Origin of the sequence: Psychrobacter sp. JCM 18900, from assembly GCF_904846625.1 — a bacterium.
Classification (GTDB): domain Bacteria; phylum Pseudomonadota; class Gammaproteobacteria; order Pseudomonadales; family Moraxellaceae; genus Psychrobacter.
On the sequence record NZ_CAJHBL010000001.1, the window covers coordinates 692,058 to 740,805 of the forward strand.

A 48,748-nucleotide genomic window follows, 5' to 3' on the forward strand; every position below is an offset into this window, starting at 1 on the left:
CCAACGTCCAACGATAAATATAAGTATTGCTAAAGCGACTTTGATGACCAGCTCTAGGGCGTTGCTCGTTAAGGTAGCAACATCGATGGTAAAACCTAAAAATTCCATACTGACTCTTTATTCTATAGCTGTGTGTTATGAACTTGGATATCTGTGATTATAAAAAATAGTGCGTTAAACTTTATTCTTAGCAGTTGTGTTTTCAGTGACATTTTTTTCAGTAGCTTTTTTCTTAGTGCTTGTCTTCTTAGCACCTATCTTCTTAGTGCTTGAATACGTTAACCCTAGTACGTTACTTCGACTGTATCACTATAGCGGTAAGTACGTATCAAGCGCAGCTCGACGATATCGCTCATGTCTTCGGTGAACTTACCAAAGGGTGCTGCTTGTCGTACCGACTGTTTGGCTGCTTCATCCAATATCGTAGAGTTCGAGCTTTCAAGCAAACGAATGGCTTTGATATTGCCGTCGTTACTGATGATAACCATTAGCCGTACTTCGCCCGTAATGCCTTGGGCACGCGCTTGCACAGGATAATGCAAGTTGCCCACTCGCTCGACATGCTCGCGGAATGTATTGATATAATCTGCTGCCGCACCCCGTGTGGTCGAATTACTATCCATGGTCACGACTTTGGATTTGGTCGCATAGACCTGCTGACGCTGAGATAGCTGAGCTTCTAAGGTTGCAATCTGCTTACGTAGCCGCTCTTCTTGCGCCATCGCATCATCTTGCGCTTGCTCGCTGTCATTATCCGACTCTACAGTGGCCTGACGCCAACTCAACGTCGTACGCAGATAACTCTCTTGATAGCGCTGCTGACGCACTTTACGCTGTAAGTTAACGATGTCTTGAGTCTCACTCATTTGCTCAGCAGACATTGCACTTAGCTGATTGTTCTCTTGTCTTAGCTGCTCTTCTATTGTACCGCCGCCCTCTTGTGAAGCATTGGCAATAAAGTGCGCATCTTCATTGGGCTGCATGTTATCGGTCAGCGCCTTTGCTACATCTTGCATCATAGCAGCTGGGTCTTTTCCCATAGAGAAGCTAATCCCGAAAATAATCAGCACGTGAACAGCCACCGCAATAACAATAGCGACAGGCAAACTTATATCGCGCTTGGGCGCTTGCGCGGAAAAATGATAGCTCTGTGAGTCTTTTATATAGGCCACAATGAATCTCAGCTTGTGAGCAAATCAGTACAAAGCACTATTTAATAAGTGTTGTAACGATCGGCATGATTTATACTGGCGCTATCATAACATGACATAGAATTATGTCGCCAGTATAAGCACTGAGACGGCATTTTGACATCTGCCATACAGTATTGGTAACCTTATCCGCTGATTGAAAAACGCGCGCTTGAGAATATATAAGGCAGACGAAACACTGTCTATACCAAATGAATTGCTATAAAACGCATGTGTTCATTTTGAAGCCACTATATTTGTTATATACTGCTTTAGCACAATAGAATTAGTAGCACGATACTTTGCAACAACCAGAACTGTGCATCGTCTTGATTAGGCACGGCAGATGATCAAGCAGCACAATAAGTGCAGATTTACTGTGCACTAGTATCAGAGGTCAGTTTTTCGCTTTTGCTACCTATCAGTATAAAAATTACTAATAGTCGTAGATATTCAGAAATTATAGATAATTAGCATTCGTTTAAATTAACGATAGCCTGCAAAGTTTGTTTAGCCATTTTTACGTCACCGATTGAATGACGCGCCCTATAAGGATAATAAGTTTGAGTGACTTTGATAACGTGAATAATTCAGACAATTTTGATGAGTTCTTCGAGAGTATTGGCTATCGTTTTGACGAGTCATTCGGCAGTGGTTGGGAGCGTATCGCCCAATCGGTTAAAGATATCTATAATAAGACGACGGACAAGTTCGAAGATGAGTTGTCATTGCCCGTGGCACAGACTTACGTCAATGATGCACTACAAACATTCGTCACCGACAATGTAAAAGCTATCTTAGAGCTACGCGTCGAGATGCATGATGATTGGTTTCGTTTGTACTGCACTGTCAATGCAGGCGGCATCTATGCCGAGGTAGCAAGTAACTTTAGCTTAGTTCACGTTCAGCTCGATCGCAATGTGCAGCGCTTTGTATTTGGTCAGCAAACTTATACCGATATATTAAATCTGCGCTGCGAATCTTTCGTGAAACGCCAAGGCGTCAAACTTGCGATTTGGTTTTATCATAGCGTCCTCAAAAAAGACCCTTTAGGCTTTATTCTGTCATACGTCAATATTGCTCGCGCAAAAGACGAAGTGATTTATCTCGATATCCATCGTTGGTTAAAAAACAACAAAAAAATCATGAGTACTTTGCATAAGGTACAGATAAATTATGGCGAGCTAGAAGAAGAGCAAATGATTTTGAAGGCTCAAATCAACTATCGTGATTTACTGGCGGCTAGCAGTAACGAAGATATCATCGGTGATGATGATGATCCTGAATTGATGCAAGGCCCTATTAACCCTGTAGATGATGCGACTGAGCCAAGTCAAGAGTAAGTCGCTAATGTCTCATCCCATAAGACAATGTTTTATCCCATAAAAAAACGCTGCATCTTAAAGGTTCTTGGCCTTATAGATACAGCGTTTTTTTATTAAAGTCGATAACTACCAGTAGTTCTCTACGGCAATATTACCCTCACCGCGGCGATTCATCACCAGTCCCAATGTCTTCAATGCCTCTTTAGTATCTTCTACCATATCTGGGTTGCCGCATAGCATGACATGCGTAGTATCAATATCTAATGCGATACCCGCACGCGCTTGCAACGTGCCCTCTAGCAACAGCTTCGGCAGACGCTCTGACAATGCACCTTCAACAGGCTCACGAGTGACGATTGGGATAAAGATGAGCTTTGCTGGATTATCAACCAGCGCGCCAAAATCTTCTTGTAGGTTCTCGATTTTCTCAACGTAAGCAAGTTCATCGAGCGAACGGGCGCTATAAGCCAATACAATGTGCTCGTAATCTTCCCATGTCTTTAAATCTTGTAGCATTGACAAAAATGGTGCTAAGCCAGTCCCTGTTGCTAGCAGCCATAAGTCTTTTGGCAATGGCTTTTGGTAACGTGCTAAAGTCAGAAACCCAAATGGCATAGTATTAAGCAGTAGCTCATCACCCACTTGTAAGTGCTGCAATTGCGAGGTAAATGCACCGTCAGGAATTACGATAGAGAAAAACTCTATCACCTCATCAAATGGCGAAGAGACAATCGAATACGCACGAAAGACATCTTCATTCAATGCGGTATCAGCAACTTTATCACTTGCATCAGTCTGTTGGTAATATTTTAATTGACTAGGATTGACACCCAAGCGTACAAACTGCCCCGCTGTAAACTTAAAACTATCGGGACGGCTGACGGTAAAGCTAAATAAATTTGGCGTCCATGTGGTTTTGCTGAGCACCGTTACGGTTTGAATATCATCACTCATAATTATTCGTCACTTATACTTTATTAAACTGTATTTTTATAAGATACCTTTGATAGGCAAAAGAAGATAAATACCAAAAAGGTAAGCATAAAAAAAGATGCGCCAAGCTTATCATAAAGCTGGCGCATCTTGGTTTTTTAACCGTAACAACAAATAGATCGCAGCGACTTATCTGCCGTATTGACTCAGCGGCATTACCAAATGCGAGCCAAACTTGCCCACTCAATCATACTATTTGGCAAAATACCAAAGAATAGAATAATCGCCGTCACAGCGATGACCATAATACCACCAGTACGAATACCCCACTGCCCAGACACGTCAAACTCGATGAACTGCTTAGGACGTTTGAACAGCGTGAGTAACACGCGTAAGTAGTAGAATAGCCCAATCGCACTACCCAAGATAATCATTGCGGCCAAGAACCAGTTGGTTCCCTGTACCGCAGCTAAGATAGCAAATAGCTTGGTAATAAAGCCTGCCGTCAACGGAATACCAGCCAATGACAACATCATGATTGTCATGACAGCAGTCAACACTGGACGACGCCAGAATAGTCCTTGATAATGCGTCAACTCATCGGCTTCACCAGATAAGCGATATGGACTCGACATGAGAGTCACTACGCCAAAGGCACCGATAGAGGTAAAGGCATAGACTGCCATATACATACTAGAGATACTATCAGCGGCAGAGCCAATGCTGACAATCACGATCATCACATAACCCATATGGGCAATAGATGAGTAACCGAGTAGACGTTTCAGGCTAGTTTGACGTACTGCCAACAAGTTACCTACCAAGATAGATAATGTTGCCATGACCATCAATAGCATTTGCACTGATGGTAGTGCTAGCAAAGCGGTATCGATTAAGAAACGCACGGCCAGTGCCATCATCGCCACTTTTGATACGGATGCTAAAAAGGTAGCGATAGGCGCTGGAGCACCTTCATAAACATCTGGCGTCCACATATGGAAAGGAGCAGCCGAGAGTTTAAAGGCGATACCAAACATCATCATTGCCGCGCCTAATATCAGTAGTGGCGACTCAAAGATATTGCCTAGCACCATGCTGATTGGCTTAAATGCTAGTGAGCCTACTTCTGCATAGATAAAAGCCATACCCATCAGCAACGTCGCTGATGCAGTCGCTGATAGCACCAGATACTTCAATCCCGACTCAAGCGACTGGTTGCGCATATAAGTATAAGCAAGCAAACCATATAGTGGTACTGACAGCATCTCTAAGCTCATAAAGAATGACGCCATATGCTGCGCGCTTACCATAAGCAGTGCACCAATGGTCGATAGCAGCATGAGCAAGTACAGCTCTTCTTTGTTATCTTTGAGGTTGGCCAGATACGCATAAGACAGCGTACAACAAGCCAAGGCACAGATAAAAATCACCACCATATTAAACTGAGCAAAGTTATCAATAACAAATAACTGCTCAGCGTTTGGTGCGATAGATCCGCTGTCAATCACACCGATCATCTGACCGATAAGGGTAAATAGACCAATGTTTAAGCCTGCCACCGTAATCGTACCAGTGACCATGTGCGAGCGTTTAAAGGTAATCGCGATCATAACCGTCAGTACCGTAATCACTACGGCGATAATCGGCGCGTAAGGCAACAATCCTATCAAATCATTCATCATAATATCATTCATGACTTAACGTGCCTCCATTACATCAAGCAGCTGCGACGCATCTACCTGTGTCACTTGACTGTATATATATGCGTTATTGATCCACTGCATTGCGTGACTTGAGGTATCAAGGAACGGCTGTGGGTACAGTCCAAGCCATACCAAACCTGCAGCTAGCATCAGTAGTAATGACAGCTCGCGCTTGCCCAAATCTTTTAGTTTACGTGCAGGTAAGCCATGTGACTTAGTCTCTCGCTCTGCCAATGCGGCGATGTTGTTTTCACCAAATAGTGCGCGATGAATCAAAATAAGCGAATAAAGACCTGCTAATACCAAACTGAATGTTGCAAAAACAACGAATACTGGATACTGAGCAAATGAGCCAAATAAAATCATGAACTCGCCAATGAAGTTACCCGTACCAGGAATACCTAGCAGCGCGGCACAGAAGAACATCAATATCGGTGCGTAGTAACGGAACTGCCCCCACATACCACCCATCAAGGTCAAATCGCGTGTATGCAGACGCTCATATAGCTGTCCTGCCATGATGAATAGTGCGGCTGAACTCAAACCATGAGCAAGCATCTGAATCATCAGACCTTGTAAGCTGAGCAATGTTCCCGCATAGATTGCCAATACCACAAAACCCATGTGCGAGATACTGGTATACGCCAGCAAACGCTTCATGTCAGTCTGCATAAATGCAAGCCATGCACCGTAGAAGATACCAATCGTACCTAGGGTAATTGCTATCGGCGCAAACTCTTGTGACGCTGCTGGAAATAGCGGCAACACAAAACGAATCAAACCATATGCAGCAGTCTTAATGAGCACCCCTGCCAAATCTACCGAACCTGCTGTTGGTGCCTGCGCATGCGCATCTGGCAACCAGCCGTGGAAAGGGATGATTGGCAACTTCACCGCAAAGCCAATGAAGAAGCACAGCATGATTGGATATTCCCAGCCGCCAAGTGACGTACCGAGCAAGTCATTATAGTTAAAGCTCACTACCCCTTTTTGGGCGTAGCTGATAATGACCAATACCAAAATACCGATGAGCATGATAAGCCCAGACGCTTGGGTATAGATAAAGAACTTGGTGGCCGCGTATTCTTTGGTTTTGCCAACCACATCATGACCCCAAATCGCGATCAAGAAGTAGATAGGAACCAGCATCATCTCCCAAAAGAAGAAGAATAAGAATAGGTCAATCGCTAAGAAAACACCGATGACGCCGCCCAAACTCCATAGCAAGTTCAGGTGGAAAAAGCCAACGCGGCGCTGAATCTCATTCCACGAACAAGCAACGGCTGCCACACCAAGTAAGCCTGTTAGGGCCACCATCATCAGTGACAAACCATCTAGCGCTAAGTGAAAGCTAATACCAAAACTCGGTATCCACGGCACACTGAACTCCGCGACCCAAGGCACGGTAGCATCTGGCGCAATGACCTGCTGACTCATACCGCTAAAATTACCTTGCTGCCAAAGCACCAACGACAAAGCAAAGGTCAACATCATACCGATCAAGGCAATCCAGCGCGGCAGACGTTTATTAAATCGCTCTACCACCCAGCATAGCAATCCTGCAATAAAAGGAATTGCGATTAATGCTGGTAGCATCCACGTTTGTTGTAACTCAATCATCTTTTACACCACCGTCATCATTACCAGCACCAGCAATACAGCCATACCCAAGCCAAAGCTTGTGGCATAACCTCGAAGAGACCCTGTTTGCGTCGCAGACAATACTTTATTACCAGCTGAGGCCAGCTTAGGTAACAGCAACCACGTTTTATCGATAGGGTCGGCTTTAAGTAAGCGGCCGATGAATAAAAAGGGTTTCACAAAAATTACATCATATAGCGCGTCGAAACCTAGGCCATGGTAGCACCAGTGATATAGTGCCCCACCAATACGTGAGCGCTTAAAGCTAGTGAGCAAGCGACCTTTGTTGACGACATACAACAGTGCTGCCAATATCAAACCTGCTGCCATGGCACCCATCGCGATATACTCTGCGGTGTGCTTAGCATGCGCTTGACCAGCAACTTCTAATAGATGACCAACGCTCTCTGGCAATACACCATTTAATGGTGGCGTAATCCATGCACCAACGGCGGTAGATAACACTAGCAATACGGTTAAAGGTAACCAATACGACACACCTGATAGCTTATGGGCATGGGTTTTTTCTTCGCCAAAAAATATGATCCAAATCATACGGAACGTATAAATCGCGGTTAAGAATGCACCGAATACACCCATATAGAATAGTACTAAGTGACCTGTGGCATAAGTTTCCCAAAGAATCGCTTCTTTAGAGTAAAAACCAACGGTAACCCAAGGTATGGCAGCAAGTGCACCGCCACCGATGATATAACACCAAAATACCAATGGTATCTTTTTGCGCAGACCGCCCATCTTAAAGATGTCTTGCTCATGATGTACCGCAAGGATGACCGCACCTGATGATAAGAACAGCAATGCTTTAAAGAAAGCATGGGTCATTAGATGGAAGATTGCGCCTTGCCATGCGCCCACGCCAAGTGCTAGGAACATATAGCCAATTTGACTCATGGTCGAATAAGCAAGAATACGTTTGATGTCTGTTTGCGCGAGTGCACAGAATCCAGCAACAACCAACGTCAATGCCCCTACGCCGCCAACCCAATACAATAAGATACCTGGGGTCAGCTCAAACAAAGGATGTAGACGGGCGATTAAATAAACACCTGCTGTGACCATCGTTGCTGCGTGAATCAATGCCGATACTGGTGTTGGACCAGCCATCGCATCAGCAAGCCATGTGTGTAGTGGCAACTGCGCTGATTTACCCATCGCGCCGCCGACCAACATCATCGTGGTAAGCATCATCGTTGGGTTATTCACATCGAATACTTCTGGCGCGCGCGTAATAATCTCTTGAATATTAAGCGTGCCAAATTCGCGGAATAATAAAAATAAACCGAAGGCTAAGAACACATCACCGACACGCGTGACGGTAAAGGCTTTCATCGCGGCACGGCCGTTGGCTCTGTCGTGGTAATAATAACCAATCAATAGGTAAGAACAGATACCCACGCCTTCCCAACCAAGATAAAGCAAGAACAAATCGTCTGCGAGTACCAGTAACAACATACTGGCCACAAACAAGTTCATATAGCTAAAGAAACGAGCAAAGCCAGTGTCGCCTTTCATATACCAAGAGGCAAACAGATGAATCAAAAAGCCAATACCCGTAATGACACCTGTCATGGTCAATGCAAGACCATCAAAGCTCAAACCGAAATGTGGCGCAAAATCGCCAACTTGGAACCACGTCCATAGCGGAACTTCAATTACCGTTCCAGCTGGATTGGTGGTCAAAAAGGTATAGCTAACCACTAGCGTGCATAGTGCTGATAACAGCATGCTACCCACGCCAACAATCGCTGCGACCGTTTCTGATAATTTGTCGCGCATAAAGGCTAAAATCAAAAAGCCAATGAGCGGGAATATAAAGGTTAATGGTAACAAACTCATGACATCATCCTTTCATCTCATTGGCGCTATCGACATCGAGATGCCCACGCTGATGATAAAAACGCAATAATATTGCCAGACCAATTGACGCTTCAGCCGCAGCCAAGGTCAAAATAAAGATAAACATAATCTGTCCGTCTGGATCGACCCAGCGACTACCCGCCACTACAAATGCCAATGCTGCCGCATTCATCATAATTTCAAGACTCATTAGCATAAATAGGAAGTTACGTCGTACCATGACGCCGCACAGACCGATGGCAAATAAAATACCTGCCAAAATCAGTCCATGGCTCATGGGTATCATACCCAGTACATTTTGCGCCTCAGCAACTGGCTGTACTAAGCCTGCCACCTCGTGGGCAAACGGCACGTTTGATACATCTTGTGCCACGCTTGCTGCTAGTACCATTAGTCTGACTCCTTGCGCGTAACTGTGTTCGCACCTACTTGACTACCTGCTTTCATGCCTACCTTCATACCTACATAGTCATGCGGATCAACATCTTTATATTCGTAAGGCTTAGCCATTTCTACGCCGTCATGCTGTGTAAGCGTACTATCATTGTCGTATTGTTTGATACTGCCTACGCTTGGCTTAAAACTTTGGCTATCATTACCGATGACCTCATCGTCGACTGTCTCTTTACCTAAATGATAAGCGGCGACCAAGGCTGCCAATAATAGCAATGCTGCTACTTCAACCAGCATAATGTATTTGGTAAATAACACCGTACCGACTGCTTTGGCAGAGATAGTCGTGCCACCCATCATGACAGCTTCATCATGATTGAGACCAATCATCGCATAGAGCACAACGGCAATGATTATCGTCAACCCTGTTGGAATCGCCCAAGTGCCGGCATCAAGCCAACGCTCTTCGCGCTCGTCATTGCTCATGCCCAAATTAAGCATCATAATGACAAAGACAAATAGCACCATAATGGCACCTGCATAAACAACAATCTCTAGCGCACCCGCAAACGGCGCTCCTAATACAAAAAATATCCCAGCAATTGCCAGCAACGATACAATCATCGATAAGATAGCGTGCACTGGATTGGCCTGAGTCACTACGCGCAGACTGGCAAATATTGCCACTGCCGCAAGTGAATAAAACCCAGCCAATTCAGGATGGTTTAAAATATTCATCATGGTAGCAAGCTCCTTAGATCAATCGGTGCAGACTCATTTTGTGCTGCGCCTTTTGGTTTATCTGCTACCGCCATACCTGTCACACGATAATAGTTATAATCAGGGTATTTACCTGGTCCTGAAATTAGCAAATGCTCTTTTTCGTAGACCAAATCTTGGCGCTTATATTCACCCAGTTCAAAATCTGGGGTCATTTGAATCGCTGTCGTTGGACAGGCTTCTTCACACAATCCACAAAAAATACAGCGTGAGAAATTGATACGGAAAAACTCTGGATACCAACGTCCATCTTCACGCTCGGCTTTTTGTAATGAGATACACCCTACCGGACATGCCACCGCACACAAGTTACAAGCGACACAGCGCTCGTCTCCATCAGGATCACGTGTTAGGACAATACGTCCACGAAAACGCGGCGGCACAGGTACCGGCTCTTCAGGATAAAGGATGGTGTCACGCGGTCTGAGCGCATGACTATTGACCATCCACATGCTGCGGACAATGGTAAATATACCAATGACGGTCTTTTTTATGGTAGTAAACATGGGATTATTATCCTTATCAGCTTTACCCTAGTTCATCAGTGATGGCTAGTGATGACTATAACGTTGGGGAAAAGATCAAAATGACCGCAGCAGTAATCAACAGATTGATCAAGGTTACGGGCAGACATACTTTCCAGCCAAAGTTCATCACCTGATCATAACGCGGACGCATGAGTGAGCCTCGAGCCAAAACAAACATGGTCATAAAGAACAGCGTTTTAATCATGAACCAAAAAGCTGGTGGAATAAATGGAATATCTAAATTGAACGGCGCAAGCCAACCGCCAAAGAACAAGCAAGTCATCAAAGCAGAAATCAAGACAACGTTGACATACTCACCAATGAAGAACATACCGAACTTCATGCCAGAATATTCGACATGATACCCTTCGGCTAGCTCTTGCTCTGCTTCTGGTTGGTCAAATGGATGTCTATGCGTAACGGCAACACCAGCCACCACAAAGGTTAAGAATCCGAAAAACTGCGGAATGATATACCAGCCGTCTGCTTGCGCTTCGACAATGGCACGTAGGTTAAATGAACCTGTTAGCGCAACAACGCCCATCAACGACAAACCCAAAAACACTTCGTAACTGATTGTCTGTGCAGCTGAGCGCAAACCACCCAATAACGAGAACTTGTTGGCCGAAGCCCAACCACCGAACATCACTGCATAGACAGCAATACCTGCCATAGCAAAGAAGAACAGAATACCGATATCCCAATCAACCACGCCAAGCGTTGGCGAGATAGGAATGATGGCAAATGAAGCCAAGGCAGTAAACATCGCTACCGCAGGTGCCAAGGTGAACATAAACTTATCGGTAAAGTTTGGTGTCCAATCTTCTTTAAAGAAGATTTTGAGCATATCGGCGACTAACTGCAACGAACCAAAAGGCCCAACACGGTTTGGACCATAACGATCCTGCCACAAGGCCAACATACGGCGCTCATAGATAATCATCATCGCGGCAACCAATACCACGACCAAAAAGATGACTAGCGATTGACCCACCAAAAACAGAATAGACCAAGTATCAAAACTCATGCTATTGGCCAAAAAGCTTGGCACATCAGGGATAATACGGGTAACTTGCATATTACACCTCCTGTGTGGTGGTCGGCGCTGCGTTTATTTGCGCAGTATCGTTATTATTCATCATATCGTTAGCCATGCTACCCATCATCGTCACTGGTGCATCCACTTTACGTACCGACGCTGGCATTGATGGGTGAATGATGCTCACCTGCCCAACTGGGTAACCGATACAGCCTTCTGCTAAATAACCGACCAGCTGTACTGGTAAGGTGATTTGTTGCTTATCAATCTCAATCGCTAAGTAATCACCAGCAGCAATATTCCAGTCCTTAGCATCATCCATACCGATACGCCATGCAGCAACAGGCAGTTGCTCAGCGACGATTGGGCTACGTGATGCCATCATTGAGCTGGCATAGATATTATGAATCGGTACCAGTTTGGCTTGGCCTTGTTGTAAGTCAGTTGTATTCGAAGACATCGCTTCTGGCGCCACATATTGACGAGTGGCTAGGCGCTCTAGCTGATCGAACAAACGCACACCTGGATCACCATTTTTCAGATGACCGCCGACTTTGTCTTGATATTTGTTCCATGCTTGAGGTGAGTTCCAACCTGCCGCATTGGCAAAAGGAATCATCGAGCTTGGCGTTTCTTTACCGCTATAACCTTCCATTGAGAAAGTTAGACCAGTGTCCAAATCTTTCGGCTGCATTGGCTCGTGCACTGAGATTGGCGCACGCATAGCAGTACGACCTGAATAACGACGCGGTTGACGCGCGATTTTCAGACCCGTTATACGGTAATCAGCATCAGGCGCAGCGCCTTTGATACCCGCAAGTTTAGGATGGGTGGCAATCAATGCATTGATCACATCATCTAGCTGCGTCCAGTCGACATCACGACCTTCGATGCTGCTATGCACAGCATGTATCCAGCGCCAGCCTTCTTTAATACTGCTCATCGGATGGTAGTATTCGTTATCGTAAACTTGGAAGAAACGCTGCGCACGACCTTCAGCTGATATCAATGTACCATCCGCTTCTGCAAAGCTAGCCGCTGGCAATACAATATCGACGTCTTTGTGCCAATCAAGGAGCTGATGATCTAACGCAATGACCGTTTTATCAGTCAATAGCTGCGTCAATTTATTGGCATCAATCGCATCTGTTAGCTGGTTTTCTGCAACCACAACCACATCGTAATCAGTCGCTAGCAGTTCTTCAACTGACTGACCGCCAAGCATACAAACGCCCATGCTATTGGCATCAGGAACCGTTAGATAAATACCTGCTTGTGCCTGATATTTATCATTAATTTCTTTTAACTCAAGGTTTTCAGCAGGCTCACGTTCGACATCATCTTGAGCTTCTGTATTTACACCCGTTTCAGGTTTGTTCGGCTTAGCAGATAAATCTTGGTCTTCTTCAGGTTGGTCATTAGCCGCTTTCGCTTGGGCTGCCTGTACTTTGGCATTATGTGCCTCGACCTGCTGTTGCTCGGTCGCTTTAATTGCCGCGCGTTTTTGGGTCAACGCTTGGGTAATCTGTGCCGCTGCTTCTATCAATGCGGTAGAAGACAAGCTGCTACCCGAGACAACTAACGGCTTATCAGCTTGAATCAAGTCATAAGCGATTTGCTGCGCCAATGCTTGCATACCGTCGGTTTCAGCACTTTCATCAGCTGCTTGTGGATCTGCTATGTCTGCTAAATCATCAGCAAAATTAGCAATTTCATCAGCAACCTTGAAGCCAAGTTTAGTGATGTCTTCAGGGGTCGCCACTACGCTCACTTTACTGATATCTTCTAGCTTAGTTTGCGTTACATCAATGACATAGACTGGGCTTAGCGCATCTTGAGCGATACGCTTAACTGGTTCAGCAAGCCAAGGCTGCGTTTGCAGCGCCGCCGCCATTTTTAAGCCTTCATTTTTTGCCGCTTGACGTACTGACAGCGCAACACGTGATGAAGTTTGCGTGATGTCTTCACCTAATACGAGCACCGCATCATGCGTTTCGATATCGGTCATGCTAGGGTTATAAATACCTTCAGTGCTAAGCACTTCGATACATTTATTGACCAGTGCTTGCTGCTGATGATTCAAGCCTGTTGAGAAGTTATCAAAGCCGACCAGATTTTTTAGCGCAAAGTTAGTCTCTAGACTGGCGCGTGGTGAGCCAATCCCGATGACTTTTTTATCTTTGATACGTTTGATGGTTTCATCAAGTGCGTAGTCAATATTGATTTTGACATGCTTATCATTGATACGTTCAAGCGCTTGGGTTGGACGATCATCACGATTGACATAGCCATAACCAAAGCGGCCACGGTCACATAAGAAATAGCGGTTTACTTCGCCGTTATAGCGGTTTTCGATACGGCGCAATTCACCATAACGCTCGCCCGGTGAGATATTACAACCAGCTGAGCAACCATGACAGATGCTTGGCGCATACTGCATATCCCATTTACGGTTGTAGCGCTCAGAGTGGGTTTTATCAGTAAACACACCCGTTGGGCAAACTTCGGTTAAGTTGCCTGAAAATTCGCTTTCAAACTGACCATCTTTATCACGGCCAAAGTAAACGCGATTGTTTGAGCCATAAACGCCCAAGTCTTCGCCGCCCGCATAGTCTTTATAAAAACGTACACAACGATAGCAAGCGATACAACGGTTCATTTCATGCGCGATGAATGGACCAAGCTCTTGGTTATGATGCGTGCGTTTGGTAAAGCGATAGCGACGACGGCTGTGACCTGACATATACGTCATGTCCTGCAAATGACAATGTCCACCTTCTTCACAAGTTGGACAGTCATGTGGATGGTTGGTCATGAGTAGCTCAACCATCGACTTGCGGAATGCTTTGGCTTCATCGTCAGTGACCGAGATGTACATGTCATCGCCAGGAGCGACCATACATGACATGACTAGACGACCGCGACCTGCTTCCATATCTTCTTTATTTTGGAATTGCTTGACCGCGCACTGACGGCACGAGCCTACTGAGCCAAGCGCTGGATGATAACAAAAATACGGCACATCAATGCCGAGGGATAAGCAGGCTTGTAGCAAGTTGTCTGCGCTATCTACTTCGACAGTGGTTCCATCAATATGTATGACTGCCATGCCGCTCTCCTTATTTCACTACTGGCTGTTGGTTGGCTGCAGCATCAATAACATCGACACCAACCGCCTGCGCGATTTTTTGATCAAACTCTGGACGGAAATATTTAATCGCACTCATTAGTGGTTCCATCGCACCTGGAGCATGCGCACAGAATGTTTTACCAATCCATAAGTCACGCGTTAGGCCTTCTAGTTTTTCTACATCGCCCACTTGCCCTTCACCATCATTGATGGCGGTAAGCAGTTTCACGCCCCACGGTAGACCATCACGGCATGGTGTACACCAACCACACGACTCACGCTGAAAGAAAATCTCAAGGTTACGTAGTAATGGCACCATGTCTTGTGATTCATCGACGACCATAATCAGACCAGTACCCATACGGCTACCAGCGTTTTGAATGGTGTCAAAATCTACCACCACATCCAAATGTTCTGCGGTCAAAAAGTCAGTCGAGGCACCGCCCGGTAGCCATGCTTTGAGCGTTTTACCATCTTTCATACCACCCGCTAAATCTTCAATGATTTCGCGAGCTGTATAACCAAACGGTAATTCCCAAAGGCCTGGATCATTAACTAAACCTGAGCAGCCAAATAGTTTGGTGCCTGGCGTTTTACTTTTGCCTTTAATTTCAGATAACGACTGATACCACTCAACGCCATGATTCAAAATCGCTGGCATATTACACAAAGTCTCAACGTTGTTAACAACGGTTGGACGACCCCATGCACCAGAGATTTGCGGAAATGGCGGCTTAGTACGTGGGTTAGCACGGCGGCCTTCTAGACAATTAATTAACGCTGTTTCTTCACCGCAGATATAACGTCCAGCGCCCGTATGCACATGCAGATTAAAACTAAAATCTGAGCCTAAAATATTATCGCCCATGAGATTATTAGCCAAGCACTCTTCGATAGCAGCGACCAAACGTTCAGCGGCCAAGATATACTCACCACGGATAAAGATATAACCGTCAGTGGCGCCAATCGCATGAGCGGTAATCAGCATACCTTCGATCAGCTGAAACGGTAGACGCTCCATGAGCAAACGGTCTTTAAACGTGCCCGGCTCCATTTCATCCGCATTACAGATGAGATAACGCGGCAAACCGTCCGGCGGTGACATAAACGACCATTTAAGACCAGCGTTAAAGCCCGCACCACCGCGACCCCTGACATTGGCCGCTTTAATCATATTGCCGACGTCTTTAGGCGATTTGGATAGGGCTTCTTTTAGACCCGTAAAGCCTTTTAGAGACTCATAAGTGGCTAAATCAAGCACCGCATCATGATGCGCTAAACGCCAAGTCAAAGGCTTGGTTTCGCTAGTGGCTGTCGCTTTATCACCATAGATTGGAACACGCTGTGCATTTAGCTGGCTTGGCGCTTGGCCTTGACCGCGACGAGCAATTTGCTCTGAAATCGTTAAACTCATGCGTATAGCTCCAATAATTGCGCGACCTCAGATGGCTGGACAGGGCCGTAAGTGTCTTCATCAATCAGTACCGCTGGTCCCTTATCACAGTTGCCCAAGCAGCAAATTGGCAATAGGGTAAAACGTCCGTCAGCAGTTGTCTGACCATACTCAATACCCAGCTGTGATCTAATCTCAGCTGACAGCGCTTCATAACCTGTCAAATAACAAGCCACGGAGTCACATATGAGAATCACATGGCGACCGACAGGTTGGCGATAAATACGGTTAAAGAAAGTCGCAACCCCATCCATGTCTGACATCGGGATGTCTAGGATATTAGCAATGGCATTTGCTTGCGCATCATCGACCCAGCCGTTGCGCTTTTGCACGATTTTTAGTGCATCTAGCGAGGCAGCACGCGCCTGTGGGTAATGATGTATAAACTCATGAATGGCAGCGATTTCATCACTAGTGAGAATGCTTTCCACATCTACTTTTGGCATTTTGTCGGAAACAATTTTCATAATCTTCTGTCTTTCCTCACTCATCCTGCTCTATCACAAGCCAATATCAGTCTGATTAAAACTGTGGTTATATTGGCGAATGACAGCATTTTGGTGTGCCATCAGGCAATAATATATTGATGAACAAATACTTTTGAAGCAGCGGCTCTAACGATCACAGTCCGCCATCACAATATCAATCGATGCCAGATACATAATGGCATCAGAAACCAGCGAGCCATTGATGACCGATGGCATCTGCTGCAAATGCGCAAATGTCGGTGTGCGGATACGGGTACGATAGCTCATCGTGGCCTTGTCTGAGGTGATGTAATAACTGTTCAGACCTTTAGTCGCCTCGACGATCGTTGTACATTCGCCCGCTGGCATCACAGGACCCCAAGATACTGAGATAAAGTGGTTAATCAGCGTTTCGATATCATTTAATGTACGGTCTTTCGGTGGTGGTACGGCCAGTGGATGATCCGCTTTATAAGGGCCTTGTGGCATATTGTCCATGCACTGGCGAATGATACGTAACGACTGACGCATCTCTTCGACTTTTACCATACAGCGATCATAAGCATCACCGTTGTAACCGACTGGCACTTCAAAGTCGTAATTTTCATAGCCCATGTATGGACGTGCTTTACGTAGATCAAAGTCAACGCCTGTCGCGCGAAGACCTGCACCAGTGACGCCCCAAGCCAATGCTTGCTTGGCATTATATTGAGCAACACCTTGAGTACGGCCTTTGAGCACACTGTTTTGCAATGCCGCTTTGACATATTCGTCCAAGCGTTTTGGCATCCAATCTAGGAACTCACGCACCAGACGCTGCCAGCCACGTGGCAGGTCAGCAGCAGTACCGCCGATACGGAACCAAGCGGGATGCATACGATAGCCAGTCACGGCTTCGATGACGTCATAGGCTTTTTGGCGATCGGTAAACATATAGAATACAGGGGTCATACCACCCGCATCCTGAATGAACGTACCGACGAATAGTAAATTGTTGGTAATACGGAAGAACTCGCTCATCATCACGCGGATAGTTTCAGCGCGCGGTGGAATGGTAATTCCAGCAAGCTTTTCGACCGACATGATGTACGGTAGCTCATTCATTACACCGCCGAGATAATCGATACGGTCGGTATAAGGAATAAATGAGTGCCATGTTTGGCGCTCAGCCATCTTTTCTGCGCCGCGATGGTGATAGCCGATATCAGGGATACAATCGACGACTTCTTCGCCATCTAGCTGTAATACCAAACGGAATGCACCGTGAGCAGAGGGATGGTTAGGACCGATGTTCAAGAACATAAAGTCTTCGTCACGACCTGAACGCTTCATGCCCCATTCTTCTGGGACAAAACGCAGGTTCTCTTGCTCATACTGTTGCTTGGCCGTATTCAAGAAGTATGGGGTAAACTCAGTCGCACGCGCATGATACTCTTTACGCAGTGGATGACCTTCCCAATATTTTGGTAATAAAATACGGGTCAAATGCGGATGACCTGTAAAGACAATACCGAACATGTCCCACACTTCACGCTCATACCAGTTGGCATTTGGCCAAATATTGGTGGCGCTCGGTACATTAACATCGTCTTCGCTTAACGCGACCTTGATACGTACATCACTATTACGCTCAAGCGACATCAAGTGATAAAACACCGTGAAGTCACTGTCAGGCAACCCTGCACGATGCTGGCGTAAACGCTCATCTATCGCTGATAAGTCAAATAGCATGACATACGGTTTAGGCAGTTTGCGCAAGAATAAGAGAATATCTAATAAATCAGCACGCGCCACCCAAACCGTTGGAATTTCATCCACAGTCTGCTGCACGACAAATTTACCAGCATACTTTTGCTCCAGCTCTGTGATGACTGCTGGGACGGGCTTGATCTTAGGATCTATGTTTTCGACTACCGTGACCATGAATGATGTATTCCTTCATTAATCATAACTGAACTATGTTAATCATAACCTAACTATGATAAGCGCATAAAATATTGAAACTGTTGCTATAAGTCTGAATGCTGTTTGAAACTTAAATACTATCTGGGCTGCGCAAGTTTTTAACAGCGATACGATCTGCCTGCTTGCGGTCACGCTCAGGCGTCATTTGCGGCTGATAGATACCCTGCTCATTGACATGGATACCCAGCGGACGACGCTCTTTAGTAATAGATTCTTGTAACAACATCAAACCCTGAATAAGCGCTTCTGGACGCGGCGGACAACCTGGCACATACACATCAACAGGGATAATCTTATCGACGCCTTGTACGACAGAATAAATATCATACATGCCGCCCGAGTTGGCACAGGCACCCATAGAGATAACCCATTTTGGCTCAAGCATTTGCTCATATAGGCGCTGGATGACAGGGGCCATTTTGACAAAACAAGTACCAGCGACGATCATGACATCTGCCTGACGAGGCGAGGCACGAATAACCTCTGCCCCAAAACGTGACAAATCATGAACGGCGGTTAAGGTAGTAGCGTATTCAACATAACAGCAAGAGGTACCAAAGTTAAATGGCCACAGTGAGTTCTTACGCCCCCAGTTTGCTGTTGAATGAACGAGGTCTTCGAGACGACCCATAAAGACGTTTTTATTCACTTCATCTTCGATAGGATCATTGACCGTTTGACTGGTCTGTGCAGGATAGGTATCTGCATCGGGGTTGGCTTTTGTTAATGTGTATTTCATAACATACAACCTTCATATTAGGCTTGGCGTGGCAATCATCTTGCTCGCGCTGTCGCCATAATTTTATTATTAATAAGTGGCTAATCATCAGCGATCATTAATACAAACAGAACTGACGCCTTCATGCTTTGCTGCTCGTTTTTGCAAACGCTATAAGCTGAGCATCAACTGCTATTAACGTTCAGTTTTGTCCTGCTGAGCAGACGTCGCAAAATCCACAGAAGTAACGTTACCCGTGGTATTAATATGATCGATGTTTTGTAGATGACGACGATTGGTCTCAATATTGTTTGAGACATTGATTTGACCGGATGACTGCGCGGGCACTTTACCTGTCGGATCGACCATTAGCTCATGAGCACCATCAAACTTGGTGATGTCTGCCAAATTAAAGCCTGCAGGCGCCGCATATAAGCGTGCTTTTTTGCGTAACTTATCAGCAGGTGCCCAGTTCATCGCACCCAAGCTCAGCTCATAAATCAAACCAATAATTAGAATAGTGATAAACGTGCCAGCGGCGGCAAAGCCAAGCCAACCAGCCTCCCGTACCGACACAGCATAAGCGTAGAGATATAGCGCCTCTAAATCAAAAATCACAAAGAAAATTGCGACCAAATAAAATTTGGCAGACAAACGAATACGGGCGTTGCCAGATCCGACAACACCCGCTTCAAATACTTCTTCCTTTTGTGAGCCTTGAGAGCGACCGCCAAGTAAGCGCGGTACGACCAGCATAAAGACAACTAGCCCAATGGCGGCTAAGATAAAAGCAATGGCTGACCAATTAAAAGCAGACATGATAATACGTGCTCCTCACCCAATCGATTGTTAGACACAGCGCAAGCACTGACCCACTCAGGCCATGTTACGACAGGTATAACGCAGACGAAAACACAAAGTGACTTCATTTAAGTAATTGTCACTGCACTTCAGTAACTGTCACTGTGTTTAAGTAACTGTCATTGAGTCACATGTTAGGTATTTTGCTGGTAACAACCAATTATCAAGCTTATTGACGACGATGTCAGACGTGACCAACTGTAGAGATTCCGGTATGCGCGCGGATAAAGGCTGGTCGCCCAACGCATCTTCTAACAACGTAAGATCAACGTATTAAATCAATATCATATTCGACTGCTTACTTAATTGATTTAATAGCTCATTACACGTGGTCAACAATGACGTGACAACTGGCATAAATTATTTACGTACTATACGCATATCAGTGCCTAAAAGCTAGTTTTTAACTGTATTGAACGGTCACTTTCTGTGTAAAAAAAATGTGTTTTTTTTACTATGAATTATGATATAGACCTTACCTTATATTAACTCCAAATTCGTACTTTTGGCTATGAGCAAACACTGCCACGCTATTTGTCAAAAATCAAGTGTCTGAATACCCCACTTTCATCACCCAAGTCCTCCCCCAAAGTGAGCATTTTTGCTTTATAATGACCCACCAGATTTTTATGATATGCCATCATCAAACCTTAAATTCTATTATTCTTATAATAAAGATTATTAAAATATCGCAACGATACGAGTTTTGATGATTCGCGCTGCGTTTATCTATCTTTTTCATATCAGCGCTACCCTCTTTTTTGCTTTTGTCTTACAGGTCACGTTATGAGTCAACTCAATCCCAAACAACAAGAAGCCATGCTCTACGTATCTGGTCCATTACTTGTACTTGCAGGTGCTGGCTCCGGCAAAACCTCTGTGATTACGCGTAAGATTGCTTACCTAATCCAAGAATGTGACATGCCAGCTGAGCGCATCACCGCCGTGACCTTTACCAATAAAGCGGCACGTGAGATGAAAGCGCGGGTAAGCAAACTGCTACCAAGCGAAAAAATGCGCGGGTTAACGGTATCGACCTTTCACCAATTTGGTCTACAGTTTTTGCGCTATGAGCTGATTCATACCCCGCTAAAAGGCAATTTTTCTATCATGGACAGCGATGACAGTAAGCGTCTGCTGATGGAGCTGATGATGCGCGACAACCTAAGCGGCGCTGAAAGTCGTGAGTTGGTCGGCAAAGCGATAAAAATGATTTCGGATTGGAAAAACGATCTTATTGATCCTGACAAGGCAATGGAAACATTAGACGATCCAGAAGATATGATTTTTGCAACTTTGTATGCATTATACGAGCGTAATCTGCGTGCTTATAATGCCGTCGATTTTGATGACTTGATTGTCTTGCCAACCAAGATATTGCGTGAAAACAGAGAACTGCGAGACAAATGGCAAAACCGTATTCGTTATCTATTGGTCGATGAGTATCAAGATACCAATACCGCCCAGTATGAAATGATTAAATACTTGGTCGGTCCGCAAGGTCGCTTCACCGTGGTAGGTGATGATGACCAATCTATCTATGCATGGCGCGGGGCAAAGCCTGAAAACATGGCGCTGCTAAAAGAAGATTTTCCAAAACTAAAAATCGTTATGCTTGAGCAAAATTACCGCTCAACCACACGTATCTTGACTTCTGCCAACGCCGTCATTCTAAATAATGAGCATTTATTCGAGAAAAAACTGTGGTCAGATAAAGGCCAAGGCGAAAAAATCCGCATCATTAACTGCCGTAATGACGATGATGAATCCGAGCGCGTCGCCAAAGAAATCGTCACGCATAAGCTGCGTTTTGGTAACGAGTGGGAACAGTATGCGGTTCTGTACCGTAGTAACTTTCAAGCACGTATGCTAGAGGCACAATTGCGACAGCTGCAAGTGCCTTATAAATTATCAGGCGGTCAATCATTCTTTGCGCGTAGTGAAATCAAAGACATCATGGGCTATCTGCGCCTGATTTTGAACCCTGAAGATGACAGCGCGTTTTTACGTATTATCAATACACCTAAGCGCGGTATGGGACCAGCCACGTTAGAAAAACTTGGTTTGTTTGCGCAAGAGCACAGCATATCGTTACTGGCCTCTTGTACCCACGCTGGTCTGACTCATGTATTGCCGTCAAAGGCTTATGGTACGATAAAAGAGTTTGGTGAATTCATCGAGCACTATACGCGTGAGCTGGATCAACACCCAGACCCTGTACCTATCGTACGCCAGATGATTGATGAGACAGGTTATATTGATTTTGTTCGTAGCGATGCCAAAACGCCGCAACAAGAAAAAAACCGTATTGATAATATCGATATGCTGTACACCAGTATTCAGTCGTTGATCAATCGTGCTGAAGAAGACGAAGACCGGACGATTGATACCATCATCCGTAAGCTGGTATTGCTAGATATGCTTGAGCAACAGCAAGAAGAAGAGAATACCAACAAAGTTAACTTGATGACCTTACATGCGGCAAAGGGCTTGGAGTTTGATTTTGTGTATATCATGGGGCTTGAGGAAGAGATGCTGCCGCATCGCAACTCTATTATGAGTGAGACGGTCGAAGAAGAGCGCCGTCTGATGTACGTGGGCATTACCCGTGCGCGTCGTGAGCTGACATTGACGCTCGCGACCCAGCGCCGTGCCGGTGGTCAGATGCGCGTTACCTCAGAATCAAGATTTTTGGATGAGCTCCCTGAGGATCATATTGACTGGCCTGCTAAAGCGAAAAAGAAAAAAGCGACCAAGGACCCAGAAGCCGTCGCTGATGAATATCTGGCCAATATTCGAGCGTTACTGGGTAAGCGTTAATCTTAACCAAAACATTTAAGCACTTAAGTAATAAACACCTAAGTAAAATGCTTGCGAGAACACGCTTCAGACTGTGCAAAAAACGATTGTTATAATCGTTATTGTTATTGTTCTTTATACACTGTAAAAAATTGACTGTAAAAACTTGGAACACTTATGCCTACCCCGACGCCCAATCAGGAACGAACTGCCATGCTGTCAGGAGACTATAATTCGGCTGAATATAGTGCCGAATATAAGCTTCTGTATCTGCAGGGGTTGGTTGCTGACAAAGCATACGAGGCCATTACAGAGTTTTTGGAAAAGCAATCCGAATACGAGATTGCCAACCTATTAGAGTCCTTCCCAACTCAAAACCGTCTGTTGATTTGGGCGCAGGTGCCAGAGCATATCAAAGGTGAGGTACTTGCCGAGCTAGATGTCGATACGCGCCAGCCATTGATGGAGAACATTTCTTCTCAAGAAATATCCTTGTTCACCCAAGACCTTGATGCGCAAGATATTTCTGAGATTTTGGACACTGTCACTGAGAGCGTACGCACCTCAGTCATGGCAACGCTAGACGAAGAGACGCGAGTCCAAGTCAATAAGCTTGATACCTATGCCGACTGGGAAGTGGGCAGCTATATGGATCCCGATATTATCCAGATAAGGGATGATATCTATCTAACTGATGTGCAAGAGTGGCTGCGTGAAAACGACGACCTGCTCGATGACGAGAGCCAAGAGCTGTTAGTTGTTGATCAAAGCCAGCAATTACTAGGCCTACTCAGTCTAGTAGATTTAATTAAGCATAAACAAAACACCTTGGTCTCGGAGCTGATTGATACCGCCATTACAATTAATGATCGCTTGGATATTCAAGATGCAGCCGCGATTTTTCGTTCAGAGGATATTCGTTTTGCCCCCGTCATCAATAGCCATGGCGAGCTGGTTGGTCAACTAAACGGCGAGGATATCATGGAGATTATCCAAGATGATGTCGACAGCACCATGAAAAACCTCGCTGGTGTTAGCCAAGATGAAGAGCTGTTTGCCCCTATCCTAACCAGCGCCAAAAGCCGTAGCGTCTGGCTAGGTATCAATTTATGTACCGCCCTTTTGGCCGCAGCAGTGATTGGACAGTTTGAAGAAGTACTAGCACAAGTCGTGGCGCTAGCGATATTGATGCCAGTAGTCGCCAGTATGGGCGGTATTGCTGGCTCGCAAACCTTAACGGTCGTTATTCGCGGGATGGCGATGGGTCAAATCGGTGGTTCCAACCGTGTCTGGCTATTGAATAAAGAGCTGTGGGTGGGTGCGATAAACGGTATCATCTGGGCGATAATTATGGCGTTTATTGCTCAGTTATGGTTTCATGATATTAAGATCAGTGCCGTCATCGGTTTTGCCATTGCGATCAATATGACTGCAGCTAATGTCTCGGGCATCAGCATACCGCTGATGCTAAAACGGATGAATATCGACCCTGCTCTATCTGCTTCGGTTATCCTAACGACCGTCACGGATATCGTCGGCTTTATGTCCTTTTTAGGATTGGCTAGCGTGCTGATACTTTAGTTTTTTGCTGAATTGCTGAATTGCTGAATTGCTGAATTGCTGAACAATTAAAATATAGAATTGCTATTTGTTTAAAAATGTCGAATAAGATTTGTTTAAAACCCTAGTTCAAGGCCTTAGTTTTAAATCATAATTTAAAAACCATCAAATCGTTAAGTGAGTGTGTTATGCAAGCTGTACAAGTTAAAGTGGTAAACCCTAAAATTACTGAAGACGAAGCGTTTTCTCTACCAACTCGCGCCACCGATGGCAGTGCAGGTATTGATTTGCGTGCTTGTATTGACGAGCCGTTAACGATTAAAGCGGGTGAAACACACTTAATCGGCACAGGCCTTGCCGTTTATATTCAAGATCCTAATTATGCAGGTATGATTTTACCGCGTTCAGGTCTTGGCCATAAGCACGGTATCGTCTTGGGTAACTTGGTTGGGCTAATTGATGCCGACTATCAAGGCGAGCTGATGGTTAGTATTTGGAACCGCAGTAGCGAAGACTTTGTTCTTAACCCAGCTGAGCGTATGGCACAGTACATCGTGTTACCTGTTGCGCGTCCTGAGTTTGAAGTGGTTGCAGAATTCAGTGATGAAAGCGTACGCGGTGCAGGCGGGTTTGGACACTCAGGTCGCCAATAGTAGCTATTTTGTTGATCAATTTTTCTGACAACTTTTTAGATAGCGTTTAAGGTTTTCATTAAGCTATATCTAAAACCTTGCGCTATTCATTTTTATTTATCATTGAACATCTATCACGGTTATAAGGAGAGTAAGCAATGCCACCTTTTGCGGCGCAGCAATCCTTATTCCGTGCTTATGATATTCGCGGTGTCAACCAGTATTTTACTAGCAGTTTTATACACGCGTTAGGCGATGCTTTTGCTACTCTCTACAATGCGCAGAACGGCCAACCGACTCAAAACATCAATGCTAATGCCTCTAATGCTAGTACCTCTGTTGATACTAAGCAAAATGTTGTCGTTGTTGGTTATGACATGCGCATTGGCAGTGAAGCCATTGCACTTATGCTCTCTACTGTACTAGCTCAGCAGGGTTTACGCGTAATCCAATTAGGTCTGGTTACCACGCCGATGATGGCATTTTGGGCAGCGCAATATCAAGGCCATGGCATAGTCGTAACAGCGAGCCATTCCGCTAAAGACATACTAGGCATCAAGTGGTTAGTAAATAACAAATCTCCTAGTAGCTCAGAGATACAGACGCTTTATCATCAGCTAACCGCTCATCATAGTTGTCACGCTTATCCCGATAATCAAGCTAACAATCCTATCTTGCATTCAGAAAACATTGATAATAACTACGACTCAAAATTACCAATTGATTTGCTTGAGCAACTACCTACTCATCAAGTAGCAAACGTTTATATTGATGCTATTGAGCAGGTATTTGAACAATTATTTCAGCATAATTACTCGGCAATTGCAGCCAATCAGAAAAGCGCTTATAGACTTGATTTGGTCATAGTTATTGACTGTATGCATGGCGCAACTGGGCGTATTGCTCAACGCTTGTTCGAACGTTTTTGCCAACAGGTTATTTTTCTCAATGATACACCAGATGGCAACTTTCCCCTTGGTAATCCAGACCCCACCGAACCAAATCGCCTAAACGAATTGCAACGAGCCGTTGTTTCGCACGCAGCAGATATAGGCTTAGCGTTTGATGGCGATGGCGATCGTTTGATGATCGTTGATAATAACGGCAAAATAGTTACGCCCGATCATTTGCTCTATCTATTGGCTCGTATTGCTATTACTGAGCACCCTAACTCTCTTAGCAACTCTTTATTAGCATCTGAAGTTCTTTTCGATATTAAGTGCGCCCATCATTTGCCAAGACTGTTATCTGAGCTTGGTACTACACCTGTGATTAGCAAGACTGGCAGCAGCTTTATGCGCCAGCAGGTACAGCATCCTGACAATCAGATTGTCTTTGCTGGTGAATTATCAGGACATTTCATCTTTAATGACAGCCGCTTTATTCCTTACGATGATGCGATGTATTCTGCATTACGGTTGCTGCATTGGCTTGACCAAGCTCATGATGATGCTAATGATAAAAAACCGCTAGCAGATATCATCCAAAGCTTGCCTACTATAGTCAGTACTGCTGACCATTACTTGCCAATGCCGCAGACGACTACTACCGACTGCTCACTTGTAGAGCAATTAACGAGATTTTGTCATTACTTGCAGTATCTAGTAGATATGTCTACTCATACTGATTCTTCATCTAGTCAGCAGTTAAAAGATACTTGCCTGCCCGCCACAACATGCAAGTCATCAGCGTGTGCTTGCGCTACTGCGAAGTCGCAAGTAGCATTAAAACAGACGCATGAATTATTACCTGTAGGGACTAAGCTGAGCTGTATCGATGGTGTGCGTTTAGACTTTGCGCATGGCTTTGGCGTACTGCGTCAATCAAATACCAGTAATAGCCTGACCGCGCGCTTTGCAGGTGACAGTGTAAATGACCTAAAAGATATTCAGGCAACATTTGCCGCTTTATGCCGACCATTTAACGCAGCGTTAGCAGAACAGATTCTTGCTATTCCCGCGGAGTAGCCTCATAAAATATATAACTGTCTCATTAGACATAGTAGAAAAACAACCAATTTAAACCCGGCCCTTAGGAGTTTGTAATGACGCTTAATTTAGATGATGCCAAAAACACCGCTGAAGTATTGACCACTGCTCTGCCCTATATCCAGCGTTTTGTTGATAAACTCATCGTCGTAAAATACGGCGGCAACGCCATGACCGACCCTGAGCTTGAGAGCTCATTTGCTCGCGATATTGTTTTGCTAAAAACCGTCGGTATGCATCCAGTAGTCGTACATGGTGGTGGCCCGCAAGTTGACAATCTCCTAAAAGAGCTCGGTCGTCAATCAGACCGTATCGATGGGATGCGCGTCACTGACAAAAGTACCATGGATATCGTAGAGATGGTCTTGGGCGGTAGCGTCAACAAATCGATTGTTAGCTTGATTAATAAACATGGCGGTCGCGCGATTGGTCTTACAGGTAAAGACGCCAACTTGATTCAAGCCAAAAAACTGATGATGGAAAAAATTGGCGCAGATGGTATCGCTGTACCCGTTGATTTAGGATTTGTCGGTGATGTGGTCAGCGTCAATAAAGATGTAATTAACATGTTGATTGCCTCTGATTTTATTCCTGTAATCGCGCCACTTGGTGTTGACGCTGAAGGCAACACCTATAATATCAATGCGGATTTGGTCGCAGGTAAAGTGGCAGAGTTTTTACAAGCAGAGAAACTAATGCTATTAACCAATATCAAAGGCGTATTGGGCCGTGATGGCGAAGTAGTGACTGGACTCACGCCAAAGAAAGTCGATAGCTTAATCGAAGATGGCACTATCTCAGGCGGCATGATTCCTAAGATTCAATGTGCGCTTGATGCGGTACGTAGCGGCGTCAAAAGCGCGGTAATCGTTGATGGCCGTGTTCCTCATGCGACCTTACTTGAGATTTTCACCAACGAAGGGGTTGGTACGCTCATTAGTCGTGAGATAGACTCCTCATTGAGCTAGAAAAATATAGCAATACTAGATTAAAAAAACTAAGTGTAGAAAAGCCCGAGTTGATATAAACGCTCGGGCTTTTTTATGCATTTTTATCTTTAATAATCAGCCTAGCTTAGTTTTTATAGCTCAATTTTACGAAAAAACTTTATCAAACTCAGATTCATCGAAGCCGCATAGTAATACTGCTTGATCTCTATCTGCCACCTGACCTTCTACAATCGGACGTTTGATCATGCTGGTATTTTCCACGAGTAAATCTATCGCGGTGTCTACACTAGCATCAGCTGCTTGCTTTTGACTGTCATCTAGTTTGCGCCATGTCGTACCGCGCTTATTGAGCACTTTGTCGATACCTAGCTCATTTACCCAACGCTGTACTGTTTCTTTATCGATACCTTGTTTTTTATAATCGTGAAAATCGTAGCTGACATCTAAATCGTCTAGCTTAGTAAACGCTTTTTTCATCGTGCTACAAGATTTGATACCGTAAATGGTGATGGTCATGATAAATCCTCATAAATATGCATTAATTTGTCTATTATACCTAAGGCTGACTGGATATAGAGAATGCTTTACTTTTAATCGTCAAACCTAGTAAGCAAGTGCATCATATCGTCGCAATTTTCGCCAAATTACGCTATGCTATGGCATTGTCAAATTCCACCTATTTTGATCAGTATTAAACAAATCCGTATTAAATAAATCAGTATCAACCAATTTCGAGCCGACTATGAGCAACGCCGTGACAGCAGACCAAACAGAAAACAACTATTACAACCCGCAAGCGATAGAAGCCGCGCAGCAAACCAAATGGGCAACTGACAAGCGCTTTGAAGTAAGCAATGAGCCAAGCGACAAGCCAAGCCGTTACATGCTGTCGATGTTCCCTTATCCAAGTGGTAAGCTGCATATGGGCCACGTTCGTAACTATACGATTTCTGACGTATTGAGCCGTTATTATCGTCTCAAAGGCTATGAAGTCATGCAGCCAATGGGCTGGGATGGTTTTGGCTTGCCAGCTGAAAACGCAGCGATTGCCAACCAAACGCCACCTGCGGCATGGACATTTGCCAATATTGACAGCATGCGCGCGCAGCTTAAATTGCTAGGCCTGTCTATTGACTGGTCACGTGAATTTGCCACTTGTAGCCCTGAGTATTATCAGTGGGAGCAGTGGTTATTTTTGCAATTGTACAAAAAAGGCTTGGTCTACAAAAAGCTGTCGACGGTCAATTGGGATCCTGTTGACAACACTGTCTTAGCAAACGAACAAGTTATCGATGGCAAAGGCTGGCGTAGTGGTGCTGCGGTCGAAAAACGTGACATACCTATGTACTACTTCAACATCACTGATTATGCTGATGAGCTATTGGATGATTTGGATCAGCTAGAAGGTCACTGGCCGTCTGAAGTACTAACCATGCAGCGCAACTGGATTGGTCGTAGTGCTGGTATGGAAGTCCACTTCCCTTATGAGCTTGCTGGTGAAGAAAACACCTTAGATGTGTTCACCACTCGTCCTGACACCTTGATGGGTGTGACTTATGTCGCTGTTGCCGCAGAGCATCCACTTGCACAGTATGCCTCTGAGCAAGATGACGCAATCGCCCAATTCTGTGCCCTTTGTAAAAAAGGCTCAGTTGCTGAAGCTGATCTGGCCAAAGCTGAAAAAATCGGTATGGATACAGGTCTAACCGTCACGCATCCATTAACTGGTGAAGAGGTTCCAGTTTGGGTTGCCAACTACGTACTGATGAGCTACGGCTCAGGTGCAGTGATGGCAGTACCTGCTCACGATGAGCGCGACTATGAATTTGCGGTTAAGTACGACCTACCAATCAAACAGGTCATCAATACCCCTGATGGCTATTTTGATGAGCTAAAAGCAGATGCCAAAGCGAACGATAGTGAAGTCAATCTTGCTTATACTGAACGCAACACTTTGGTTAATTCAGGTGAGTTTGACGGTCTAGATTTTGAGCAAGCATTTGAAGCAATGCTAGCCAAACTTGAGCCAAAAGAGCTGGCTAAGAAAAAGATCCAGTATCGCCTACGTGATTGGGGTGTATCTCGCCAGCGCTATTGGGGCTGCCCGATCCCAATGATCAACTGTGAGCATTGTGGTACGGTACCTGTTGAAGAGCAAGACCTACCAGTTGTGTTGCCAACCGACGTCGTACCTGATGGTCGTGGTAATCCACTCAAGAACATCCCAGAGTTTGTCAATACCACTTGTCCTAAATGTGGCAACCCTGCTGAGCGCGAAACCGATACCTTTGACACATTCGTAGAGTCAAGCTGGTACTATGCACGTTTTGCTAGTCCAAATGATGCGCAAAACATGGTCAACAAGTCTGCGGCCAATAAATGGTTGCCTGTTGACCAATACGTCGGCGGTGTCGAGCATGCGGTGATGCATCTGTTGTATGCGCGTTTCTTCCACAAGCTGATGCGTGACGAAAACTTAGTCACCGGCGACGAGCCATTTGCCAATCTAATGACCCAAGGTATGGTGCTCGCTGGTACGTTCTACCGCGTCAATGCGGATGGCAGTACGACCTATTACTTTGCAGAAGATATCGATATTGACTTCAACGAACGTGGTCAACCAATCAAAGCTATCTTGAAGTCAGACGGCCAGCCAGTGACGATTGGCAAAATCGAAAAAATGTCTAAATCAAAGAACAATGGCGTAGATCCGCAGCTAACTATTGATAAATATGGTGCTGATACGGTTCGTCTATATACGCTATTTACTGCGCCTGCGGATCAAACGCTTGAATGGTCAGATGACGCGCTAAAAGGCCCTTATAACTTTGTGAAAAAAGTATGGCGCATTGCAACCGACCATATGCAAGCGCTAACAGCCGCTAACATCAGCATTGATACGCTTAATAGTGCTACCTTGAACACAGACGGTCTAAGCAAAGAAGCCAAAAACTTACGCCGTAAAACGCACGAAACGATTGCTAAGATTGATAGTGATTTGGGTGATCGTCTGGCATTGAACACGCCAGTATCAAGCCTAATGGAACTTGCTAATGAGCTGACTGGCTTTAACGCTAGTAATGGGCAAGAGCTACACGTCAAACACGAAGCATTGACCAATCTGCTAATTATGCTATCTGTATACGCGCCGCACGTTGGCGAGCATCTGCTTGAGCAGTTAGGTCTTGATACCTTAACGTTGGACTACCCAACCGTGGATGAAAGTGCGCTGGTACAGGACATGATCACGATGGTGGTACAGGTCAATGGTAAGATGCGTGGTAAGATGGATGTCGCACCGAACAGTGATCCTGAGCAGCTAAAAGAGCAAGCTCGTACCATGGAAAGCGTGGCAAAATTCATCACTGGCGAGATCAAAAAAGAAATCGTCGTTCCTAACAAACTGGTTAACATCGTGGTTGTAGGCTGAGGTATCTTGAGCTAAGTATTTTAGGCTTAATGCTCTAAGCCTTCTTATCATATGAGGATAGCGTTTATGTCATACAAGCATCGAGCTGAGCAGGCGCAACCAAGATTAAGCGCATACAGCCTAGCTAATAAAAAGTTCCACGGCCAAAAGTTCGGAGCAGTCTTACTTGCCACGCTGCCAATGTTTGCGGTGGTAGGTGCAGCCGCTGCTCTTAGCGGCTGCGGCTTTCAGCTGCGTGGCTACGACTCAGCGATGCTGCTTGACGTCGAAAAAACAGCAGTTATTATCGAAGACAATCGCACCTCATTCCCGCTGAAACTACCATTGACGCGCCGCCTAAAGACGTTAGGTGTCGATGTTATTAGTAATATAAGCTCGGAAGAAGTTGCCCGCAATAACCAACAAGCAGGGGCTGAGTCTATTGCCGCTATCGACATCCGTAATGTACGTTTTAAGCGTTACGAATTGGTTGGCGTATTAACAGAAATTCGCTTAGTACTATCAGCAGATGTCAGCTATCAAACGATGGAAAATGGTAAGCCTGTAACACTGAGCAACCCCATTCAGGTCGAGCGAAGCTATCAGTACAACGAAGCATCTGTTAGTACTGACGATCAGCAAGGCGATCAGACTCGCGATTGGCTCTATGATACTTTAGCTCGCCGTATCACTGACCAGTATGTTGCTATCTCACTTCCTAAAGTCGCACCTGCTGCCAAACAATCTGTGCAAATGAATAAAGGCGTAACGCCAACCGTTGTCGTCGTACCACAACCGTAATAGTTAGTCGTTCTGATTATCAAACGATACCATTTCTAGAAATATGACTAGCAAACTAAGCGAGTGTAAGTACTAGTAAGCTCGGCTAGCTTGACACTGCTGATCATATTTTAGAGCTGGTATTACCTGCTCATCAACCTGTGTAACACCACGCTATGCAAGATACTTTCATAAAAGCCTACCCAAAACTACTGCAGCCTTCCGTTGCGGTAGCTGGCTTGTGGCTGGCGCACGGTGACGAGCCATTACTCAGTCAATGGTTGATAGATGCGCTGCGTCCACACTGGCGCGCACAGAATTACGCAATCAAACGTATAGAGTTGATTTCTGTCAAAAGCTGGCAAGAAGTACTATCCGAGCTTGGCAGCCAGTCTTTATTTGATGACGCTAGTGCCTTAATCGTGACGGGCAACCATAAACCTGACAAAGCAGTTATCGCCGAGCTGGAACGTTTTGCGGTCGAGGCACAAGCTGGCACACATGGTCATAGTGTGTTGTGGCTCACACCTAAGCAAGACAAACGCAGCCAGAGCAGCAAATGGTTTGCTCCTTTTGCGCAGTATGGCAATGTCATTGATTGCAATTTATACAATGAGCAGCAGCGCCAACAGCTACTACAAATACAAGCTCAGAAGTTTGGCTTACGATTGTCTCAAGAGGCGTGGCAGCTACTCATGTCACACACTGAGCATCATTTGCTAAGTGCTTATCAAACCCTATGGCGGTTGTCTTATCTGTTTGCACCGCAGCTAGTTGCTAATAACAGTACTAGTGAAAATAGTGCTAATGACAATAGCACCGAACAATCTAATAGCTTTTCACAACCTGTGAATAATGTGGCATTGGATATTGCAGACCTACAAGCAGCGTTGGTCAGCGACGCGCAGTTTAGTGTGTTTGATTTGTCTGATGCGATGCTCGCGGGTAATAGTGCGCAGGTTGCCAAAATCATGTTTCAGCTAAAGTCGACCGATGAGCCCACTACTTTAGTACTCTGGGCTATTAGCAAAGACATGCGTCAAATCATTCAACTTATGGACGGTCAAGACCCTCAAGCATTAGGCATTTGGCGTAGTAAACAAGGGTTATACCAACAAGCCTGCCGCCGTCAGTCAAAACAACAAACGAGCGAATGGCCTGCCTTGCTTTACCGCTGTGACCAAGCTATCAAAGGTCTTATTCGCCAGCCAGCATGGGAGCTATTATTGCAAGCGGCACTAGAGCTCGCAGGTAAGCGTTTATTTGCAATGCGCTAAGACTGATCCGCTTGTCACCACCTTTTATTGTTGCGCTTAGCTACGAGTTATCCATCTCTTCTCTTACTGATTTATACGTTTTTCTTACTGGTTTATATATTTAAACGCTATAAATCCAGATTCTACTACCCTATTTTGTTCTCCTATAATCTCCGTTTTATTGATTTTTAGTAAGCGTTTCTTTTCTGTACCTGTCTCTATTCTTGGCTACCTTAACCTTTCGTAAACTAATTTCCATTCCCTTTTGTAGGTGAAGTCTCTACTATATCTACACTTGATTTAATTGTGATTGGATTGTTGTCATGCGCAAAATAAGCAAAAAGTCTGCTATCAAATGGGGTGTTATTGCCTTAATTATCGTAGCATTAGGGGCTTTGGCCTATACTTTTTTAAAACCAGAAGAAGCCACACCTAACTATTTAACCGCAACCGTTGAAGTCGGTGATATTGAAAACAATGTCATGGCGTCTGGTAAAGTAAAAGCGTTGAATACCGTCGATGTAGGGGCACAGGTATCTGGTGAAGTAAAACGCCTGTACGTTGAAGTCGGTGACGAAGTCAAACAAGGCGATTTGATTGCACAGATTGATCAAGTGACTCAGAAGAACAGCCTGAGCAATGAACAAGCCAGTCTTGAACAAAGCGAAGCCGCGCTACAAAGTGCGCAAGCAGAATCATTAAGCAAACAAGCCAGTCTAAAAAGTGCCTATGCTGATCTTGCCAGCCGTCAGTCTGAGCTCAAACAGGCACAGTCTGATTTTGCACGCTTGCAAGACTTAGTCGCTATCGACGCTATCTCGCAGCAAGAATATGACACGCAAGCGACCAGTGTCGAGACCGCAAAAGCAGCCGTTGCCAATGCACGTGCAGCTATCGATACGGCAAAGGCTGCGATTGCGACTACCGAAGCCAATATCAACAGTCAGCAAGCGGCGCTACGCAAATCACGAACCAACGTCAGTACTGCTGAAGAAGATTTAAGCTATACCACGATTCGCGCCCCGATATCAGGTACTGTCGTTTCTATTACGACTGAGCAAGGCACCACCGTCAATGCTAATCAAACAGCGCCTACATTAGTAACGCTAGCGGATTTATCGACCGTACGTATTAATGCGCAAATCTCGGAAGCTGACGTTATCAATGTCAATGCTGGTATGCCCGCTTATTTCAATATCATCGGTAATCCAGACCAGCAGTATGATGCGACGTTGACTGCTATCGAACCTGCCCCAGAGCAAATCAGTAGTACCAGCTCAACGGACGCTGCGATCTATTATGTCGGCTACGTAGAAGTACCAAACCCTGACCGCTTGTTCCGTATTGATATGACCGCGCAGATTTATATTATCGTCAATGAAGCCAAAAACGCGCTGTTAGTACCGTCAACAGTGATACAAGAAAAGCGAGCTAAAGGTAAAGAAAAAGGCAAAGCGGCCACTGGTAAGTTTGTACGTGTATTAAAAGAGGACGGAACCGTAGAAGAGCGTACTGTAGAAGTCGGTATCGATAACCGAGTAAACGCGCAAATCTTAAGTGGTTTGAAAGAAGGGGAAGAAGTAATCATCAGTGAAGAAAGCGGTAAGAAATCAGGTAGCGGCCGTATCCCTGGTGGACCTCGAATGTAACTTGTTCTTTGACTATGTTGAATAAAAAAGGGCTTGTTAAACATAGCAGCCCTTTCATAACAACACCATAACGCTTATTAGCCTTTATTAAAGACACTGCTATGACTATATCTCAATCTCCTAAACCGTCGACTGAAGATAGCTCTGAAAGTAGCACGGCTCAAAACTTAGGGTCACACACTTCTGCTAACCCTTCAAACAGCTCAGATAGCTCAAACAACTTAGATAATTCAGATAACTTGAATAATTCAGCAAAAATCAATACCGTTAATCACCCTGCACCAGGCAAGCCTATTATGGAGTTGTCTGGCATTATCAGAGAGTTCCCTGCTGGTGAGCAAACTATTCGTGTCTTACATGATATCAATCTAACTATCAATCAAGGCGAGATGGTCGCCATCATTGGACAGTCAGGCTCTGGTAAGTCCACCTTGATGAATATCTTAGGTTGTCTAGATCAAGCCACCGCTGGCGATTATAAGATTTACGGTCAATCCGCTCGTAAGCTTGATGCCGATCAGCTGGCCGAACTGCGCCGTGAGCACTTTGGGTTTATTTTTCAGCGCTATCATTTGCTTGGGGATATCAGTGCCAAAGACAACGTGGCCGTCCCTGCCGTGTATGCGGGCATGGATACCGAAGCACGCACCAATCGTGCTGAGAAGCTATTAACGGATTTGGGCCTTGGCAATAAGGTCAATAACCGTCCCAATCAGCTCTCAGGTGGACAGCAGCAGCGTGTTTCTGTTGCTCGTGCACTGATGAATGGTGGTGACGTTATTTTGGCAGATGAGCCAACGGGTGCCCTAGACAGCAAATCTGGCGAAGATGTCATGGCGATTTTGCATGACCTCAGCGCACAAGGTCATACCATTATCATGGTCACACATGATCCAAAGCTGGCAGCGCAAGCGGAGCGTGTGATTGAGTTAAAAGATGGCTATGTCATCGCTGACTATCAAACTGAGCATTACAAGCACACAGACAAAAAACCAGAGTCTATCCTTGGTGAACATCGAAAAAGTGCCTTTGGCAGTTTCATAGATCGATTGCTTGAAGCGTTTAAAATGTCTTTGCTGGCCATGCGCGCGCATAAGATGCGTACCCTACTGACTATGCTCGGCATTATCATCGGTATCGCTGCGGTTGTATCTATCGTAGGTCTTGGACAAGGCTCTCAGCAGCAAATCCTTGCCAATATCAGCTCGTTAGGTACCAATACCATTACCGTCAATGATGGCTACCCTAGAGGCGACCCTAGACGCCGCTATAATGATGACAACTTGACGCCAGAAGACGCCGAAGCGGTCGGCAATCAGCCCTATATTATCAGCGTTAGCCCTCAGGTAAATGCTAACTCTAGCGTGCGCTATCGTAGTATACAAGAGGACGCTACCGTCAACGGCGTTGGCGAAGACTATCTAACCGTCACTGGTGAGACATTGGCATTGGGTCAAGGGTTTGATGCAAAAAGCGTCACATTACGTAGTCAAGATATCATCATCGATGATAATGCCAAGCAGACCTTTTTCTCAGATATTGATAATCCTGTTGGCGAAGTGATATTGGTTGGTAGTGTGCCTGGACGCGTGATTGGCGTCCTTGAAGAGAGCGATGGTGGTTTTGGCCCCAGTGTGACAACGCCTACCATCTATATGCCTTATACAACGGTAATGTCGCGTGTCACGGGTAGTACCAATATCGATCGCTTTGTAGCGTTGTTAGATGACAGTATCTCTTCTAGTGCCGCAGAGACGGCCATCTCTGACTTGATAGAGAGTCGCCATGGCAAAGATGACTTTGAGCTGCGCAATTCAGACTCTATCCGTCAAACCATTGAATCGACGACAGGCACGATGACATTACTTATCTCATCGGTCGCGGTTATTTCATTGATCGTCGGCGGTATTGGGGTGATGAACATTATGCTGGTCTCTGTCACTGAACGCACTAACGAGATTGGCGTACGTATGGCAGTGGGTGCGCGTCAGAGCGATATCATGCAACAGTTCCTCATTGAGGCCGTTCTGGTCTGTATTTTAGGGGGGCTGATTGGTATTGGACTGGCCTTTGCCATTGGTGAGTTAATTAATAGTGTGGGCGGTGATAATTTCAAAGTTATCTATTCATCAACCTCTATTATTGCCGCTTTTGTTTGTTCGACGTTAATTGGCGTAGTATTTGGATTCTTGCCAGCGCGTAATGCTGCCAAACTAGATCCTGTTGAAGCACTTTCTCGAGACTAATAATCGATTATTGACTCGCTTTAGCCAAAAATAGAGCAGTCAATATCGATATAATGGCAAAAATTTAAAGAAACTGGAATAAATTGGCAATTTTATAAGAGAATTACACTTTTTTTATCATGTGGGGTTGTAATTGTCATAATAATATATATAATGTGCTCTCACGTTTAGGGATACAAACACTTTAAACGTTAGGGCTGTTAGCTCAGTTGGTAGAGCAGTTGACTTTTAATCAATTGGTCCCGCGTTCGAGTCGCGGACAGCCCACCATATTTAGTTTAATCTTTATTAATCGTTCTGCCCTATCCGGTAGTAGACTGATAAAGGTAAGTTTAAAAAACATCGTTCAGATGTTTAGTTTTAGAAAGTTCTTTAGTTAGAATTTTCTCTTGCAGAGTTAGAAAGCATCGCTTTTTTATATACTCTTCAGGGCTGTTAGCTCAGTTGGTAGAGCAGTTGACTTTTAATCAATTGGTCCCGCGTTCGAGTCGCGGACAGCCCACCATATTTAGAAAGCCCAGTTACTATCTTAGTAATTGGGCTTTTTTTCGTCTGAGCTTTTTAAACGTTTTTTTAGCTATTAGTTTCTTAACTTTTATATACCTCTACTTATTATGCTTACGTTTAAACAGTCGAAAGTTATCTCTCTTGCGCCATAGTAGTTTATGTCTGATCGTATCCTTGATGGTACGTGGATGCTTGGGCGCATGAGCGATAAACTCATCAAACTCTGCCTCACTCATCGCCAGCTCTCGTCCATGTGCCATCATCACCATTGACGGTTGTAATGCCCTAATTTTTTTTAGCGACTGGACATAGTCTTTAGGGTAATAGACAGGAAATGGTGCTACGAACTTATGGCGCAACTTAATGATTAAATCAGCGGTGTATACTTCACGACTAGGCAGATGAAACAATGATAAATCACGATCCGTATGACCTGGCGTCTCTAATACTTGCCACTCATCGAACTTTGGCACAAGCTCACCATCTGTGACGGTGATATCCGGTTTCAGACTTGCCGAGTAATATAGGTTTTTAAATGGTTTACCTTGACGTCTGGCCACATAATATCCTAGATGTATATCTACGAAGTGCATCGTGCGCCCACCAATACCGCTATACCACTGCTTTTTTCTATCTGTTGAGACAATCAGACAGCCCGTCTTTTCTCGAAACTTATTCGCACCACCTGCATGATCCGGATGCATATGCGTGACCACTACTACTTTTAGGTCGGTGACGGGTCGTTTTAACGTTGTCTTAATATAGTCAAGCACCATCGGTACATCAGCACGGCAGCAGCCATCTAACAGCATTATTTTATCTGGATATACTGCCAGATAGCTACTCTGGATATATCCTTCTAAACGTACAATTTCACATAGACTCATTGGTGTTCCCTACCTCATTCGTCGTTATTATTGTGAGGCTTTTGTTCAGTTTTATAGCCAATCTTTAGTATAGCGCCCGTCACTACAAATAAAATGATTTTGAGTGAACGCTTGTGACTATATATAGAAGTCATGGGGCATACAGAGACAATGCGACTAATAACGATTAATAAATAACTATTAGCACCTATATACATGACTTTTATCTGTGAAAATTCTCACCTTATTAGCAAAAAGCAAAAACCCAGCGCTTAGGCTGGGTTTAAGGAAACACTTAATATCTTATTTGTTATCTTAGATAATTCGTAAATTACCTACTTATCAACTATGCAAGATCACGAACCTTTGGCTCACGTTCCCATAGACGAGACTTAGCATTACTAATAAAGGCATCTAACTCAGCCAATGGCGTCACAAACTCATCTTTTTCAACTGGCAGTTTACTTAGGATAAATTCATCAGTCGCACCGCAATAGGCGATGGCTTTGCAATGATTGTACGCATCATTGAACCAATCTAATGCTGAGCTGTCTTTTGCGAGCTTTTTAGCTTGGTCAGGCATGATGATACTAACGACGGCATCAAACATCACTGACGGACCACCAGCGAGGCGCTCATCAGCTTGTATGCGTGTACCATCATCTAATACGACTTCTTTGTTAGGCGCTACAATCTTGACACTAGCACCCTGCGCTTTGGCAGCATCTTCAAATTTTTTGACTTCACTACTATTAGAACCTTCTGCGACTAAGATACCAATCATGCGACCTTTTAGGCTATCAGGCGTTAGGCCAATAGTTTGTACCGCTTTAGAGGTTCCCAAGTCTTGGACAGGTGCAGCCGCGTCAGCTGGCTCTGGTAGCTCCATACCCAAGGCCGTTGCTACGCGATTGGCCAAGTCTTCATCGATATGAATCAAATGGCTAAGCATACGCGTACGCACATGGGCTGTATCTACTTTACCTAGCTCAAACGCATAAGCGGTTGCAATATGGGCTTGCTCAGTTGCTGTCTGACTACGGTAGAACATACGTGGCTGACTATAGTGATCGGCAAAGCTCTCGTCACGTACGCGGCCTTTTACGCCATCATCTAGTTGCTCATGGAATGAATTGAATCCACGTTTAGTGCTTTCACGAGGACGAGTTGGATCTAGGCTTTGTGGCTCATAGAGTACACGCGTCTTTGGCACTTGCATCTGCATATGACCATCTTGCTGATTGTTAGCAAACGGACATTTTGGCGCATTAATAGGAATCTGGGCAAAGTTTGGCGAGCCTAGACGTGATAGCTGAGTGTCTAGATAACTAAACAAACGACCTTGTAATAATGGGTCATTACTGAAATCAACACCCGGTGGCAGATGCGATGGGCAGAATGCTACCTGCTCAGTCTCTGCAAAGAAATTATCTGGATAACGGTTCAATACCATCTTACCCACGACTTTTACTGGTACCAATTCTTCTGGAATCAGTTTTGTCGCATCGAGATGATCAAATGGGAATTCGTTGGCTTCTTCTTCAGTAAATAACTGCACGCCAAATTCCCATTCAGGATAGTCGCCATTATTGATTGACTCAAACAAATCACGGCGATGATAGTCAGGATCAGCACCTGAGATTTTCACTGCCTCATCCCACGTGGTTGACTGTACGCCCAATACTGGCTTCCAATGGAAACGTACAAAGGTGCTCTTACCGTCTTTATTGATTAAGCGATAGCTATGAATACCGAAGCCTTCCATCATGCGTAGGCTACGTGGCAGACCGCGATCACTCATCAGCCAAATTAGATTGTGCATGGTTTCAGGACTTAGTGAGACAAAATCCCAAAACGTATCATGAGCAGAAGCTGCTTGCGGGAAACCACGATCTGGTTCTGGTTTTACCGCATGAATCAAATCTGGAAACTTCATCGCATCTTGGATAAAGAAGATTGGCATGTTGTTACCAACAATGTCCCAGTTACCTTCTTCCGTATAAATTTTCACAGCAAAACCACGCACATCGCGTGGCGTGTCTTTTGAGCCTTTATTACCCGCTACTGTTGAGAAACGCGTAAACAATGGCGTTTGCTTACCTGTTTCGGTCAACACTTTAGCAGTCGTATACTCTTCTAGTGACTCTGTTAGCTCAAAATAACCGTGTGCTGCGCTACCACGAGCATGGACGATACGCTCAGGGATACGCTCATGGTCAAAATGATTGATTTTTTCACGTAATACAAAATCCTCTAACAGCGTCGGTCCACGTGAACCTGCTTTTAAAGAGTTTTGGTTATCAGCGATAGCCACACCTTGCTGCGTGGTCAATACTTTAGTGTCGTCGCCTGCACGCTGATGAGTTTCACCACCATTGCCACGTTCAGTATTCATGTTTTTGGCGGGGTCAGTATGATCGATATTATTATTCATAAAAAATCCTAGCTAATAGATTGAGAGTGCTCTTTTAAATCATTAAAAGAGTGCCTACACAGGTTTAATATCCTTTGAGATAGTGGTGACTTCATCTGTCATTTATTTATCTGTGTCTTCAGCATTGTCGAGCGTTAAATTAATACCGCACTAAAATTCGTAAAGGAATAATAGGCTTAGGACTTATACTACCCAAAAAATAAGTCAAATATAGTTGCGTATATAGTAAACCTTGTTGATGTTTGGTTAAGGTCTATAGACGCTATAAACCAGCTGCTTTAGATGGTCTTAAAGGCGCATAAACGTTAACAATAGAATCTTGTAATGTAGTTATTCTTTAAGGTATGCTTTTTACGCAGTACTAGAGACTATTGATAAATAAATTGGCATGGTTTTAGCCTTATATTTATCTTTTTTATATCGTTGGATTCAGATAATTTCGATACAAGAAAACCGAGCGCAAGTTATACATTAGTATGGTTAGTGAAAATGACGTTGTAGCGGTTTTATATGGATTTGACAATGCGACTATTTTTTATATAACTATAAGGCTACCTACCATGTTACCAACTCTAAGCTCCCCGATTAAAAAACCTTATCACTCATTGCTAGTAGGCGCGTCAATGGGTCTAATGGCATTAACGTTCAGTCAAACAGCTGCTGCTATCACGACCAAAAACGTGACCTATACGGTCGATGATAAAGCGTACGAAGGCTATTACGCCAAGGCGGATAAGCCAAACGCACCTTTTATCTTATTGATTCATGATTGGGATGGTCTAACTGACTATGAGCGCAAACGTGCTGATATGTTAGCGGCTGAAGGCTACAACGTATTGGCAGCCGATATGTTTGGACAAGGCATTCGTCCTACTTCTATCGAAGAAAACAAACGCCTAACTGGGGAGCTATATGATGATCGTAATAAAATGCGTCGCATATTGGCAGGGGCACTGACAGCAGGACAACTACAAGGCAATGATGTGCGTAAAGGCACGACCATGGGTTATTGTTTTGGCGGTACGGTCGCGTTAGAGCTTGCCCGTTCAGGTTTTGAGCAAAAAGCCTTTGTACCCTTCCACGGTGCATTCGACATTCCAACCGGTCAAAGCTATGACAAAACTACAGGAGAAATCCTAGTATTCCATGGCTCTGCTGACCAATCTGTCTCGCTAGAGAGCTTTGCGACTTTGGGCAAGACATTAGAAGCAGCCAAAATACCTCACGAAATGGTTACCTACAGCGGCGCACCACATGCCTTTAGCGTATTTGGCAGCGATAGATATGATGCTCGCGCCGATGAGCGCTCTTGGAAACGCTACTTAGATTTTTTAGCAGAAGAATATAAATAGTCTAACAGCGTAAAAAATAAGAAAGCCTAACTAAAAAGCCACTTCAATCGATCATCTTCTGATCTTAATTGAAGTGGCTTTTCTGTTCTAAGAATTCGATGCTTTATATTTTTTGAAATACTAATAGCTGATTATTAGCAGGCATTGCATATGTTTTTGAAATTTGTAGATGATGAGCATTTGCTAGACTGACAATGTCTTCTTTATCACGAATGCCGCTGGCAGGGTTGCCTGCTCTCAACATCGCATCAAATCGCTGATTACCTTCACTGGTATATTTACTATGCTCATTAAAAGGACCATATACAATCAGCTTACCGTCCACAGGTAGCGCATCACTAGCCAATGCAAATAATCGCTCTACCAAAGCCCAGCTAATGATATGCAAAGTATTGGCTGTAAATATTACATCATAAGGTTTGTCTACATGACTGCTATTTAAATGACCACTATCTAAATGACTACTAACAGGTACTGAGTCATGCGCCAAATCAAACGCTAATGGCGAATATAAATTAGGTGCAGGATACGCATTATGCCAAGCAATGATATGGCGATGATTACTAATCACATCGCTGGTTTGCCATTGTATCTCAGGCAGATTAGGGGCAAAGTAAACACTATGCTGACCTGTTCCAGAGCCAACTTCTAATACATGATTAAAGCCTTGTAGTTCTGTCTGGAGTACTTCTAGAATAGGCTGTTTATTATTTTCACACGCTTGAGAAAACGGCAATGCAGAAATATCTACTTTATTATTTGGATTATCACTCTCCAGATTATCGTCATGCATTACTATCCTCCCAGACCTTTTTTTATGCTCTCAGTATTGATAGCAGTAGATGAATAAGCACTGTCTAATACTGCCTGACTACCAAACAACTGACTACTAGTAAATACCTGCCTCTACCCCAGCAGCAAGCGTCATAGCAAGCTCTTCTACTTGCTCAACAAAGCTCTCTTGCCAATCGCCTTGTAGTAACAGCGCCTCTTGAATCCATGACCAACGTAGCCCCGTTGTAATCGTTTTGAGCGCAAGCTTGGTACCTGTACCATCATGCCCTGCGCGTATATATACCGCAAATGGCATGCCCTGCTTTTTCTCTAATATAGGATAGTAGCAACGATCAAAAAAGTCCTTGGTCAGCCCTGCCATATACGCCAGATTCTCAGTCGTACCTAGCAGTAACGCATCAGCAGCCAACACGTCTTCAGGCTGCGTATCCTGCGGTGATTTCAAAATGACAGTGATATCTATATCAGGATGATTGGCACCGTCATAAGCTGCCTGCGCCAATTTCTGAGTATTGGGCGATGGCGTATGAGCGACGATGAGTAAAGTCTTAGTAGACATATTAGGCGTCTGTGCCATTGTTAAACACTAGATTTTGAGTAATGGCAGGATCCAAGCTATTGCCTACTGGACAGGTCAACGCGGTTTTATAAAACCGTTTTAAGGTACTCTCGTCCAATGCTTTCGAAAAATTAACCACAACGTGTATTTCACTTACACGTCTTGGTTTCGCCGCCATGACTTTGGTAACTTCTGCGGTCGTACCTGAGATATCGATGTCCATCGCTTCGGCTTTGATACCAATAATTGTTAAGATACAACTACCCAAACTGGTCGCTAGTAAATCAGTCGGTGAAAACGCTTCGCCCTTACCATGATTGTCCGTTGGCGCATCAGTAATGATTCGATTATTCGACTGTAGGTGAATGGCTTGGGTGCGTAAATTGCCTTGGTAGGTTACTTTTGATGTTGTCATGGGGGTTCTCTTTGATAGTTGTTGTTGAACTACTGGTTTTCAATAGAGTATTGTTTTTTGACTATAAAGTTAAATGCACAATTTAAAATAATATATTTAAAACTAATTGAATTGCTTGACATTACCAGTATCCGCACGATCTACAAAAAAGGCTATTGTTTTGGTTGTCTACACAATCGACCTGAGCGCCAACTATGGCATGATATGAGGACAGAGCAACAACGCGAGGTATAAGGCTTATCGCTGGGTGCAAGCTGCGTATAGAACAGATGAGACAGCGTAAAGATGAGCAATTGAGGTTTGATTTTAAAGAAACGATAGAGATAGGTGAATTATTTTGAGGGATAAATTTATAAAATACATACAAGAAAATTTCGTTTTTATTAGTTGAAACGTCTAGTTTTGGACTTAGATGATTAAAAAATGGTTTATATATAACACCCTATCTAGCAATAAAAGTTGTGATATCTTACTGATAAACTTTCTCTAAAATTGTATTAACTAAAAAAAGTTTTCTGGCCATAAGTATTCTGGTAAGTATTGACGAATTAAATTTGCTTGAGATTGGTACCCTCTTGCTTCAAGTTCTCTAACAAAAACTGGCCAAGGTGGAATATTGCTTTTATATACATTGCTTGAAGAGGTAGACATACCACCACCTTGTGATGTTGACAAACCACCATACTGTGATGTTGAAAGACCCCCATATTGGGATGTAGACAACCCACCATATTGAGATGTAGATAATCCACCGTACTGAGAGGTGGACAAGCCTCCATATTGAGATGTAGACATACCCCCATATTGAGACGTAGATAATCCACCGTACTGAGAAGTGGACATGCCTCCATATTGAGATGTAGACATACCCCCATATTGGGACGTAGATAAACCTCCACCTTGAGCAGTGCTCAAATTTCTTGGCCAAGTTTTCATGTTCTCTATTTCAGGTCTAGACATTAATAACTTTCCTTTTTCAGTTTTATTCAAAATACCGATTTTATAAGGGTATCGTACCAAATCAATATACTAGTAATATTGTCGCCAAAATTAAAACGTCGAGTCATTAATATTTAATCTATCTGACTGTAGTTTGATTGATTTACCCGAAGCTGATTTTCTTTAGGCTCTATACCATTCTCAATAATATCAATTTTGATAACATACTTTGGTAAACCAAATTTCTCTAAGAAACCTGTAGCAACTTTTTTGGAAGTCTCGTCAAATTCTAAATCCAAACCATTAAAGTAACGGCTCGCAAGCTGTAATGACAATGGCGTACCATAACGATAAAGTAATGTATCTTTATTACCTGTTTCTAAAGCTAAATCAAGAGGTACACATACAGCTCTAGTGACCGCAGAAAATGGAATTTGAGAACCTCTATGATAATAGTAATACTTTAACTCTTCTTGATACGAAGAAGCTGACAGGAAGTTTGTAATTTCTTCATAATCATAAAGTAAGTAATGAGAACGAGGAGCATTCTTTAATATTCTTTTAGCTTGGGGTATTTTCATTGCACTGAAGGATGTTTTTCTCCAGTCACGCTTTTTCGCTTCAAGGAATGCTACCCCATGAAGGTCAGTACCATCTTTATAGTTAATATTCACAATTAGAGCAATATCACCAAAATTATTCTCATAAGCTCCCTTTAGTTTGTATATTTGCCAGTCTATTTTGCTCTTTCTATCTTCACTAATAAAGCATATACCATTTATTTCATGTCTTAAATCACGAAGTAAGTTTAGGGTAATGAAATCTTCATCCCATTCGTGTCCTGTTAATCCACTAATAGAGCTTCTAATTGTATTCTCTATTCGACCCGTAAGCGTACTTAGATTAGATTCCATTCAATATTTCTGCTTAGTCTATGATACATAGTAGAACTGTATTTTTATTAATGTCTAATTTCGTATGATATAAAAAACCATAAATAGAATAGTACCTGACTTATTTAAAAAATAAAAATTTACTCTCCTATAAATCTAGCACTAATACAATGAAGCGACAATCTAAATATAACAATAAGGTAGAAAAAATTTGTTAAGAATCTCGGAACCTAGCTAACATTTTCAAATCCCTCTTAAAGAAAAGCCCTTTAATACTGACGTATCAAGGGGCTTTTCAAGAATAGAGAGCTGACGATGACCTGAGCGCCTTTAAGTTAAAGAAGAACATGCTAACTGCAAGCACAGCTCTTGTCTTACGTCGGGCGAAACAGTGTTTCGCTTGTTCCTCCTCAACGTAGCGCAAGAGTAAATCCTTTTAATAGGATTTGCTGTGTAGGCCACTAGGAATAAAAGATAAAAAAGGAAGATCTATTCCAACCAAAACCTTCTCACCTACCCTCTACACTAGTCGAGCACTCCAGCCTATCTGAAGATTATGCTATTCTATATTGGATATATAAGCATTTATTTAGTTTTAGCATATTTTTTAGTTATTGCTAATTAAACTATAAATCCAGACTCAAATACTTTAAATAGGCGTTCCATATGTTTATAAAAAAACATTTTTTTCATTTATCTATTTTTACCATGATATTCATGTTTTGTAGTAACGCACAAGCTGAAACTCATCAAGATAAAATCCAAGTAAAGGTATTTATCGCAGCGATGTTTGAGATTGGTGAAAATAGTGGAGATAAAGCAGGCGAATTTCAGCATTGGTATAATCAATATTTTACAGATAGTAAGCCTATAAAAGTAGAAGGTGCCCATAGCCCAGTTTATTGTAACTCAGAAGGTGTCTGTGGTTCGGTATTAGGGATGGGTAAAGTAGGATCTTCAGCGTCCATGCAAGCAATCACACTTTCTCCTAAATTTGACTTTAGCAAAAGCTACTTCGTTCTAAGCGGTGTCGCAGGAACACCACCGAGTAAAGGCACGATAGGTGATGTAAGTTGGGCGTCTTGGCTCGTAGATTACGACTTAGGTCACCGCTGGAAAGCCGAAGAAGGTGAAAAAGGTGCACCTACGTTTACACCCCGCAAAGGCTATGAAGATATTCGCCGCTATCAACTTAACTCTGAACTGCTAAAATGGAATCTACATTTAAGCCAGTCAGTTGCTTTAAAAGATTCAAAAGAAGCCAGCGCATATCGAATGAAATATCCTGATGCAGCAGCACAACGAAGCCCAGCTATCACCGTAGGTACTCATATGACAGGAGATACCTTTTTTCATGGTCCAGGGTTATCTAAACAAGCGCAATACATAGCTGAGTTATATAATGCAGATGATTACATTATCACTGAAATGGAAGCCACTGCAATAGCACAAGTACTTAACAGAACGGTAGGTATTGAACGCATAATGAGCTTACGTGGTGCAGTGAATTTTGACCAAGGTAATCCAAATGAGACTACGCTTCAACATCTAGATCCAGCGCCAGGGGAAACAGCTGGTGGCTTTGCAGAAACAGTAGAAAATATCGTGCTAGTAGGATCAAAAACTGTCGATCACATCGTTGATAACTGGGATGTCTGGGAAAAAGGTGTGCCAAAATTCAAAGAAGAATAAAGAACTTCAAAGTAAATTTTAAGTAGTACAACAGACAGTGAATAGTTAGCAGTCAGTAAGTAGTTTCTAGAGTGGGTTTACGCTCATTCTAAAAACTGCTATGGCTAAAAGCTCTACTACAAATATAGCTCTTCCATTTCAGCTTCATTAAAAATAATTAAGCCATCGAACCGCCTACGCTCGTTAGATAGCATACGATTGAGTAAGCTATAAGACTCATCCTTGATATAGACCTCTATTCAATATAAAGGTTTTTATAAAGCCAATCAATCAAGGTATTATGAACAGATAACTAATCAAATTCATATGCTAGATATAAAGTCTCTGCCTCTATCAATAAAAACCTGCTTAAGATGAAAACATCACTCCGCTTAATAATTAAGATACTGTATTACTCGTAGTAAAGGGTAGAAGCGGATATTGTGGCGTCGTCTATCGCTTATAAACTCTACTGGCTAGGTATAAATCTAATACAGTTGGTTAGATTTAATGGCATAGTCTTGACTAATGATAGATACTTCTTTTGTCTTAGGGCACAGGTTTCGCTTTCAAATAGTATATACGCAATGAAAGCATCTCTGATTCTGTCAGTGGTAAAGTTCGCATATACGTTGTAGCATTGGCAAAATAATTCTTAATGTTAGATAAAGAAAAGCCCCCAACGCTCACGCGATGGTGGCTTTATCTATAATAGAGAGCTGCCGAACGAGAAGAGCACTGTTAAGGCAAAGTATTGCTAACTGCAAGCATAGCTCTTGTCTTGCGCTACGGACGACTGTCTCCCAGACAGCCGTTGCTCCTTGCTCATCTTTAAATAGGATTTGCTGCGTAGGTCACTAGGAATAAAAGATAGACACAAAGAAAATCCCCCGACAAGCTAATGTCGGGGGATATTTCAGAATAGAGAGCTGACGATGACCTACTCTCACATGGGCGAACCACACTACCATTGGCGCTACGATGTTTCACTTCTGAGTTCGGGAAGGGATCAGGTGGGGCCATCGCGCTATTGTCGTCAGCAAAG

General features: G+C 43.9%; 37 protein-coding genes, 2 tRNA genes and 1 rRNA gene (1 of these 40 running past the window's edge). 15 read left to right on the top strand and 25 right to left on the bottom strand.

What is annotated here, in order from left to right; genetic code table 11:
* Together JMX96_RS02740 and JMX96_RS02745 are read right to left on the bottom strand one after the other, a co-directional pair.
* Window positions 1-108 carry the start of a mechanosensitive ion channel family protein gene (locus JMX96_RS02740; protein WP_201567157.1) on the bottom strand. Its footprint begins 768 nt before the window's first position, so 108 of the gene's 876 nt are visible here — the first part of the coding sequence; it begins with the start codon at window positions 106-108; its stop codon lies off the left edge, out of view.
* Window positions 109-284: 176 nt separating this feature from the next.
* On the bottom strand, window positions 285-1,172 hold the full coding sequence (locus tag JMX96_RS02745; protein ID WP_201567158.1) for a TonB family protein: 888 nt from the start codon (window positions 1,170-1,172) through the stop codon (window positions 285-287).
* A gap of 581 nt (window positions 1,173-1,753) precedes the next feature.
* On the opposite strand from JMX96_RS02745, the gene JMX96_RS02750 reads away from it, so the two are divergent.
* Window positions 1,754-2,533, top strand: a complete 780-nt coding sequence (locus JMX96_RS02750) for a hypothetical protein (protein ID WP_227676866.1) — start codon at window positions 1,754-1,756, stop codon at window positions 2,531-2,533.
* A gap of 108 nt (window positions 2,534-2,641) precedes the next feature.
* Here JMX96_RS02750 and JMX96_RS02755 read toward each other — a convergent pair whose 3' ends face one another.
* The 14 genes from JMX96_RS02755 to ndhC all read right to left on the bottom strand — a co-directional run bounded on the left by JMX96_RS02755 (window position 2,642) and on the right by ndhC (window position 19,961).
* Window positions 2,642-3,469, bottom strand: coding sequence for a ferredoxin--NADP reductase (locus JMX96_RS02755; protein ID WP_201567160.1), 828 nt, complete (start codon window positions 3,467-3,469; stop codon window positions 2,642-2,644).
* 194 nt (window positions 3,470-3,663) lie between these two features.
* A complete protein-coding gene (locus JMX96_RS02760) occupies window positions 3,664-5,142 on the bottom strand; it encodes an NADH-quinone oxidoreductase subunit N (RefSeq protein ID WP_201567162.1) in 1,479 nt (492 codons plus the stop codon).
* A 3-nt stretch (window positions 5,143-5,145) separates the two neighbouring features.
* On the bottom strand, window positions 5,146-6,771 hold the full coding sequence (gene nuoM, locus JMX96_RS02765) for an NADH-quinone oxidoreductase subunit M (RefSeq protein WP_201567164.1): 1,626 nt from the start codon (window positions 6,769-6,771) through the stop codon (window positions 5,146-5,148).
* A gap of 3 nt (window positions 6,772-6,774) precedes the next feature.
* Window positions 6,775-8,649: an NADH-quinone oxidoreductase subunit L gene (gene nuoL, locus JMX96_RS02770; protein WP_201567166.1), complete on the bottom strand. Its 1,875-nt coding sequence runs from the start codon at window positions 8,647-8,649 to the stop codon at window positions 6,775-6,777.
* A gap of 4 nt (window positions 8,650-8,653) precedes the next feature.
* Window positions 8,654-8,962 carry an NADH-quinone oxidoreductase subunit NuoK gene (nuoK, locus tag JMX96_RS02775; protein WP_025653102.1) on the bottom strand — a complete coding sequence of 103 codons (309 nt, stop codon included), beginning with the start codon at window positions 8,960-8,962 and terminating at the stop codon, window positions 8,654-8,656.
* Window positions 8,963-9,060: 98 nt separating this feature from the next.
* Window positions 9,061-9,804, bottom strand: coding sequence for an NADH-quinone oxidoreductase subunit J (nuoJ, locus tag JMX96_RS02780; RefSeq protein ID WP_201567168.1), 744 nt, complete (start codon window positions 9,802-9,804; stop codon window positions 9,061-9,063).
* The gene (gene nuoI / locus JMX96_RS02785; RefSeq protein WP_010198902.1) at window positions 9,801-10,349 is read right to left on the bottom strand and encodes an NADH-quinone oxidoreductase subunit NuoI; all 549 of its coding nucleotides are present in this window, start codon (window positions 10,347-10,349) and stop codon (window positions 9,801-9,803) included. Before nuoI ends, nuoJ begins: the two co-directional genes overlap by 4 nt.
* A gap of 55 nt (window positions 10,350-10,404) precedes the next feature.
* Window positions 10,405-11,397: an NADH-quinone oxidoreductase subunit NuoH gene (gene nuoH / locus JMX96_RS02790; protein ID WP_179798733.1), complete on the bottom strand. Its 993-nt coding sequence runs from the start codon at window positions 11,395-11,397 to the stop codon at window positions 10,405-10,407.
* A 52-nt stretch (window positions 11,398-11,449) separates the two neighbouring features.
* Window positions 11,450-14,518, bottom strand: coding sequence for an NADH-quinone oxidoreductase subunit NuoG (nuoG, locus tag JMX96_RS02795; RefSeq protein ID WP_201567170.1), 3,069 nt, complete (start codon window positions 14,516-14,518; stop codon window positions 11,450-11,452).
* Window positions 14,519-14,528: 10 nt separating this feature from the next.
* Window positions 14,529-15,953 carry an NADH-quinone oxidoreductase subunit NuoF gene (gene nuoF / locus JMX96_RS02800; protein ID WP_114700720.1) on the bottom strand — a complete coding sequence of 475 codons (1,425 nt, stop codon included), beginning with the start codon at window positions 15,951-15,953 and terminating at the stop codon, window positions 14,529-14,531.
* Window positions 15,950-16,459: an NADH-quinone oxidoreductase subunit NuoE gene (nuoE, locus tag JMX96_RS02805; RefSeq protein ID WP_201567172.1), complete on the bottom strand. Its 510-nt coding sequence runs from the start codon at window positions 16,457-16,459 to the stop codon at window positions 15,950-15,952. The genes nuoF and nuoE overlap by 4 nt, the downstream gene beginning before the upstream one ends.
* A 147-nt stretch (window positions 16,460-16,606) precedes the next feature.
* Entirely contained in the window at window positions 16,607-18,382 is a 1,776-nt protein-coding gene (gene nuoC, locus JMX96_RS02810) for an NADH-quinone oxidoreductase subunit C/D (RefSeq protein ID WP_057758925.1), read from the bottom strand.
* Between the two features lie 112 nt (window positions 18,383-18,494).
* The gene (locus JMX96_RS02815) at window positions 18,495-19,163 is read right to left on the bottom strand and encodes a NuoB/complex I 20 kDa subunit family protein (RefSeq protein ID WP_101206265.1); all 669 of its coding nucleotides are present in this window, start codon (window positions 19,161-19,163) and stop codon (window positions 18,495-18,497) included.
* A gap of 174 nt (window positions 19,164-19,337) precedes the next feature.
* Window positions 19,338-19,961: an NADH-quinone oxidoreductase subunit A gene (gene ndhC, locus JMX96_RS02820; RefSeq protein WP_102091044.1), complete on the bottom strand. Its 624-nt coding sequence runs from the start codon at window positions 19,959-19,961 to the stop codon at window positions 19,338-19,340.
* Window positions 19,962-20,789: 828 nt separating this feature from the next.
* On the opposite strand from ndhC, the gene JMX96_RS02825 reads away from it, so the two are divergent.
* The 5 genes from JMX96_RS02825 (at window position 20,790) to argB (ending at window position 27,950) form a co-directional block, all read left to right on the top strand.
* On the top strand, window positions 20,790-22,823 hold the full coding sequence (locus JMX96_RS02825; RefSeq protein WP_201567174.1) for a UvrD-helicase domain-containing protein: 2,034 nt from the start codon (window positions 20,790-20,792) through the stop codon (window positions 22,821-22,823).
* Between the two features lie 156 nt (window positions 22,824-22,979).
* On the top strand, window positions 22,980-24,383 hold the full coding sequence (gene mgtE / locus JMX96_RS02830) for a magnesium transporter (protein WP_057758917.1): 1,404 nt from the start codon (window positions 22,980-22,982) through the stop codon (window positions 24,381-24,383).
* 167 nt (window positions 24,384-24,550) lie between these two features.
* A complete protein-coding gene (gene dut, locus JMX96_RS02835; protein ID WP_201567176.1) occupies window positions 24,551-25,015 on the top strand; it encodes a dUTP diphosphatase in 465 nt (154 codons plus the stop codon).
* 137 nt (window positions 25,016-25,152) lie between these two features.
* Entirely contained in the window at window positions 25,153-26,961 is a 1,809-nt protein-coding gene (locus JMX96_RS02840; RefSeq protein ID WP_201567178.1) for a phosphomannomutase, read from the top strand.
* Window positions 26,962-27,038: 77 nt separating this feature from the next.
* Window positions 27,039-27,950 carry an acetylglutamate kinase gene (gene argB, locus JMX96_RS02845; protein WP_057758912.1) on the top strand — a complete coding sequence of 304 codons (912 nt, stop codon included), beginning with the start codon at window positions 27,039-27,041 and terminating at the stop codon, window positions 27,948-27,950.
* Between the two features lie 126 nt (window positions 27,951-28,076).
* Here argB and JMX96_RS02850 read toward each other — a convergent pair whose 3' ends face one another.
* Window positions 28,077-28,448 (bottom strand): arsenate reductase, encoded by a 372-nt coding sequence (locus JMX96_RS02850; RefSeq protein WP_201567180.1) that lies wholly within the window; start codon window positions 28,446-28,448, stop codon window positions 28,077-28,079.
* A 226-nt stretch (window positions 28,449-28,674) separates the two neighbouring features.
* Here JMX96_RS02850 and leuS point away from each other — a divergent pair, with 226 nt between their 5' ends.
* The 7 genes from leuS to JMX96_RS02885 all read left to right on the top strand — a co-directional run bounded on the left by leuS (window position 28,675) and on the right by JMX96_RS02885 (window position 37,777).
* Entirely contained in the window at window positions 28,675-31,362 is a 2,688-nt protein-coding gene (gene leuS, locus JMX96_RS02855) for a leucine--tRNA ligase (protein WP_201567182.1), read from the top strand.
* A gap of 66 nt (window positions 31,363-31,428) precedes the next feature.
* Window positions 31,429-32,142, top strand: coding sequence for a hypothetical protein (locus JMX96_RS02860; RefSeq protein ID WP_227676867.1), 714 nt, complete (start codon window positions 31,429-31,431; stop codon window positions 32,140-32,142).
* A gap of 155 nt (window positions 32,143-32,297) precedes the next feature.
* Complete coding sequence (locus JMX96_RS02865) at window positions 32,298-33,398, top strand: DNA polymerase III subunit delta (RefSeq protein WP_201567184.1); 1,101 nt, start codon at window positions 32,298-32,300, stop codon at window positions 33,396-33,398.
* 302 nt (window positions 33,399-33,700) lie between these two features.
* A complete protein-coding gene (locus JMX96_RS02870; RefSeq protein WP_201567186.1) occupies window positions 33,701-35,026 on the top strand; it encodes an efflux RND transporter periplasmic adaptor subunit in 1,326 nt (441 codons plus the stop codon).
* A gap of 296 nt (window positions 35,027-35,322) precedes the next feature.
* Window positions 35,323-37,272 (top strand): MacB family efflux pump subunit, encoded by a 1,950-nt coding sequence (locus JMX96_RS02875; RefSeq protein WP_198327634.1) that lies wholly within the window; start codon window positions 35,323-35,325, stop codon window positions 37,270-37,272.
* A 194-nt stretch (window positions 37,273-37,466) separates the two neighbouring features.
* Window positions 37,467-37,542 (top strand) — tRNA-Lys (locus JMX96_RS02880).
* A 159-nt stretch (window positions 37,543-37,701) separates the two neighbouring features.
* Window positions 37,702-37,777: transfer RNA gene (locus JMX96_RS02885), tRNA-Lys, on the top strand.
* Window positions 37,778-37,877: 100 nt separating this feature from the next.
* On the opposite strand, the gene JMX96_RS02890 is transcribed toward JMX96_RS02885, so the two are convergent.
* Entirely contained in the window at window positions 37,878-38,666 is a 789-nt protein-coding gene (locus JMX96_RS02890) for an MBL fold metallo-hydrolase (protein WP_201567188.1), read from the bottom strand.
* 325 nt (window positions 38,667-38,991) lie between these two features.
* Window positions 38,992-41,079, bottom strand: a complete 2,088-nt coding sequence (locus JMX96_RS02895) for a catalase (protein WP_201567190.1) — start codon at window positions 41,077-41,079, stop codon at window positions 38,992-38,994.
* A gap of 560 nt (window positions 41,080-41,639) precedes the next feature.
* On the opposite strand from JMX96_RS02895, the gene JMX96_RS02900 reads away from it, so the two are divergent.
* Entirely contained in the window at window positions 41,640-42,431 is a 792-nt protein-coding gene (locus JMX96_RS02900; protein WP_201567192.1) for a dienelactone hydrolase family protein, read from the top strand.
* 103 nt (window positions 42,432-42,534) lie between these two features.
* On the opposite strand, the gene JMX96_RS02905 is transcribed toward JMX96_RS02900, so the two are convergent.
* From JMX96_RS02905 to JMX96_RS02930, 5 genes are all read right to left on the bottom strand, one after another.
* Complete coding sequence (locus JMX96_RS02905) at window positions 42,535-43,224, bottom strand: DUF938 domain-containing protein (RefSeq protein ID WP_201567194.1); 690 nt, start codon at window positions 43,222-43,224, stop codon at window positions 42,535-42,537.
* A 96-nt stretch (window positions 43,225-43,320) separates the two neighbouring features.
* A complete protein-coding gene (locus JMX96_RS02910) occupies window positions 43,321-43,785 on the bottom strand; it encodes a flavodoxin family protein (protein ID WP_201567195.1) in 465 nt (154 codons plus the stop codon).
* Between the two features lies 1 nt (window position 43,786).
* A complete protein-coding gene (locus JMX96_RS02915) occupies window positions 43,787-44,200 on the bottom strand; it encodes an OsmC family protein (RefSeq protein ID WP_201567196.1) in 414 nt (137 codons plus the stop codon).
* A 501-nt stretch (window positions 44,201-44,701) separates the two neighbouring features.
* Window positions 44,702-45,160 (bottom strand): hypothetical protein, encoded by a 459-nt coding sequence (locus JMX96_RS02925; protein ID WP_201567197.1) that lies wholly within the window; start codon window positions 45,158-45,160, stop codon window positions 44,702-44,704.
* A gap of 113 nt (window positions 45,161-45,273) precedes the next feature.
* A complete protein-coding gene (locus tag JMX96_RS02930) occupies window positions 45,274-46,053 on the bottom strand; it encodes a hypothetical protein (protein ID WP_201567198.1) in 780 nt (259 codons plus the stop codon).
* A 645-nt stretch (window positions 46,054-46,698) separates the two neighbouring features.
* Between JMX96_RS02930 and JMX96_RS02935 the strand changes: the two genes are divergently transcribed.
* The gene (locus tag JMX96_RS02935) at window positions 46,699-47,724 is read left to right on the top strand and encodes a purine-nucleoside phosphorylase (RefSeq protein ID WP_201567199.1); all 1,026 of its coding nucleotides are present in this window, start codon (window positions 46,699-46,701) and stop codon (window positions 47,722-47,724) included.
* A gap of 906 nt (window positions 47,725-48,630) precedes the next feature.
* On the opposite strand, the gene rrf is transcribed toward JMX96_RS02935, so the two are convergent.
* Window positions 48,631-48,744, bottom strand: a 5S ribosomal RNA gene (gene rrf / locus JMX96_RS02940).
* Window positions 48,745-48,748 lie beyond the last annotated feature (4 nt).

Excerpts from the sequence above, each read along its gene's own strand:
- JMX96_RS02755 (WP_201567160.1), bottom strand. The coding sequence starts at position 3,469 with ATGAGTGATGATATTCAAACCGTAACGGTGCTCAGCAAAACCACATGG.
- JMX96_RS02760 (WP_201567162.1), bottom strand. The coding sequence starts at position 5,142 with ATGAATGATATTATGATGAATGATTTGATAGGATTGTTGCCTTACGCG.
- nuoM (WP_201567164.1), bottom strand. The coding sequence starts at position 6,771 with ATGATTGAGTTACAACAAACGTGGATGCTACCAGCATTAATCGCAATT.
- nuoL (WP_201567166.1), bottom strand. The coding sequence starts at position 8,649 with ATGAGTTTGTTACCATTAACCTTTATATTCCCGCTCATTGGCTTTTTG.
- nuoJ (WP_201567168.1), bottom strand. The coding sequence starts at position 9,804 with ATGATGAATATTTTAAACCATCCTGAATTGGCTGGGTTTTATTCACTT.
- nuoI (WP_010198902.1), bottom strand. The coding sequence starts at position 10,349 with ATGTTTACTACCATAAAAAAGACCGTCATTGGTATATTTACCATTGTC.
- nuoH (WP_179798733.1), bottom strand. The coding sequence starts at position 11,397 with ATGAGTTTTGATACTTGGTCTATTCTGTTTTTGGTGGGTCAATCGCTA.
- nuoG (WP_201567170.1), bottom strand. The coding sequence starts at position 14,518 with ATGGCAGTCATACATATTGATGGAACCACTGTCGAAGTAGATAGCGCA.
- nuoF (WP_114700720.1), bottom strand. The coding sequence starts at position 15,953 with ATGAGTTTAACGATTTCAGAGCAAATTGCTCGTCGCGGTCAAGGCCAA.
- nuoE (WP_201567172.1), bottom strand. The coding sequence starts at position 16,459 with ATGAAAATTGTTTCCGACAAAATGCCAAAAGTAGATGTGGAAAGCATT.
- nuoC (WP_057758925.1), bottom strand. The coding sequence starts at position 18,382 with ATGGTCACGGTAGTCGAAAACATAGATCCTAAGATCAAGCCCGTCCCA.
- JMX96_RS02815 (WP_101206265.1), bottom strand. The coding sequence starts at position 19,163 with ATGAAATACACATTAACAAAAGCCAACCCCGATGCAGATACCTATCCT.
- ndhC (WP_102091044.1), bottom strand. The coding sequence starts at position 19,961 with ATGTCTGCTTTTAATTGGTCAGCCATTGCTTTTATCTTAGCCGCCATT.
- JMX96_RS02825 (WP_201567174.1), top strand. The coding sequence starts at position 20,790 with ATGAGTCAACTCAATCCCAAACAACAAGAAGCCATGCTCTACGTATCT.
- mgtE (WP_057758917.1), top strand. The coding sequence starts at position 22,980 with ATGCCTACCCCGACGCCCAATCAGGAACGAACTGCCATGCTGTCAGGA.
- dut (WP_201567176.1), top strand. The coding sequence starts at position 24,551 with ATGCAAGCTGTACAAGTTAAAGTGGTAAACCCTAAAATTACTGAAGAC.
- JMX96_RS02840 (WP_201567178.1), top strand. The coding sequence starts at position 25,153 with ATGCCACCTTTTGCGGCGCAGCAATCCTTATTCCGTGCTTATGATATT.
- argB (WP_057758912.1), top strand. The coding sequence starts at position 27,039 with ATGACGCTTAATTTAGATGATGCCAAAAACACCGCTGAAGTATTGACC.
- JMX96_RS02850 (WP_201567180.1), bottom strand. The coding sequence starts at position 28,448 with ATGACCATCACCATTTACGGTATCAAATCTTGTAGCACGATGAAAAAA.
- leuS (WP_201567182.1), top strand. The coding sequence starts at position 28,675 with ATGAGCAACGCCGTGACAGCAGACCAAACAGAAAACAACTATTACAAC.
- JMX96_RS02860 (WP_227676867.1), top strand. The coding sequence starts at position 31,429 with ATGTCATACAAGCATCGAGCTGAGCAGGCGCAACCAAGATTAAGCGCA.
- JMX96_RS02865 (WP_201567184.1), top strand. The coding sequence starts at position 32,298 with ATGCAAGATACTTTCATAAAAGCCTACCCAAAACTACTGCAGCCTTCC.
- JMX96_RS02870 (WP_201567186.1), top strand. The coding sequence starts at position 33,701 with ATGCGCAAAATAAGCAAAAAGTCTGCTATCAAATGGGGTGTTATTGCC.
- JMX96_RS02875 (WP_198327634.1), top strand. The coding sequence starts at position 35,323 with ATGGAGTTGTCTGGCATTATCAGAGAGTTCCCTGCTGGTGAGCAAACT.
- JMX96_RS02890 (WP_201567188.1), bottom strand. The coding sequence starts at position 38,666 with ATGAGTCTATGTGAAATTGTACGTTTAGAAGGATATATCCAGAGTAGC.
- JMX96_RS02895 (WP_201567190.1), bottom strand. The coding sequence starts at position 41,079 with ATGAATAATAATATCGATCATACTGACCCCGCCAAAAACATGAATACT.
- JMX96_RS02900 (WP_201567192.1), top strand. The coding sequence starts at position 41,640 with ATGTTACCAACTCTAAGCTCCCCGATTAAAAAACCTTATCACTCATTG.
- JMX96_RS02905 (WP_201567194.1), bottom strand. The coding sequence starts at position 43,224 with ATGCATGACGATAATCTGGAGAGTGATAATCCAAATAATAAAGTAGAT.
- JMX96_RS02910 (WP_201567195.1), bottom strand. The coding sequence starts at position 43,785 with ATGTCTACTAAGACTTTACTCATCGTCGCTCATACGCCATCGCCCAAT.
- JMX96_RS02915 (WP_201567196.1), bottom strand. The coding sequence starts at position 44,200 with ATGACAACATCAAAAGTAACCTACCAAGGCAATTTACGCACCCAAGCC.
- JMX96_RS02925 (WP_201567197.1), bottom strand. The coding sequence starts at position 45,160 with ATGTCTAGACCTGAAATAGAGAACATGAAAACTTGGCCAAGAAATTTG.
- JMX96_RS02930 (WP_201567198.1), bottom strand. The coding sequence starts at position 46,053 with ATGGAATCTAATCTAAGTACGCTTACGGGTCGAATAGAGAATACAATT.
- JMX96_RS02935 (WP_201567199.1), top strand. The coding sequence starts at position 46,699 with ATGTTTATAAAAAAACATTTTTTTCATTTATCTATTTTTACCATGATA.